Genomic DNA, 55,032 nt, shown 5'->3' with positions numbered 1-55,032 from the left:
AACGCATTCTCATCCCCAGGCATCGCCAGCACACCGTTGTAGCCATGGCGAATATGCTGGGTCGCAGCGGCTTGGTCGTAGGCCACCACGCCCAACCCCGACGCCATTGCTTCCAGCACCACGTTGCCGAAGGTTTCAGTCAGGCTGGGAAACAGGAACACATCGCCTGACGCGTAATGCCGTGCCAGTTCTTCTCCACGCAAGGTGCCGCAGAAAATCGCCTCTGGCAGTTCCTTTTCCATCGTCGCGCGTTGCGGGCCATCGCCGACGATGACCAGCTTCATCTGACGCAGGGGATAGGTGTCTTGCAAGGCCTCGAAGCAGCGCTTTAGCAAGCCCAGGTTTTTTTCCTGGGCCAGTCGGCCCACATAGAGCACGGCGGTTTGCTCACTGTTCAGTGCCCAACTTTCCCGCAGCGCGCTATCGCGTTTGGCGGGATGGAACAGTTGGCTGTCCACTCCGCGCGCCAACATCCCCAGACGCTCGAAATGCTTGCGTTCCAGCTCCAGGCGCTGGCTGGCGCTGGGTACCAGGGTCAGCGTCGAACGATTGTGGAACCAGCGCAGATAGTGAGTGACCATCCGGCTCAACAGGCTCATGCCATATTGGTTCGAGTACTGCTGGAAGTTGGTGTGAAAGCCGCTGACCACGCTGATCCCCAGGCGACGCGCGGCGCGCAGGGCGGACAGGCCCAAAGGCCCTTCCGTGGCGATGTACAGCACGTCCGGGCGCTGACGGGTCCAGCGCCGCAGCAACTTGTGCATCGACGACTGCCCCCATTGCAGCCCCGGATAACCCGGCAGCGGCCAGCCACGGCACAGCAGCAAGGCGTCGTCGCTGGGGCGGCTCTGGTCGACACCTTGGCGCGGGCGCACCAGCTCGACTTGATGGCCGCGGGCCCGTAACCCCTCGCACAGTCGACCAAGGGTATTGGCCACCCCGTTGATCTCAGGCGGGAAGGTTTCGGTAATGAGGGTGATGTGAAGCGAAGCTGTCGTCATGACCCACAGTGTCACCGCGGGCCATGTCGTCATTGTGTCATCGAGATGATGGATTTATGACTGGGTTATCTTTTGCTGCTGCGCCATCGCTTCGGCACCTTGCTCACGCACCCAGAACAACGTCGCCCCAGCCACCGCTGCCGGCATCATCAGCAGGTTGACCACCGGTACCAGCAGCACCAGGTAAACAATCCCGCCGAAGCTCATGCTCTGCCAGCGTTTCTGGCGCAGCCAGGCGAGCATCTCGTTCCAGCCAAGCTTGTGGTTGTCCGCTGGGTAGTCGATGTATTGGATCGCCATCATCCACACGCCGAACAGCAGCCACAGCGGGGCGGCGATCAGGTTGACCACTGGTATGAACGACAGGATAAACAGGCCGATGGCCCGTGGCAGGAAGTAACCCAGCTTGCGCATTTCCCGGGCCAGTGTACGCGGGACCATGGCGATCAACTCGCCCCAGCTGAAGGCCGGGAAGTCATCGGTGCCGCGTACCACCACTTCCACTTTCTCCGAGAGAAAACCGTTGAAGGGCGCGGCGATGATGTTGGCCAGCATGGTGAAGGTGAAAAACACCATCAGTACCACCAGCACGACAAACAGGGGCCAGAGTAGGTAATTCAAAAAGCTCAGCCAAGTCGGCAGCGTCGGCATCAGATGATCGACCCACAGGCTGAACTGATGACCGGCGAAATAGATCAAGCCGACGAACAGCACCAGGTTGATCGCCAGCGGCAACAGCACAAACAGACGCAGGCCGGGGCTCAGCACCAGTTTGAGGCCTTCACGCAGGTATTGCGGGCCGGAAAGAGCGGGGGCGGGCATGGAGAACTCCGAACAAAGTGACGAACGCGCCGACCTTACCGGCTTTGTTTAACAGGCGAAAGCGGCGACATCAGTGGTAACAAAGGTGTTGATCAACAGCGGTAACTGCATAGAGACCACCTATGAGCTGGATTGTTATTCCGTATTTCCTTAATCTTGCCCCCCTCGATACGCTGCACCCATTATTTTTCAGGGTCTGCGAGTTGAAGCCTTCCCCAAGTGCTTCGTGGTCCCTTTTTTATTCCAGCCGCCTTGTAGTCCGGGCGGTCGATAGGAGTGAGTCATGTCTGATACCCGTCATTCGCGAGTGATTATCCTGGGTTCCGGCCCTGCCGGTTACAGCGCTGCGGTCTACGCTGCCCGGGCCAACCTGAAGCCGCTGCTGATCACTGGCATGCAGGCGGGTGGTCAACTGACCACCACCACCGAAGTCGACAACTGGCCGGGCGATGTCCACGGTCTGACCGGCCCGGTGCTGATGGAACGCATGAAAGAACACGCCGAACGTTTCGAAACCGAGATCGTGTTTGACCACATCAACCAGGTCGACTTCTCCAAAAAGCCTTACAGCCTGACCGGCGACAGCGGCGTTTACACCTGTGACGCGCTTATCATCGCCACCGGCGCCAGCGCCCGCTACCTCGGCCTGCCGTCGGAAGAGGCGTTCATGGGCAAAGGCGTTTCGGCCTGCGCGACCTGTGATGGTTTCTTCTACCGCAACAAGCCAGTCGCCGTAGTCGGTGGCGGCAACACGGCCGTGGAAGAAGCGCTGTACCTGGCCAACATCGCCAGCACCGTGACCCTGGTTCACCGCCGCGAGACCTTCCGCGCCGAGAAGATCCTGATCGACAAGCTGCATGCCCGTGTCGCTGAAGGCAAGATCATCCTCAAGCTCAACGCCACCCTGGACGAAGTCCTGGGCGACAACATGGGCGTGACTGGTGCCCGCCTGAAGAACAACGACGGCAGCTTCGACGAACTGAAAGTCGACGGCGTGTTTATCGCTATCGGCCACACCCCGAACACTTCGCTGTTCGAAGGCGTGCTGGAAGCCAAAGACGGTTACCTGGTGGTGCAGGGCGGTCGTGAAGGTAACGCGACGGCCACCAACATCGAAGGTATCTTCGCTGCCGGTGACGTGGCAGACCACGTCTACCGCCAGGCCATCACCTCGGCTGGCGCCGGCTGCATGGCGGCACTGGATGCCGAGCGTTATCTCGACGGCCTGCAGAACGCTTCGTTCTGAACCCGTTGAACTAAAAAAACCGGCTGAAAGGCCGGTTTTTTTATGTCCGCTGTTATCCGCTGTAGGAGCCGGCTTGCCGGCGATAGCGGTGTGTCAGTTACCACCGCTATCGCGGGCAAGCCCGGCTCCCACACTGACCAGGTTTTCAAATTGATTTAGCGGCGTGTCAGAGGTTGCTGGTCAAATTTCACACCGGCCAACCCATGGGCGATCAGCGCACGGATGTTGCCGTGCTCACTGCCCTCAGGCGTCGCCACTACCGAGCGGTAATGCTCACCAAACGCCAGCAGTGCTTCCTGGTCGCTCAGACCTTCCAGCAACGCCAAGCCCAAGGTCTTGCACGACCCTTCGTTCTGCCCCGCGGCATTTTCCACGTCGCCATTGGTAAAGGCTTGCGGCTGGTAGTCATAACCGGCAGCCACAAACGCCAAGGTATCGGCAAAAACATGTTTGCCACTGTTGAGGCTGGCGCGCAGGGTGTTCAAATCAGTCATGGGTTTTTCCTTTGGCGAACGCAGCCTGTTGGTCGGCGCTGGCTTCTTTCTGGTATTGGGCTTTCCACTCGGCGTACGGCATGCCGTACACCACTTCACGGGCGTCATCGAGGCTCAGCTCGATCTGGCGCTCGTCGGCCTCGGCCTTGTACCACTTGGACAAGCAGTTGCGGCAGAAGCCCGAGAGGTTCATCAGGTCGATGTTCTGCACATCCTTGCGGCTGTCCAGATGCGCCACCAGTCGGCGGAAGGCGGCGGCTTCAAGTTCGAGACGTTGTTGGTCGTTCATAGGGCTCACTGACAATTCAGGGGTTAGCGGCTGGCCGCCAGGGTAATCGAAACCGATTCGGCAAAGCGCAGTGCATGGGGCTTGTCCACTTCGACCTCGGCGTACAGCACCGACTCATTGCTCATCACCAGGTCCAGCAGTTCCTGGGTCAGGCGCTCCAGCAGGGCAAAGCGGTTGCCCTCGACGTGGGCGATGATCGCCTTGGTGATGGTGCGGTAGTTCAGCGCATGATCAATGTCATTGTCGCGTACGGCTTCCTGGGCGGCATACAGGATGGTCAGGTTGATCAGCACATCCTGCTTGTTGAGGATCTCGTCCTCGTTGATGCCGATGTACGTGCGCAGGCACAGGTCCTTGACCCGGATGCGCGCCATGCCTGGTTGAAGTTGTGGCATTGCTACTTGCTCCGTCCGATCAGTTGCAGGAACTCCATGCGCGTGGTGTTCGACTCGCGGAACGCGCCGAGCATCACCGAGGTGTTCATGGTTGAATTCTGTTTTTCCACACCGCGCATCATCATGCACATGTGCTTGGCTTCGATCACCACGGCCACGCCGGCGGCCTGGGTCACGTCCTGGATCGCGTCGGCGATCTGCCGCGTGAGGTTTTCCTGGATCTGCAGGCGTCGGGCGAACATATCGACGATGCGCGCCAGCTTCGACAGGCCCAGCACCTTGCCGGTGGGGATATAGGCCACATGGGCCTTGCCGATGAAGGGCAGCAGGTGGTGCTCGCACAGCGAGTACAACTCGATGTCCTTGAGGATCACCATCTCGTCATTGTCGGAGGTGAACAGCGCACCGTTGACGATCTCTTCCAGGTTTCGCTCGTAGCCGTGACACAGGTACCGCATGGCCTTGGCGGCGCGCTTGGGAGTGTCGAGCAAGCCTTCGCGTTCCGGGTCTTCGCCCAGGCCTTTGAGGATCTCGCGGTAATGGTGGGGCAGGGTCATACAACATCCTCACAAACGGCTACTTGATATGCCGCCCGCCGTTGACGGTCAGGGTGGTACCGGTGACATAAGGGTTATCCAGCAGGTAACGCACGCTCTGATAGATCACCTCGGGCCCGGGCTCGATGCCCAGTGCCGACTTGGCCAGCACCTTGGCGCGGTAGGCTGCGTCGTCGCCTTCGTTGAACATCACCATTGCCGGGGCGATGCCGTTGACCTTGATCGACGGCGCGAACTGCGCGGCAAATGACAGCGTGAGGCTGTCGAGGCCGGCCTTGGTGGCGCAATAGGCAATGTGCTGGCGGCTGCCCTTGCGCACCACGTCATCGCTGATGTGCACGATGTCTGCGGGAGAAGAGCGTTGCAGCAAAGGTGAACAATGCAGGTTGATCAGATACGGCGCAAGCATGTGCACGCTGAACATGTCGGTAAAGGCGCGACTTTCTTCGTCGGGCGTTTCGGCGATCCAGGCCGAGGCGTTGTGGATGATCGCGCGCAGGCGTTGGGTATGGGTGTTCAGTTCAGCGATAAACGCCAGGATGCCGGCCTCGCTGGAGAAATCGGCAAACACCCCAATCGCTCCGCGTTCGCGTAGGGCCTGTACGCCGGGCCGCTCGCTGCGGTAGCTGAAAATCACCGGATAGCCGTCGTCCAGCAGGCGCTGGGCGCAATGCAGACCGACACGCTGGCCGGCGCCGGTGATCAGGATCGGGGCGTTCGTTGCAGTCATGGGAGGCTCGAGTCGCTGGCAGATTGAAACTATACCAGCGACCGGGCGCCCCTGTACTCAAGCAGCGGCTTCGCTGGCCTTGCGCGGGGTCGGAACAGGATGCAGCCAATTGGCCAACAGATGGGTCGACAGCGGGATGAACCAGTACACCATCAGCGGCGTAAGGGCCATTGTGCTGACCAGAACTCGCGGCGCCAGGTCGAGCTCGCTGAGCAGCGGTCCGAGGACAAAGTTGAACAGCAGTGACACTGGGAAAAATGCCAACCAGATCGCCACCGCCTGCTTCCAGCGTGGTGGGCGGGCGCCGACTGCGCCGAACCAGCCATCGATACCGCGTACGCGGTGCTCGGACGGGTCGGCAAACAGCTCGCTGCCACGGCTCAACCAGGCACTGCGGGACGCCGAAAACTCCCAGGCATGCAGGGTCTTTTCATCGGCAAAGCGGAAAATGATCTGGAATTCATCATCGTTGGGCGGCGGTGCAAGGACACCTGAGCCCAGGTAGCCGGGAAAGTCTGTGGCCAATTGCTCGCCTTCGCGCAGCCAGGCCATCAGTTCTTCGTAGCGACCTTTGGCCACGCGGCGCGCAACCATCAGGGTGACGGGAGAGGTAGACATTGTGTATCTCCAAATAAGCGAGTGCGCTGGGCCGGGTAGGCGGCACACGAACGAGGCTGCGGGGTGTTGCAGCGACGTAGAAAAAACAGGCAAGGATTATTCCTGTTTTAGCGAAATACGCCAGATACTTTGGTCGGCTCGTCGTGCTCCTTGAATCAACCCGTCTAATAAGCGTTAAATAGTATCCAAACTGACACGGACGTTTTTGACCTCTGATGCCCGAAACTATTGATCTTCAGCGCGAAACGACTTCCGACAACGGCACCGTTTCCGATGATCTTTTCCCTATCCGCGAAGTCGCCCGGCTGACCGGCGTCAACCCGGTGACCTTGCGTGCCTGGGAACGGCGCTACGGCCTGATCCAACCCACTCGCACCGAAAGCGGGCATCGGTTGTACTCGCGCCTCGATATCGACACCGTGCACCGGATTCTCGATTGGATCGAACGCGGCGTGGCGGTGAGCAAAGTCGGCAGGATCCTGGCGCGCGACGCGTTGCTCAGCGAACCTGATGCCGCCCTCGGCGCGCAGGCGGAGTGGGAGCAATGGCACGGGCAATTGCGCCATGCAATCAGCGCGTTCGATGACCGCCAATTGGACCGTTTGTACGGCCAGATCTTTTCCGCCTATCCCCTCGCCGTGGTGTTCCAGGACATTTTCATGCCGCTCTGGCAGGCATTGTTGCGTCACCAAGGCCGCTTCGGCCAAGCCAGTGAGTGGGTGTTCTTCGATAATTTCCTGCGCTCGCGTACCGCACAACGTCTGCAGATGGCCGCCGCTGCGCCGCTGCCTCGCGTATTGCTGGCGGCTGTTGCAGGGGAGTGCCGCGAGTTGGAGTTGCTGGTCGCGGGCCTGCTGATGTCCGGGGAAAAACAAGCGGTCAAGATCTTGGGTGTGGGGCAGCCATTCGATGAGTTGACGCTGATCTGTGAAAAGACCCAACCCAGTGCCTTGGTGCTGTTTTCCAATCGCGCCCCCAGCAGCGAGTTGCCGCTACGGCTCAAGCGTCTGGCGCTGACCCTGCATTGCCCGCTGTTGCTGGCCGGTGATGCAGCGGACTTGGCGCAGGAAAGCCTCGCCGGGTCATCAATCGGCTGTCTGGGGAATGAAGGCCGGTTGATGCAGCGCCGCTTGCAGCAGTTTCTGGGCGGCGGCCTGGATACCTGATCTCAAGCGTGGACTTCAGGATGGACCAGACGGTGCTGGTGCAGGATGAATTGGCGCAGGCGCTCGGTTTCGTCGATGTCGCCCTGGCTCAGCCGATAGGCGAACAGCCCCCGTGCGGTTTCTCGTTCGAAGGTTCCGCGCAGCGCGATGCGTTCGTAACCTGAAGGACTGAACCACAGGGAAAAGGTTTTCGGCGGCTTGACCCGACCGCGAATCTCCACCAGCACACCCTTGAACGACACCTCATGCACCCACAACGCACCTGCGTTGCCCCTGATGTTTTCCAGCGCCACCGGTGTTTCAAGCGCCAGGCGCCACGGCCGAATCATCGGGCCGTCTTCGAAAATACTCGGTACGCCCAGACGCAGGTGAATCGCATGGAACTCATCTTCCACCAGATGCAGCGGAAAAGTGAGTTGCTGGTTGTCGAATTGCGCCTGGATGGTGACGTGGTCATGAGCGGCCAGTCGTGTGAGCAAATCGCGAATTTGCGCGCCCCCGTTGACCGTTAAGCTCGACGACGCATCCCGCAGGTTCAGTTGCGGGTTGTGTTGCATATTCTGAATGAAGTCCAGCTCATCCTGGGTCAGAAGCGCGTCACGCTGCATCACTCATGCTCATTAGGGGGTATTAAAATGCCATTATCCCCCCTAATGACCGCATTTTCTAAATTTTGTTAGATCCGCTCGTCGCTCTGAACATCGCCAGTTCAGCCTTGACCTGCGCCAGTTCGCTCTCCAGTTGGGCGACGCGGTGCTGGGCTTTGACTTGCAGGGTAACGTCCTTTTGCACACCGACGAAATACGTCTGCTTGTCCGCCTCGTTGTACACCGACGACAGCGACAGCTCGTTCCAGAAATGGGTGCCGTCCTTGCGGTAATTGCGCAGGATTTCCCGGCAGGCCCCGCCACTCTCCAGTGCCTCCCGAATGGCCATCAGGGCCGGCTGGTCACGGTCGCCCGATTGCAGGAATCGACAATCCTGATAGAGGATTTCATCCAGGGTGTAGCCGGTCAGGCGTTCGAATGCCGGGTTGACATAGATCAGCGGCTTGTCCTTGCCTTCGCGCTCGGCGACGACGATGCCGTCGTTGGAAGCGTTGACGACCAGTTGCATCAGCTTGGCGTTAATCATTGAGCGGTCCATGGCTTGTTTTTGAGCCTGAAGTTTATGGCAATTGTCGAATGTTGCACGGGCTGCGCCGAAATATTTGCCTCAGCTGTTAATATCCCACGCTTTCGCTCAACTACAGGATCAGATTGATGAAAGTCGCCATCCTTTCCGGCTCGGTCTACGGCACTGCAGAAGAAGTCGCCCGCCACGCCGCCGACCTCCTCAAGGCCGCCGGCTTCGAGGCCTGGCACAATCCACGCGCCACGCTGGCGGATGTGCAAGCCTTCGGCCCCGAAGCGTTCCTTGCGGTGACATCCACCACCGGCATGGGCGAGTTGCCCGACAACCTGCAACCCCTGTATTCGACCATTCGCGACCAACTGCCTGCCGCCTGGCGCGGTCTGCCCGGCGCGGTGATCGGCCTGGGTGACGCCAGCTACGGTGATACCTTCTGTGGTGGCGGCGAACAAATGCGCGAGCTGTTTGGTGAACTCGGCGTGCGCGAAGTGCTGCCGATGCTGCGCCTGGACGCCAGCGAAAGCGTCACCCCCGAAGCCGACGCCGAACCGTGGTTGGCCGAGCTGGTCACTGCACTGCGCGGCTGACCGGAAATTCCCGCAGCAACGCCAGCCAGGCCTGGGCGGCCTTCGACAGATAGGCGCCCGCACGCCAGGTAAACGCAATGTCCCAGCGCAGGTCGTCGGGTGCCTTGAGCGTCAGGCGCACCACGCCCGGTCGCACCAGTCCACGGGCAACCACGCTGGGCAACAGCACCACGCCCTGTCCGGCCGCGACCAGGGCAGCGAGGAAGTCGGCCTGGCCGCTGCGCCCGATTTCCCGGGGAGTGAAACCTACCTGCTGGCAGGCCTGGATCAACCGATCATTGAGCACAAAGCTGCGCTGGTACATCAGGAACGGCGTGTCCGCCAGTTCCTCCAGGCGCACCTGAGCGTTGTGTGCCAGCGGGTGATCCATCGGCAGCAGGGCGTCGAGCGGTTCATCGCAGAAGGCTTGTCGGGCGAAGGCCGGATCACTGGAGTTCAGGCAGCCCCCCACATCCAGTTCACCATTGAGAATCGCCTGTTCGATCGTGCGACTGCCGCCCTCCAGCAACTGGATGGTGACTTTCGGGTAGCGCTTGCGGTACTCGGCAAACAGCCCGGCAAACAGCGTATCGCCCGCCAATAGCGGCAGGCCCAGGCGTAACTCGCCGCGGGTCAGTTGCTGCATATCATCCAGCTCACTGAGCAGTTCTGTGTGTAAGCGCAGCATGGCTTCAGCCCGTTGCAGCACCACTTCGCCGGTGGCGGTCAGGCGGATGTGTGAGCCGGTACGTTCCAACAGCGGTGTGCCCAGGCTCTGCTCCAGTTGTGCCACTTGTTTACTGACGGCGGATTGACTGATGTGCAGCGTTTTTCCCGCTTGAGTGAAGCCACCCCGGTGGATCACTTCTACAAAACTGCGCAGCTGTTTGAATTCCATCTACTGAATTCCTGTTTGGAATGGCTGGCAGTCTAACAATTCGCTGTGGGGATAGGGCGCGCCTCTCTAAAATGAAGGCCTGCGAGGACCCAAAGCCCATGAAACGTTTCATCCGTCTGTTGATTGAACTGGTCGTGTTGTTGGCCATTTACCTGCTCGGTTGCCAGTTGGCCGTCTGGCTGGCGTGGCCGATCCCTGGTGGTGTAGTAGGCCTCGGCTTGCTGCTTGCAACCTTCGCCAGCGGCCTGGTCAAACCGGCGGCCCTGCAATTGGGCGCCGGTGTATTGATGGCTGAAATGTTGTTGTTCTTCATCCCCGCGCTGATGAGCCTGCTGGACTACGGCGGCCTGTTGCGCAATGACGGCTGGCGCATCTTGCTGGTAATTGGCTTCAGCACCTTGGCGGTGATGTTGGTGACCGCGTTCACCGTCGAACTGGTGTGCCGTTGGAGGCTGCGCCATGAAGCTTGAATGGATGCCGGTATTCTGGCTCGCCTTGACCTTGGGTGCGTACATTTTCAGCCGCTGGATCTACCGCCGTACCGGCCTTTACCTGTTGTCGCCGCTGATCCTGGTGCCGGTACTCTTGCTGGCCGTGGCGGTGCCGATGAACACCGCCTACGCCGAGTACTCCGCCGACACCCACTGGCTGATGCTCGTGCTGGGTCCGGTGACGGTGGCGTTCGCGGTGCCGATCTGGCAGCAGCGCACGTTGCTGGCGCGTTACTGGCCGGCCTTGTTGTTGGGCATGATCGCCGGCAGCGTGGCCTCTATCGCCACCTCGTTCGGCCTGGCCAAAGCCCTGGCGTTGGACAGCTCGGTGACGATGTCCCTGGTGCCGCGCTCCATCACCACACCGTTCGCTATGCCCGTGTCGTCCGACCTGGGTGGCGTGCCGGAACTGACGGCCGTGTTCGTGATGTTCACCGGCGTATTCGGCGCCATGCTCGGCGGCGTGCTGCTCAAGTGGCTGCCGCTGCGCACACCCTTGGCGCGCGGCGCGCTGTTTGGCGTGGGTGCCCACGGTGCGGGGGTGAGCCGAGCCCACGAAGTCGGCGGCGAAGAGGGCTCCGTCGCGGGCTTGGTGATGGTGCTGACGGGGTTGCTCAACCTGTTCGCCGCGCCTTTATTGACGGCACTTCTCTGACGTCGCTTGGATGGATCTCAACTATTCTCAACGCTGACTCGTACGGTCATCAAGCTGGCTGCCAAGGCAACTACGGCGGCAGAGACGTCTGACTAGACTGGCCCATCACCCAAAATAACAAGAAGAAAATGTGCCAAGGAGGTCGTTGCCGTGAGTCATGCCCCCGTTCTATCGCCACAGAATGTCAAAGATCAGGTCAGCGCTGCCGAATGGCAGACCCGTGTCGACCTTGCCGCCTGCTACCGCCTGGTGGCGATGCATGGCTGGGATGACCTGATCTTCACCCACATCTCGGCCAAGGTGCCGGGCACTGATGACTTCCTGATCAACCCCTACGGGCTGATGTTTCATGAGATCACCGCGTCGAGCCTGGTGAAGGTCGACCAGGCCGGCAACAAGCTGATGGACAGCCCCTACGAGATCAACCCGGCGGGCTACACCATTCACAGCGCCATCCACGAAGTGCGCCACGACGTGACCTGCGTGCTGCACACCCACACCGCTGCCGGTGTGGCGGTGGCGGCACAGAAGCAAGGCATATTGCCGATCAGCCAGCAGTCGATATTCGTGCTGTCGAGCCTGGCTTATCACGCCTACGAAGGCGTGGCGCTGAATCATGAAGAGAAGGTCCGCCTGCAGGCCGATCTGGGCGACAACAACTTCCTGATGCTGCACAACCATGGCCTGCTGACCTGCGGCAGCACCATTGCCGACACCTTTCTGATGATGTTCACTTTCCAGCGCGCCTGCGATATCCAGGTGCTGGCGCAAAACGGTGGCGCTGAATTGATCAACATCGGCCCGCAGATTCTCGCTGGCGCCAAGGCGATGGTGGCGGCTGTCACAAAGAGCGCGCAAGGTATGGGAGGCGCGCTGGCCTGGCCGGCGTTGCTGCGTAAGCTGGACACTCAAGACCCTGGGTATAGAAGCTGATGCCACTCGCCGAGATCCCGCTGAGAGCCTGGCGCAAACGCAGCCAGACGTTCGACTTCCATGGCCGCACCCTCCGTTATTGGGTGGCGGGGCAGGGCGAGCCGTTGCTGCTGATCCATGGCTTTCCCACCGCCAGTTGGGACTGGCACTACTTGTGGCAGCCCTTGGCCCAGCGCAACTTGGTGATCGCCTGCGACATGCTCGGTTTCGGCGACTCGGCCAAGCCACTCGACCACGGTTACTGCCTGCTGGAGCAGGCGGATTTGCAACAAGCATTGCTGGAACACCTGCGCGTTGAGCAGCCGGTGCACGTGCTCGCCCACGACTACGGTGACAGCGTCGCCCAGGAACTGCTGGCCCGGCACTACGAGGGTCGCTTTCAGATGGCCAGCTGCGTGTTCCTCAACGGTGGGCTGTTTCCCGAAACCCATCGCCCGGCGCTGGTGCAAAAACTCTTGCTGAGCCCGCTGGGCTGGATGATCGGTCGTGCCTTTGGGCGCAATGCCTTGGCGAACAGTTTCAACCAGATCTTTGGCCCTGATACCCGTCCCAGCGAAAGCGCTCTGGATGATTTCTGGAGCCTGATCGACTGCCATGACGGCACGCGCATCCTGCACAAACTCATTGCCTACATCCCTCAACGCCGCCGTATGCGTGAGCGTTGGGTGGCAGCGATGCAACAGGGCGATGTGCCGCTGCGGGTGATCGATGGCGAGATCGACCCGATTTCGGGCGCTCATATGGTGGCGCGTTACCGCGAGTTGGTGCCCCACGCCGACACGGTGCTGCTGGCCAATATCGGCCACTACCCACAGATCGAGGCGCCGGTGCAGGTGCTCAAACACTACCTGGCGTTTCGTGACCGGATTGGGCAACCGACACCTCGATTGGCCTATTCCTGAGCTGACGATTATCCCCCAGCCTTATCGAGCACCATTCAGCCCTGGCCGGCTTTATTGTGACCAGCGCCCCCTTGCCTGACACTCGACCTATTCCCATTGTCGCCATTGGAGTTCGGTATGAGTGAATCAGTGCAGTTCCAGGATAAGGTCGTGATCGTCACCGGTGCCGGCGGCGGATTGGGCCGTGCCCATGCGCTGCTGTTCGCCAAACATGGCGCCAAGGTGCTGGTCAACGACCTGGGCGGTTCCACCCAGGGCGAAGGCGCCAACGCTTCGGCTGCCGATCGCGTGGTGGCGCAGATTCGCGAAGCTGGCGGTATTGCTGAAGCCAACCATGACTCTGTCACCGACGGTGACAAGATTGTGCAGAACGCCCTCGATGCGTTTGGCCGTATCGATGTGGTGGTCAACAACGCCGGCATCCTGCGCGACAAGACCTTCCACAAAATGGACGACAGCGACTGGGACCTGGTTTACCGGGTGCATGTCGAGGGCGCCTACAAAGTTACCCGCGCCGCTTGGCCCCATCTGCGCGAGCAAGGTTACGGCCGGGTGATCTTCACCGCATCCACCTCGGGCATCTACGGTAACTTCGGCCAGTCCAACTACGGCATGGCCAAGCTGGGTCTGTACGGGCTGACGCGGACCCTGGCGCTGGAAGGTCGCAAGAACAACATCCTGGTCAACGCCATCGCCCCGACAGGCGGCACGCGCATGACCGAAGGCCTGATCCCGCCTCAGGTATTCGAGCGGCTCAAGCCGGAGCTGGTCAGCCCATTGGTGGTGTACCTGGGCAGCGAAGCGTGCCAGGAAACCTCGGGGCTGTTTGAAGTGGGCGGCGGCTGGATCGGCAAGACCCGTTGGGAGCGTAGCCTGGGGGTGGGCTTTGATCCGGAAACGGGCTTCTCGCCTGATGACGTGGCGGCGCATTGGCAGCAGATCTGCGACTTCGAAGGGGCGGCGCACCCCAAGGACAACATCGAGGCGTTGAAGGAGATGATGGCCAATTTGCAGAAGTTCAGCCTGTGATCGTTGCTTGAATAAGCTTGAATCCTACGGGGCGCTGATGGCGTCCCGTTTTATTCCAGGCATAAAAAAGGCCGCTGCATAGGCAGCGGCCGAAGTAAGACGTTGGATCAAGGAGCGACAAATCAACGTCAGTGAACACGGGTAACAGACTGAAAAAAGGCATCAATCCATTTGAATCTGGCTTTTCTTCCCGATGGGGAAGCGGGCTATTTGCCCTGAAAGCCCGACAAGAATAGCCGCTTGTAACAAAATGAGTAATGCCGATTCGTGACAAGGACTGTTGCGCAATCAGCAACAGTTGCGCAGTCCTCCATACATCCCCCTGATAACCCTCCATCCACCTAATGCATGCCTGCGCCCGGAGCCCAGGCCAGAGCGCCGTGTCATCCTTTTGGGCGACAACACGAATCCCTCCTTGGTGCGCTTATCGCTCCCGTTGGGCGGCAGTAGGGTGGGGCCTTCTGTCACTCACCGGGGAAGACGCATGACAAGAACAACAATGCGCGCCATCTTCAGGCCACAGGCGCTGGCCGCTGCGGTTGCGTTGGGGTGCTGTGCCCAGGCACAGGCTGTTTCGTTCAACATTGGCGAGATCGAAGGGCAATTCGACTCCTCGCTGTCGGTGGGCGCGAGCTGGGGCATGCGCGACGCCGATAAAAAGCTGGTGGGCACCGTCAACGGCGGCACTGGCCAGGCGTCTACCGGGGATGACGGGCGCCTGAACTTCAAGAAGGGCGAGACCTTTTCCAAGATCTTCAAGGGTATTCACGACCTGGAACTCAAGTACGGTGACAGCGGCGTGTTCGTTCGGGGCAAGTACTGGTACGACTTCGAGTTGCAGGATGAAGATCGCGAATTCAAACAGATCAGCAATCACCACCGCGATGAAGGCGCGCGGTCTTCCGGCTACGAATTGCTCGATGCCTTCGTCTATCACAACTATTCCATTGGCGATCAGCCAGGGAACGTGCGGCTGGGCAAGCAAGTGGTCAGTTGGGGCGAGAGCACTTTTATCGGTAACTCCATCAACAGCATCAACCCCATCGACGTTTCAGCCTTTCGCCGCCCCGGTGCGGAGATCAAGGAAGGGCTGATTCCGGTAAATATGCTGTTCGCTTCCCAGAGCTTGACCAACCAGCTGACAGTGGAAGGTTTTTACCAACTGAACTGGGAAAATACCGTACTGGATAATTGCGGCACATTCTTTGGTGGGGATGTGGCGGCCCACGGCTGTAATGACAACTACACGGTCGGTAACCCGGCGATTGCGCCGTTGCAGCCTGTAGCCGCCGCGTTTGGACAGGGCTTTCAAGTGACCCGTGAAGGTGTGATCGTGCAGCGTGCACGGGATCGTGATGCCCGTGACAGTGGTCAGTTCGGTACGGCGTTGCGTTGGTTGGGAGATGACACCGAATACGGCCTGTACTTCATGAACTACCACAGCCGCACCCCGACGGTGGGCACCATCACCAACAATACAAGCCTGGCCAGGCTCGGTGCGATCTCCGGCGCAGCCAATGGCATCGCGCCCGGCTCGGGTGCAGGTCTGGTCCAGAGCCTGATGCTCGGTCGTGGCCAGTATTACCTCGACTACCCGGAAGACATCCGCCTGTTCGGTGCGAGCTTCTCCACCACCTTGCCTACCGGCACGGCCTGGACCGGCGAGATCAGCTATCGCCCCAATGCCCCCGTGCAACTCAACACCACCGACCTGACCCTGGCCCTGATCAACCCGGTTGCAGGCCAACTGGCCTCGCCGATCCGCAGCAACTTTGGCGACGACAACAAAGGCTACCGCCGCAAGGAAATCACGCAGATCCAAAGCACCATGACCCAGTTCTTCGACCAGGTGCTGGGGGCCGAACGCCTGACGCTGGTTGGCGAGGCTGCGTACGTGCACGTCGCCGGGCTGGAAGACAAATCCAAACTGCGCTACGGCCGCGACTCGGTCTACGGTGCCTATGGTTTTCAAGGCGACACCGACGGTTTTGTCACAGCCAATTCCTGGGGCTACCGAGCGCGCGCGATCCTTGACTACAACAATGCACTTTTCGGGGTGAACCTCAAGCCCAACCTGTCGTGGTCCCATGACGTGGCCGGCTACGGCCCCAATGGTCTGTTCAACAAAGGCGCCAAGGCCATCAGCATCGGCGTGGACGCGGACTACCGCAGCACCTACACCGCCAGCCTGAGCTACACCGACTTTTTCGGCGGCGACTACAACACCCTGACCGACCGCGACTTCCTCGCCCTCAGCTTCGGCGCGAACTTCTGACCTGGCTTAAAGAAGGACAAGCATCCATGCGTAAGACAATTGCAGTGTTGGCCCTCAGCCTGTTGGCCACCCACGTGATGGCAGCGGTGTCGCCGGAAGAGGCGGCCAAGCTCGGCACGACCCTGACCCCGGTCGGCGCCGAAAAAGCCGGCAACGCCGACGGCTCAATCCCGGCCTGGACCGGTGGCATTCCTAAAAATGCCGGCGCCGTCGACAGCAAAGGCTTCCTCGCCGACCCGTTCGCCAGTGAGAAACCGCTGTTCGTGATCACCGCGGCCACTGTCGACAAGTACAAGGACAAACTTTCCGACGGCCAGGTGGCGATGTTCAAGCGTTACCCTGAGACCTACAAAATTCCGGTGTACCCAACCCACCGCACGGTCAACCTGCCGCCGGAGATCTACGAGTCGATCAAGCGCAGCGCGCTGAACGTCAAGCCGATCAACGACGGCAATGGACTGGAAGGTTTCACCGGTAACCGCTACTACGCGTTCCCGATTCCGAAGAATGGCGTGGAAGTGCTGTGGAACCACATCACCCGCTACCACGGCGGCAATTTGCGCCGCATCATCACCCAGGCCACGCCGCAGACCAACGGCAGCTACACGCCGATCCGCTTCGAAGAGGAAGTGGCGGTGCCGCAATTGATCCCGGACATGGACCCGGCCAAGGCGGCCAACGTGCTGACCTTCTTCAAACAGTCGGTGACGGCCCCGGCGCGCCTGGCGGGCAACGTGCTGCTGGTGCATGAAACCCTCGACCAAGTGAAGGAGCCGCGCCTGGCGTGGATCTACAACGCCGGCCAGCGTCGCGTACGCCGCGCGCCGCAAGTCGCCTATGACGGGCCGGGCACCGCCTCCGACGGCCTGCGCACCTCGGACAATTTCGACATGTTCTCCGGTGCTCCGGACCGCTACGACTGGAAGCTGGTGGGCAAGAAAGAGATGTACATCCCCTACAACAGCTACAAGCTGGACCAGCCGACACTCAAGTACGACGACATCATCAAGGCCGGCCATATCAACCAGGACCTGACCCGCTATGAGCTGCACCGCGTGTGGGAAGTGGTGGGCACGGTCAAGCCGAGTGAGCGGCATATCTACGCCAAGCGCCATATGTATATCGACGAGGACAGCTGGCAGGTGGCGCTGGTGGATCACTACGACGGCCGTGGTCAACTGTGGCGTGTCGCCGAAGGTCATGCGCAGTTCTATTACGACCACCAGACTCCGGCCTACACCGTGGAAACCCTCTACGACATCATCGCCGGGCGCTACATCGCGCTGGGCATGAAGAATGAGGAGAAGAGCAGCTTTGTGTTTGGCTTCGCGGCCAAGGCGGCGGACTACACCCCGGCCGCATTGAGGGCCGAAGGGGTTCGTTGATCCTTGATGTAAAATGCAGGTCCAATGTGGGAGCGGGCTTGCTCGCGAACGCGGAGTGTCAGTCACCGAATTCATAGACTGATCCGCCGCCTTCGCGAGCAAGCCCGCTCCCACATTGGGTTGTGGATACCTTGAATTTTATGGCTGGAAATCACCCTGCTGAATACTTCTTCAACAACCGCCGACCACAGGACTAGGGTAGGCGCCACGTTGCATAACAATAAAAAAGCAGGATGCAGCAATGACCGCCATGACACGCTGCCTGGACCGTCCTGGATTCATGCCTCGGCTGTCCGCCCACCATCTATTGCGCCCACGTTTGGCCGAGCCTTTGCTGGCGGCGCAGGTCAGGGTCAAGTTGCTCTGCGCGCCGGCTGGCAGTGGCAAGAGTGCGCTGCTCGCCGAGTGCGCGTTGCAGGCACCCAAGGATTGCCCGGTGTACTGGCTGCCGCTCAATGGCGTTGCCCTGAGCCCCGTCGATCTTTGCCAGCGCTTGGCGCAGAACCTGGGTTTGCCGTTCACCGATGAAGCCACCCTGCTGTCGGACCTTGCGCGTTGGCAGGCCCCGGCGTGGGTGTTCCTCGATGACTTCTGCCGCTTGTCCGCGCCGGACACCGACGCTTTGCTCGATCGCCTGTTGACCGCCAGCAGTCCAGCCCTGACCTGGTGGCTGGGCGCGCGGCGTCGGCCACTGTGCAATTGGCCGCGGTTGCTGCTCGACGACGAGTTGCTGGAGTGCGGCGCAGACTTGGCGTTCAGCCCTGTCGAGATCCAGCATTTGCTCACTCATGCCCCGGGGCAATCCGTCGACAGCGTGTTGCAGTTCAGTGCTGGTTGGTGTGCCGGCGCGCGCATTGCCTTGTTGGGGGACGGCCACCCGGAAAAGACCTTGCTCGATTACCTGCAACACGAACTGTTCAGCACCTTGCCACCCGAACTGGCCGAAGCCTGGCGCGTGCTGGCCCATCTGCCGCGCTTCAACGCTGGGTTGTGCGAGCACTTGTTCGGCTTTGGCGACGGTGATCAGTACCTGCACGATCTGCAGGCCTTCGGCGCGTTTATCCAGCCCTGGGAAGACACCGACTGGTTGCAGGTTTTTCCTCCGCTCTCCCATTTGCTGCGTGATGAGCCCTGGCCGGCCAAGCGTTCATGGCATCGCCGCGCCTGCCAATGGTTCACCGCCGAACAGGACTGGCAGGCCGCATTTGAACAAGCCTTGCTCGCCGAAGAATATGAAGTGGCGGTGAGCCTGTTGCAGCACTTCAGTTTCGAAGACCTGTTCCGCCAGCAGAACGCGATGCTGCTGTTGCGCCTGCATGAACAGCAGGGCGACGAACTGATGCTCGGTTCGGCGCAATTGGTCGGGCTGTTGACCGCGGCGTTGCTGTTCGCCGGGCGCTTCGAGCAGGCCGCGCAATGCATCCATCAACTGGCACGCTTCGCGCCGCAACCGACAGCGGCGCAGCAGCGCTATCTGCTGGCGCGCTGGCAGGCGCAGTGGGGCTGGCTGCTGCATCTGGGTGGCGATGCCGAACGTTCTCGCGAACACTTCCTCGAAGCGCTTCAAGCCTTGCCCGACAGCGCCTGGACGTCGCGGTTGATGTGTCTTTCGGGCCTGACCCAGCAAGCCTTGTTGCGCGGTGAACTGGACGTGGCCCAGGCCCTGAGCCGCGAAGCCTTGTGCCTGGCCCGTGCCCACGGCTCGTTGCTGCTCGAAGCCTTGTTGGAGCTGGATCACGCGCAACTGCTGGAGCAGCGTGGCGCTCCTTATCGGGCGCAAAGCCTGCTGGAGAATGTGCAGGCGATGCTGCTCGAGCAGCGCCTCAAGGCCGGGCCTCTGGTCGGGCGCATCGCCCTGCGGCGCGGGCACCTGGCGTTGCGGCAAGGGCAGGACAGCCTGGCTGCCGAGTGTTTCGAGGCGGGCTTGAAGATGTGCCTGCACAGCCAGGACAAGCGCGTGCTTTACGGATTTCTTGGACTGGCTCTGCTGGCCGCCAACCGTGGCGATTACGCCCAGGCCTTTGTGCAACTGCGCGACGCCGAGCGGCTGATGCAACAGCGTCAGGTGCCCGACACGGTGTACCGCGCGGTGTTGCTGTTGGTCAGCGGGCATTTCTGGTTGCAGCAGGGGCGTGCCGAATTGACAGTGGAAGCGGTGCGCCGCGTGCTTCGCCACTTTCGTGGGCCCCAGGCCAGACAGGCACCGCCGGCCACTCTGGAACTGGTGCCGCGCCTGGAGTACCTGCTGGTGCTGGCGGAAGTCAAACTGGGTTGCGCCGATCAATCGGTGGAGCGGCTCACGGCCTTGCTGGAGACCGCCCATCAGCGCGGCATGCTCTGCCTGGAAACCGAGCTGCACCTGGTGCTGGGCGAAGTGGCCTGGCAAGTCGGTGATTGCGCGCTGGCACGCCGCTCGCTGCAAACCGGGCTGGCGTTGGCGGCACGCTGCCAAGTGCAGCAAGCGATTCGCGAACTGCGGTTGCGCTCGCCGGGGTTGTTGAGTGAGCTGGGCATGGAGCCGCAAGCGCCAGGGTCGGGAACGGTAGAGAGCCCACTCAGCCAGCGCGAGTTGGAAGTCCTGCAGTTGATCGCCCTGGGCAATTCCAACCTGGAAATCGCCGACCGGCTGTTTATCTCCCTGCATACGGTCAAGACCCACGCGCGGCGTATCCACAGCAAGCTCGGCGTGGAGCGACGTACGCAAGCCGTGGCCAAGGCCAAGACGTTGGGGTTGATGACCTAGGCGCAAAACGCCTGTCGGTACTCGCCGGGCGTGGCGCCCATGGCTTGGCGGAAGCGATGGGTGAAGTGGCTGGCGCTGGAGAAACCGCACATCAAGGCGATTTCACTCAAGGGCAGGGCGCTGCTGCGCAGCAGGGCCTGGGCACGGGTGAGGCGGCGCGCCAGCAGGTATTGGTGGGGCGGCAGGCCGAAGCTTTGGCGGAACATCCGCGCGAAATGGTATTCCGACAGCGCACACATCCCGGCGAGCTGGCCCAGGCTGATCGGGTCTTCCAGGTGCTGGTCGATGTAGTCCACCAACAGCCGTCGCTGATGCGCCGCCAGCCCGCCTTTCAATCGCAGCCCATCGCGGGCGCCGACCTGGCTGAGCAGGGTGTGGCTGAGCATTTCATGGGCCAGGCTACTGGTCAGCAGGCGCTCGGCGGGCTCGTGCCAGTTCAGCGCGATCAACTGGTGAAAGCGCCGGGCCTGGCTGGCGTCTTCCAGGAAGGTGCTTTCGCGCAATTGCAGAGTGCGCGGTTCGCGGTCGAGCAGGGTGACGCAGCCCAGGGCGAATTGCTCCGGGCTGAAGTACACATGGGCCAGGCGGATTTCGCCGTTGATCACCCAGGCCGACTGATGCTCGGCGGGCAGGATGCACAACTTGTCGGGCCCGCCCTTGGTGCCCGGCTGGTCACGCCGAAAGGTGCCGGTGCCACCGCCGATGTAGCACGACAAGGTGTGATGGCTGGGAGCCTGGTAATCCTGGGCATCGTGATGGTTGCTCCACAAAGCCGCAGACAAGCCGTCACCGAGCTCGGCGCAGGCTTCGAGGCGTGCATTGGGCGAGCGGTTAAGGGCTTGAAAGACGTGCAGGGATTCCAGATCAGGCATGGTTCGTACTCTCCGACGCCTTGCATCCTACTCCGCGCGTTGAGTGCTGTGCGCCCACCGTCCGACAAAAGCGCAAGATTGTGCAAGAGCGCGCCATGAATCGCAGGCCACACTGTGGCTCAATCGATGGAGCCCGCTATGAACCTTTCCCTGTATTTACTCACCGTGCTGATCTGGGGCACCACTTGGATCGCCCTCAAATGGCAACTGGGCGTGGTGGCGATTCCTGTGTCCATCGTCTATCGCTTCGGCCTGGCGGCGCTGGTGTTGTTTGCGCTGTTGCTGGTCAGCCGCAAGTTGCAGGTGATGAACCGGCGCGGGCATTTGATCTGCCTGGCCCAGGGGCTGTGCCTGTTTTGCGTGAACTTCATGTGTTTCCTGACGGCCAGCCAATGGATCCCCAGCGGGTTGGTGGCGGTGGTGTTTTCCACGGCCACGCTGTGGAATGCGCTTAATGCCCGGGTGTTTTTCGGCCAGCGGGTGGCGCGCACTGTGTTGATGGGCGGCGGGCTGGGCTTGATGGGCTTGGGCCTGCTGTTCTGGCCGGAACTGGTGGGGCATACCGCCAGCCCGCAAACCTTGCTCGGTTTGGGATTGGCGCTGCTGGGGACGATGTGTTTCTCGGCTGGCAATATGCTCTCGAGCCTGCAACAGAAGGCCGGTCTGAGACCGCTGACCACAAATGCCTGGGGCATGTTGTATGGTTCGTTGATGCTGGCGACCTACTGCGTGGTGCGTGGGATTCCGTTCGAGATGGACTGGAGTGCGCGGTACATCGGCGCGCTGTGGTACCTGGTGATTCCCGGCTCGGTGATCGGCTTTACTGCATACCTGACGTTGGTCGGACGTATGGGGCCGGAGCGTGCGGCGTATTGCACGGTGCTGTTCCCGGTGGTGGCGTTGAACGTCTCGGCATTTGCCGAAGGGTACCAGTGGACTGCACCAGCGCTGGCGGGGTTGGTGTTGGTGATGCTGGGCAATGTGTTGGTGTTTCGTAAGCCCAAGCCGGTCGTGGTTGCCTCACAATCCTTGGCCTGACCCATCACTGTATGAGCCGGCAAGCCGGCTCCTACAGAGGGTGGGGTTATTTGAGGCCGAGGCGCTTGGCCATGCGGCCTAGGTTGGCGCGGTCCAGGCCCAGTTCTCGGGCGGCGCTGGCCCAGTTGTGCTGGTGGCGCTCCAGGCAGGCGCTGATGATCTGGCGTTGATAGTGTTCGGTGGCTTGGCGCAGGTCGCCGGTCACGCTGGGCACCGCATCGACCGGTTCGTCGATCACCGGCGCACTGACATCGGGCAGATCCAGGTCCTGGGCGTTCAGGCTCAGAATCTTCGGACGCTCGCGACAGTTTCCCAAGGCTTTGAGTGCGCTGCGTCCGATCAAATGTTCCAGCTCCCGCACATTGCCTGGCCAGTTATAGGCCAGCAGCGCCGCCTGGGCATCGCTGGTCAGGCGCAGACTGCCCAAGCCCATGCGTGACCTGTTCTGCTCAAGGAAAAAGCCGGCCAGCAGCAGCACATCGCGCCCGCGCTCGCGCAGCGCCGGCACTTGCAGCGGGTAGACGCTGAGGCGGTGATAGAAGTCGGCGCGGTAGCGACCATGGCGCACTTCGTCAGCCAGGTCGCGGTTGGTGGCGGCGATCAGGCGCACGTCCACCTGGTGTTCCTTGTCCGAGCCCAGGCGTTGCAATTGACCGCTTTGCAGTACTCGCAGCAGCTTGGCCTGCACGGTCAGCGACAGTTCGCCCACTTCATCGAGAAACAGCGTGCCGCCATTGGCCAGTTCGAACTTGCCACGACGTTCGTTCAACGCGCCGGTAAAGGCCCCGCGTACGTGGCCGAACAGCTCGCTTTCCACCAGGGTTTCCGGCAGGGCGGCGCAGTTGAGGCTGATCAGCGGTTTATCGGCGCGGGTTGAGGCGGCGTGGATGGCCTGGGCCACCAGTTCTTTGCCAACTCCGGTTTCGCCGGTGATCAGCACAGTGAGGTCACTGCCGCCCACCAGTTTGATCTCTTCCACCAGGCGCTTGTGGGGTTTGCTCTGGCCGATCATCTCCTTGTGCTGCTGGCCGCTGGCCTCGCGGTAGATTTCGGCGCGCAGGGTCAGGCGTTCGATGCGTTCGGCCACGTTGACGGTGGCTGCGGCGAGGCTGGCGAAGGCTTGCAGGGCGTCCAGTTCGACGCGCTCGAAGCGCTCGGTGTCGAGGGCGTCCAGGGTCAGCAGGCCCCAGGGCTGATCGTCGACGAACAGCGGGCAACCCATGCAATCGTGGACTTCCAGGTGCCCGTGCAGTCCATCGACCAGGCCGTCGTAGGGGTCGGGCAATTCGCTGTCACTGTCAAACCGCGTAGGGCCTGGGCTGCTCAGTAACACGGCGAAGCGCGGGTGTTCGCTGACTTTGAAGCGTCTGCCCAGGGTGTCTGCGCTCAAGCCGTCGACGGCCAGCGGCACCAGCCATTCGCCGTCCAGGCGCAACAGCGCGGCGGCGTCACAGGGCAGCAGGGCGCGCATGGCTTGTAATAGACGACGATAACGCTCGCCTTCGGGCAGTTCACGGGACAGGTCGGCGACCAGAGGCAGCAGGGTGGTGAGCAGCGATTGCGCAGTCATAATGACTCCTTGTAGTCCTTACGACTATACGTTGCAGGAAGTCATACTGACTACAAATTGCATAACTTATTGAAATTAAAAGATTTATTTGTTGGCACGAATACTGAGTAGGTAAAGGCAATCAGTAAAGAAGCCCAGGAGGCTCCCATGCTTAGTGCCCAAGACCGTGCCATCGTCAAATCCACCGTGCCCCTGCTGGAAAGCGGCGGCGAAGCGCTGATCACCCATTTCTACCGCATGATGCTTTCCGAGTATCCGGAAGTTCGCCCGCTGTTCAACCAGGCCCACCAGGCCAGCGGCGACCAACCCCGCGCCTTGGCCAACGGGGTGTTGATGTACGCGCGGCATATCGACCAGTTGGACCAACTGGGCGACCTGGTGGCCAAGATCATCAACAAGCATGTGGCCCTGCAGATCCTGCCGGAGCATTACCCGATCGTCGGCGCGTGCCTGCTGCGCGCGATTTCCGAAGTGCTAGGCAGTGAGATTGCGACGCCCGAGGTGATGAACGCCTGGGGCGCGGCCTACGGCCAACTGGCCGACATCCTGATCGGCGCCGAGGCGGCGATCTATGAAGAGAAAGCGCAGGCCCCGGGTGGCTGGCGGGGGGCGCGGCCGTTCATCATCGTCAAGCGCGTGGTGGAGAGTGACGAGATTATCTCCTTCTACTTTGCCCCGGTGGACAACGGTCCGATTCTTGCCGCTGCACCGGGCCAATACATCGGCATGAAACTGGTGCTGGATGGCGAGGAAGTGCGCCGCAACTATTCGCTGTCAGCCCTGACCGATTCGGGCCTGTACCGCATCAGCGTCAAACGCGAGGCCGGCGGGCGGGTGTCCAACTACCTGCACGACCAACTGCACGTCGGTGCGACTATTGACCTGTTTCCGCCTTCGGGGGAGTTCACCCTGGCGGCCAGCGACAAACCGCTGGTGCTGATCAGCGGTGGAGTAGGCATCACGCCGACCTTGCCGATGCTCGAAGCGGCCCTGGCTACCCAGCGCCCGGTGCACTTCATCCACTGCGCGCGTAACGGCGGGGTGCATGCGTTCCGTGATTGGGTCGATGCCCTGGCGGCCAAGCACCCACAGCTCAAGCGTTTCTATTGCTACGCCGAAGATGATGGCGTGAGCCCGGCGGCGGACAAGGTCGGCTTGCTGAGTCAGGAACAATTGGCGGCATGGTTGCCCGAGCAGCGCGACCTCGATGCCTACTTCCTTGGCCCGAAAGGCTTCATGGGCGCGATCAAGCGCCATCTCAAGGCGCTGGGTGTACCCGAGAAGCAAAGCCGTTATGAGTTCTTCGGCCCGGCTGCGGCGCTGGAATAACACGCTCAAAAATGTGGGAGCGGGCTTGCTCGCGAATGGGATAGATCAGTCACTTACAGGTCGACTGACAAACCGCATTCGCGAGCAAGCCCGCTCCCACATTTGCTTATCTATTCCTCCAGGTTAATCCCCCGTTAACCCCCTCTGTTTAAACCACTCCCTGTGTGTAAACTTGCGGCCATTGGCACAACCAAACAAAGGGAAACGGTGATGAGTGACGAATTGCGTTTAGGCAGGGAGCGGCGCTTTCTGGTGTTGCTGGGCATCATCTGCCTGGCGCTGATCGGCGGTGCGCTTTACATGCAGGTGGTACTCGGCGAGGCGCCGTGCCCGCTGTGCATCCTGCAACGCTACGCCTTGCTGTTGATCGCGATCTTCGCGTTCATCGGTGCGGCGATGCGCACCAAAGGGGCGCTCACGTTTTTCGAAGGGCTGGTGATACTCAGCGCCCTCGGCGGTGTGGCCGCAGCCGGTCACCACGTGTACACCCAGTTCTTCCCCCAGGTCAGTTGCGGTATTGATGTGCTGCAACCGATCGTCGATGACCTGCCACTGGCCAAAGTGTTCCCCCTGGGGTTCCAGGTCGATGGCTTCTGCAGCACCCCGTATCCGCCCGTGCTGGGTCTGTCCCTGGCGCAGTGGGCACTGGTTGCGTTCGTGCTGACGGTGATCCTGGTGCCGTTGGGGATTTACCGGAATCGCCAGCGCAAAGCCTGAGCCCATCCCTGAAACGCCCCGGTCCTTCGTGAGGGACGGCCGGGGCGTTTTTGTTTGTAGGGATTTGTGAATAGAACGTGACGCCGGACAATTTTAGGTGCGCGCAGTGTGCGACATGTTGTCACACGGAAGCTGCCGCAGGACGTTTCTGACCCGCCGAACGGCCGCTTAAATTTGCATAAAACGGCCAAGATGTGCTGTCAGTTCGTGGTTCCGGCGAGGCCAGGAACCTCAGGCCACGTCAGCAATTGCGTGATGTCCGAATGCCTTGTTTTATGGGGGCTTGCATCGCTTTGGCTTACCCTTACAGCCCATATGGGCTGCGACGGGTCGCCCTATAACACGGCATTTTTTGTGGTTTTTGTTGAGAATCGAACACGATAAGATCGCGAACCTTTGCAATATTGGTGAAGGATTATTGCTGTAATCGATAAAAATTATTTCTTTATAAGACATGGTTTATACATCGCTAGCTAACTACAATCGCCCGCACTGAATGTCCGGTGCTGTTCAATATTTGAGCACTGGAGCGGTCGAGGGGCAGATGGACGGCTCTGTGCGACCCCAAGGTTCCGACAGCCTTTCAACTATCCGCACCAAATGGAATTGGTCTGTAACAAGGCCTTTAACCACGAAATCGAATAAGAACTCACCGCAGGTCCGTGAAACGCCACCTAATGGCGCGATGGGCAGGCTCTTATTCAATCGAAGAGAAATGCCAACCCTTGGCAGGGTGAAGTGTTGGCGATCAAAACCCAACTGCATTGCGCAAGCTGCTTTAGAGGTCGTGAGATGAGTAAAAACAGGTACCCCCGATTACTAGGCTTTTTGCCGCTGCTTGGCATGATGTTAATGCTGGGAGGCTGCAAGTGGACCTTGATGGACCCAAAAGGACAGATCGGTCTGGATCAACGAAACCTGATCATCACCGCCACCCTGCTGATGTTGTTGGTTGTGGTGCCTGTGATCATCATGACCTTCGCCTTCGCCTGGAAATACCGAGCGTCGAACACCAGCGCGACCTACGCGCCGAAGTGGTCGCACTCCACCAAGATTGAAATCGCAGTGTGGCTGGTGCCGATCCTCATCATCATCGCCCTGGGTTACATCACCTATAAGTCGACCCATGAGCTGGACCCGTACCGTCCGCTGGAATCCGACGTCAAGCCGATCAACATCGAAGTGGTCGCGCTGGACTGGAAGTGGCTGTTCATCTACCCGGACCTGGGTATCGCCACCGTCAACGAAATCCAGTTCCCAGAGAACACTCCGCTTAACTTCCGGATCACCTCCGACGCCGTGATGAACTCGTTCTTCATCCCAGCCCTGGGCGGTCAGATCTACGCGATGGCAGGCATGCAGACTCGCCTGCACCTGATCGCCAACGAAAAAGCTGAAATGGAAGGCATCTCCGCAAACTACAGCGGCGCTGGCTTCACCGGCATGAAATTCAAAGCGATCTCGACGAGCCAGGAAGGTTTCAACGCCTGGGTAGCCGAAGTCAAGGCCGCACCTAAACAGCTTGATCAAGCTGAATACGATGCCCTGACCAAACCAAGCCAGAACAACCCAGTCGCTCTGTACTCCGCGTATGAGCCGGACCTGTTTCAGAAAATCGTCGACAAGTACGAAGGTATGAAGCCAGGCAAGCCGGTCAAGCACGAGAAGAAAGAAGTGGCCGCGGTTGAAGGTTCTGACACGGGCTCGCATTCAACTGCTGGGGCAGAGGAGTAAACGATGTTTGGTAAATTAAGTTGGGATGCGGTCCCGTTCCACGAGCCGATCGTAATGGTGACCATCGCCATGATCGCGCTGGGTGGTCTGGCACTGTTTGCAGGTATTACGTACTTCAAGAAGTGGACCTACCTGTGGACCGAGTGGTTGACGTCGGTCGACCACAAGAAAATCGGCGTCATGTACGTCATCGTTGCCATGGTCATGCTGCTGCGTGGTTTTGCCGACGCCATCATGATGCGTACCCAGTTGGCCATGGCCACCGAGGGTTCGCCTGGCTACCTGCCACCTGAACACTATGACCAGATCTTCACCGCTCACGGTGTGATCATGATCATCTTCATGGCGATGCCATTCTTCACCGGCCTGATGAACCTTGCCTTGCCGCTGCAGATTGGCGCGCGTGACGTTGCCTACCCGTTCCTGAACTCCCTGAGCTTCTGGCTGCTGGTTTCCGGCGTGGTGCTGATCAACGTGTCCCTGGGCGTCGGCGAATTCGCCAAGACCGGTTGGGTTGCGTATCCGCCGTTGTCGGGCCTGCAATACAGCCCTGGCGTGGGTGTGGACTACTACATCTGGGCCCTACAGTTATCAGGACTCGGGACGACACTGACGGGGGTCAACTTCCTGGCCACCGTCCTGAAAATGCGCGCCCCTGGCATGAAACTGATGGACATGCCGATCTTCACCTGGACCTGCACCTGGGCAAACGTGCTGATCGTGGCTTCGTTCCCGATCCTGGCCGCTACCATGGCGCTGCTGTCGCTTGACCGTTACCTGGATTTCCACATTTTCACCAACGAGCTTGGTGGCAATCCAATGATGTACGTGAACCTGTTCTGGGCATGGGGTCACCCTGAGGTGTACATCCTGATCCTGCCAGCGTTCGGTATCTTCTCCGAAGTGATCTCGACCTTTACCGGCAAGCGCCTGTTCGGTCACCACTCGATGGTTTATGCATCGGGCGCAATCTCGGTACTGGGCTTCATGGTGTGGCTGCACCACTTCTTCACCATGGGTTCGGGTGCCAGCGTCAACGCCTTCTTCGGCCTGGCGACGATGCTGATTTCCATCCCGACGGGGGTGAAGCTATTCAACTGGCTGTTCACCATCTACCACGGTCGTCTGCGCATGACCAGCCAGGTCCTGTGGACCCTGGGCTTCATGGTGACCTTCGCCATTGGCGGCATGACCGGCGTACTGCTGGCCATCCCGGGTGCTGACTTCGTGCTGCACAACAGCCTGTTCGTGATCGCTCACTTCCACAACGTGATCATCGGTGGTGCTGTCTTCGGTTACATCGCTGGTTTCAGCTTCTACTTCCCGAAAGCGTTCGGCTTCAAGCTGCACGAAGGCTGGGGCAAGGCTGCATTCTGGTTCTGGATCTCGGGCTTCTTCGTCGCGTTCATGCCGCTCTATGCACTGGGCTTCATGGGCATGACCCGTCGTCTGAACGCTACCACCAACCCTGAGTGGGTGCCGTACCTGTACGTCGCCATGTTCGGTGCGGTGATGATCGCTGTGGGTATCGCCTGCCAGTTGATCCAGTTGTACGTGAGTGTCCGTGACCGTAAGCAGAACGCTTGCGAATCCGGTGACCCATGGAATGGCCACACCCTGGAATGGTCGACTTCGTCGCCACCGCCGTTCTACAACTTCGCCGTGATCCCTACTGCGAACACCATTGATGCGTTCACCGAAGCCAAGGAAGACGGTACTGCGTACCAGCGTCCTAAGCACTACGAACCGATCCACATGCCAAACAACACCGCCACTGGCGTGGTGATGGGCGCGCTGTTGACCGTGTTCGGTTTCGCGATGATCTGGCACATCTGGTGGCTGGCAATCGCGAGCCTCGTGGGCACCATCGGCTACTTCATTGTCCACGCTGCACGTGATGATCAAGGCTACATGGTGCCGGTCGAGACGATCGAACGCATCGAAGCCGAGCAACACGCTCGCCTGGTCGCCGAGAAGAAAATCCCGGCCAACCGTGTAGAAACCTCGTTGGAACAGGCTTAAACCATGTCGAACTTAGTGACCAATGCTGGACACGCCCATGTCGATGACCATGGGCACGATGACCATCACCACGACTCGGGGCCGATGACCGTTTTCGGTTTCTGGCTCTACCTGATGACCGACTGCATCTTGTTTGCGTCGATCTTCGCGGTGTACGCGGTACTGGTAAATAACGTAGCGGGTGGCCCGTCGGGCCACGACATCTTCGAACTGCCTTACGTGCTCGGCGAAACCGCCTTGCTGTTGTTCAGTTCGATCACCTACGGCTTCGCCATGTTGGCCTTCTACAAGGGCAACAAGAAAGGCGTACTGAGCTGGTTGGCACTGACCTTCCTGTTCGGCCTGGGCTTCATCGGCATGGAGATCAATGAGTTCCACCTGCTGATCTCCGAAGGCTACGGCCCGCACCGTTCCGGCTTCCTGTCGGCGTTCTTCACGCTGGTAGGTACCCACGGTCTGCACGTAACGGCTGGCCTGCTGTGGATGGCGGTGATGATGTATCAGGTCAATAAACACGGCCTGACCAACACCAACAAGACTCGCCTGAGCTGCCTGAGCCTGTTCTGGCACTTCCTGGACGTGGTCTGGATCTGCGTCTTCACCGTTGTTTACCTGATGGGGACTCTGTAATGGCTAATGCACACTCCCATGACCATGACAGCCATGATGCAAGCCACGGCAGCGTTAAGTCGTACGCCATCGGCTTCATCCTGTCGGTAATCCTGACGCTCATCCCGTTCGGTCTGGTGATGTACCCGACCCTGCCTAAGTCGATCACCTTGATGATCGTGCTGGCATTCGCGGTGATTCAGGTTCTGGTTCACCTGGTGTACTTCCTGCACCTGGACCGCTCCAAAGAGCAACGCGATAACGTGATTGCGTTCGTGTTCGCAGGGTTGGTAATCCTGCTGCTGGTTGGCCTGTCGATATGGATCATGTTCAGCATCCATACGTTCATGATGGCGAAGTGAGGTAAGACCCGATGTCGCTTAAGCACTTTATCCAAATCACCAAACCGGGGATCATTTTCGGTAACGTGCTTTCTGTGGCGGGCGGTTTCTTCCTGGCCTCCAAGGGACATGTCGATCTGGCCATCTTCCTGGCTGCAATGATCGGCACTTCCCTGGTGGTAGCTTCCGGTTGTGTGTTCAACAACTGCATCGACCGTGACATCGATATCAAGATGGAACGCACCAAGAATCGTGTGCTGGTCCAGGGCCTCATCTCCCTGAAGCTGGCACTGATCTACGCGACCGTCCTCGGTGTTGCCGGCGTGGCGTTGTTGTACAAGGTGGCCAACCCGCTGGCGGCGCTGTTTGCCGTGATCGGCTTTGTCATCTACGTCGGCCTCTACAGCCTGTACCTCAAGCGCAAGTCGGTTCACGGCACGCTGGTGGGCAGTCTGTCGGGAGCGATGCCGCCGGTGATTGGTTATGTGGCTGTGACCAATAGCTTCGACATGGCCGCGCTGACGCTACTGGTGATGTTCAGCCTGTGGCAGATGCCGCACTCGTACGCCATCGCGATTTTCCGCTTCAATGACTACCTGGCTGCTTCGATTCCGGTTCTGCCGGTCAAGCGTGGCATCCAGGTCGCCAAGAAACACATCCTGCTGTACATCCTGGCCTTCCTCGTGGCGACCTTGATGTTGACCTTCAGTGGCTACGCCGGCATGAGCTACCTTGCCGTCGCCGCCGCCATGGGCATGTACTGGTTGTACATGGCCTGGACCGGCTACAAGGCGGTGGATGACACCGTCTGGGCACGCAAGCTGTTCGTGTTCTCGATCTTCACCATCACCGCGCTCAGCGTGATGATGTCCCTGGATTTCCAAGTGCCGAAAGAGCTGTTGCTGACCTACGCTCACTGAGTGGTCCTGCACTGAAAGAGCCCCGCCTTCGAGAGAAGCGCGGGGCTTTTTCTTGGGCGTCGGTTTAAATCTGCGGATGTTTATCTCGTCATACCCCTCTGTACGTGCTCTGCGAATCCACCACCCGCCAACAAGGAGTTGCCCCATGTTCAGCGTTAGTCGTCGATCCCTTCTCGCCCTGGGCGCCGCCCTGCCTTTATTGGGGCGCCTGGATTGGGCGGTCGCGGCGCCGCCGCCGGCAAAGTCTGACGAGGTGCGACTCAACTACAACGAAAGCCCCTACGGACCCTCACAGGCCGCCCGTGAAGCGATGCAGCGTGGTATCGCGACGTCCGGGCGTTACCCCTACAACCACATGTATGCTTTAGCCGGGCTATTTGCTCAGCAGCAAGGCATTGCCGAAGAACAGGTGGCAGTGTTTGCAGGCTCAATGGCGGCCTTACGTTATGCGGTGCTGGCATTCACCAGCGAAACTCGCGGCCTGGTGATGGCTACGCCGTCCTACGAAGTGCCGCACCAGGCGGCGCAGGCGAACAAAGCTGCGGTGAAGGAAGTCAGCCTGAACGCCGACCACGCCCACGACATCCCGGCCATGCTCGCCGCCGATCCACAGGCCGGCATGCTCTACCTGTGCAACCCCAATAACCCCACTGGCACCGTTACGCCCGTCGACGCCATCCGCCACGCGTTGGCGAATAAACCCAAAGGCAGTGTGCTGGTGGTAGACGAGGCTTACATCGACTTCGCCGACGTACCCAGCGTGGTCAGTTGGGTCAAGGACCACGACGACCTGCTGGTGCTGCGCACTTTCTCGAAAATCTACGGCATGGCCGGTGCCCGCCTGGGCTTGGCGGTCGGGCATCCGGCGTTGCTGGAACGCCTCGCCGTATTTGGCGGCGACAACGTGCCGGCCGGTACCACTCTGCTCGGCGGCCTTGCCAGCCTTGAGGACGTCAAACTGCTGCCGCAACGCAAGGCGCTCAATAAACAACTGCGCGATGAGACTGTGGCCTGGCTGCAGGGGCGTGGTTTCACCTGCACGGCCTCCCAGGCCAACTGTTTCATGATCGACGTGAAGCAACCGGCGGAGCAGGTGATCGAGAAACTGGCAGCCCAAGGCGTGCTGATCGGCCGTGTGTTTAAAAACTGGCCGCAGTGGGTTCGGGTGACGGTGGGGAACAAGCGGGAGATGGCACGGTTTCGTGAGGTGTTTGCGGCACAAGTCGAACGCGCGGGTTAAACCGATGCAAAACAAATGTGGGAGCTGGCTTGCCTGCGATGCAGACGCCTCGGTATATCAATGAGACCGAGGTGATGCTATCGCAGGCAAGCCAGCTCCCACATTTGATTCTGCGGTGTCGCTTGCCTTGGGTTACTGCTGCGCGATGCTGTACCCATCAAATGCGGTCTGCTGCTGCAGCGCAGTGATCACGCTCTTGCGGCTCAGCGGCTGCTCGGCGCCGGCGTTATCCACAAAGCTCTCAACCGCAAGCTCCGCCTCATCCCCTTCACCCACAAAGCTGAACCCCAAAAACTCGAACGCCTCACGGTCGACATTCAGCTTGGAGCGCGGCGTGCGCAGCGGCAGGGTGACGCTGATGCCATCCTTGCTGATCACAAACACTTCAGCTTCTTTCTTGGGCCGTGAGGCCTTGCTCTTGCCGGCGCTTGGGTTGCTGATGGCCTGGTGGCTCTGGTTCAGCACTTTCAACGCCAGGCCGTAGACCAACTCCTGGAATTCGGGGTCGTCCTTGAAGCTGGACAGGATGCGGCTGATCGAAAACTTGCTGCTCAGGTCTTCCAGGGCTGCGTTATCGGCGGCTTCGGCGTCCTTGAGTTGCTTGAGCTGGCCCATCAGGTCGTAGGCCTTGTCGTCATCGAAAGCATCGTGGGCCTGGCGGATGGCCACGCGCAGCTCGCGGATCTGGTCGCTTTCCTTGGACGTGTGGAACGCGTCCAGCACCATCTCACTGATGATCTTGGCTGCTGGCAGATGCTGTGAAAGATTGATGGCGTTTTCGTATTCGGCTTTGGCGTGCAAGGCGACTACGGATTCTTCGGGGGCGGATTTTTCGGTGTAAGAATCGGACATTGAAATTTCACTACTTCAGTAAACGAGGACAAAAAAGCGTCGGGCATTTTCAGGGGGGAGGGAGGTCAGGTCAAGGCAGCACAATGCCCTTATCCCGACGCAACGCCGTCAGCGCCCGCTGCAGCCGTACGGCTCGTCCGCAAAACAGACCTACGGTAAACCCCGATATGCCGCCCACTGCCATCAACATCGACGGCGTGCTCAGCAGCAGCGGATGCACGGCTTGCTGGTAACCGAAGTAGTACTTCACCGCAAAGAACAGTTGCGAGATCAGCAGGGTTTTCCAGGTGCCCGGCAATACCAGGGTCTCGCCATTGGCATCCAGCCGCGCCCCCTCAACGTTGAACAGCACCATCCCCACCAGGCTGCCTAGCACCGCGCCGGCAACCCAGGCGCCGCTCGACAAGATTGAAGGCGCCAGCGACATCAACGACCACACCACCAGCACCACCGGCAGGATTACCAGCGAGCGGCGATTTTCGCGTCCACCCAGGCAGGCCTTGATGCCGTAGTAGCAAATCCACAGGTAAATGGCGTAGACCCAAATGGGCGTGCCTTGGAGGATGTCGAGCATGGTGTGCGTCCGTGCAGAGGGGAGGTGGTGGATAGTCGTTGAGTATTGACGCCTTTGTCCAGCGATCTGCCCCTGACCCACATCAACACTCCCCGCCTACAAAACCGTTACAACACAGAGGCCTGATGAACCCATAAAAACGACCACTGACCTGCGCCGAGGGGACCGCCCCACGCCAGGTTGTTAAAGGACTAATGCGATGGCGCTTTCCCTTTCTCGCCTGGCCTTGCTGGGGGCGACGCTTTGCCTGTCTCTTCCCCTACACGCCAACGTTCCCGACGCTTCGCTGATCGAGCAGGGCAAATACGTCGCGCAACTGGGCGACTGCATCGCCTGCCACACCGCCAAGCAAGGTAAGGAGATGGCCGGCGGCCTGGAGCTGAGCACGCCGATGGGCACGATCTATTCGAGCAATATTACGCCGGACCGAGAGACAGGGATTGGCGCCTACACCTTCGAAGCGTTCGACCGCGTCATGCGCGAAGGCGTGACGCCGACGGGCATGAACCTGTACCCGGCGATGCCGTACCCGTCCTACGCCAAGATGAGCGAAACCGACATGCGTGCCCTGTTCACTTATTTGATGCAAGGCGTCGAGCCGGTGCAGCAGGCCAATCTTGAGGCGGACATGGGCTTCCCGTTCAACCAGCGCTGGGGTCTGGCGTTGTGGAATTTTGTCTTCCTCGACAAACAACCCTTCAAGCCGGATCCGGCACGCGATGAACAACTCAACCGTGGCGCCTACCTGGTCCAGGGCCTGGGCCACTGCGGCTCCTGTCACACGCCACGGGGCATTGCGTTCCAGGAAAAAGCCATGAGCGACGAGGGCTCCAGTGGCCAGTACTACCTGGCCGGCGAAACCGTCGAGCATTGGCGCGCCCTGAGCCTGCGCAATCTGTGGACGGTGGAAGACACCGTGCAACTGCTCAAGACCGGGCAAAACCGCTTTGCCACGGTCGCCGGCAACATGGCCGATGTGATTCACCACAGCACCCAGCACTTCAGCGACTACGACCTGACGGCTATCGCCAGTTACTTGAAATCCCTACCCCTCGGTAAAGACGACTTGCCCATGCCGTCCGTGGCCCAGGCCCCAGCCGTGCCACCTGCAGATGTGTTCACCAGTCGCGGCGGATTGGGTTACATGCAGTTCTGCAGCGACTGTCATCGCAGCGATGGTGCGGGCGTGAAAGGTCTGTTCCCACCTTTGGCCGGCAATCCGAGCATTGCGTCCAGCAACCCGACGTCACTGCTGCACATCACCCTCACCGGCTGGGAGACCGCACAAACGGCAACGCACCCACGGATCTACACCATGCCGGGTTTCGCCCGCTTGAACGATCAGGAAATCGCCGAGATCCTCAGTTTCGTACGTACCCGTTGGGGTAACGAAGGCACGCCGATCAGCGCCGGCCAGGTGAAGAAATTGCGTGACCAACTCAACCCGGCCACCACCGATTCATCGGCCTTCGAAACCCCGCGCCTGGCCGAGTTGCTTGCGGCGCCCAACGCCGACCAGGTGATTCGCGGCATGCGCCTGCATCTGCAAACCAAAGAGCTGCTGCCCAGCAATGTCGGCAATTCACTCAATTGCACCAGTTGCCATCTCAACGCTGGCACGGTAGCGGATGGGTCTCCGTTTGTAGGCGTCTCGGCGTTTTTCCCCAGCTATGCGCCGCGCGCAGGCAAGGTGGTGACCCTGGAAGAACGAATTAACGGCTGCTTCCGCCGCTCGATGAATGGCAAACCACTGCCGCCACAATCGGCAGACATGCAAGCGATGGTCGCCTATTTCGATTGGATGAAAAACAACACCCGCCCCGAAGACAAAGTAGCCGGGCGCGGCGTGGGCAAGGTCGACCCGGCGATCAAGCCGGACCTGGCCAATGGCAAACAGGTCTACGCCAAGCAATGCGCGGTGTGCCATGGCGACAACGGCCAGGGCCTGGCACGTGCCGATGGAGAGCTGATCTACCCGCCGCTGTGGGGCGACCAATCGTTCAACATCGGTGCCGGCATGGCTCGCACCTACACGGCAGCGGCGTTCGTCAAACGCAACATGCCGATTGGCTTCCACGAGAAATTCCCGCTGGGGCAGGGCGGTTTATCGGACCAGGAAGCCGTGGATGTGGCGGCATATTTCTCTGGTCAACCGCGCCCGGACTTCCCGGACAAGATCAAGGACTGGCCGAACGGCGGTAAACCTGTCGATGCGCGTTACTAGTCCAACTGTTTGAGGCAGGCCTCGAGAATATCCAGGCCTTCCTCCAGCACCGCAGGCTCGATGGTCAGCGGTGCCAGCAGGCGGATGATATGCCGCGACTTGCCGCTGGGCATCAGCAACAAACCGGCGTCCCGCGCCAGGCCGAGCAACTGGGTCAGCTGTTTCGACGCGGGTGTGCCGTCGGCGTTGGCCAGTTCGATGCCGCGCATGGCGCCCACGCCGGTCAGACGGCCGAGGTAGGGTGTCAGGCCTTGCGCACACCAGGTCTGATAGCGGCTGACGATGGCTTCTTCCTGCTGTAAGCCCCAGGTTTTCAGGTGTTCATCGGTCATGGCATCGAGGGTCGCCAACGCTGCCGCGCACGCAATGGGGTTGCCGGAATAGGTGCCGCCCAGGCCACCTTTGGGCAGATTGTCCATCAACGCCTTGCGCCCTACGACGGCGCCCAACGGCACACCGCCGGCGATGCTTTTACCCAGCAGGATCAAGTCCGGCTCGATCCCCAGGCGCGAGAACGCAAAACGCTCGCCGGTACGGCCAAAGCCCGATTGGATTTCATCGACAATCAGCAAAATGTTGTTCTCGTCGCAAAAGCGCCGCAGCGCCTGGGCGAATTCGATGTCCAGCGCCAGGAACCCCCCTTCGCCCTGTACCGGCTCGATGATGAAACAGGCCACGTCGTTGACATCGATTTCCACGCTGAACAAGCGGTCCATGGCCTTCAGCGCCTCGGCGCAGGTCACGCCGTTATCGGCACTGGAGTAGGGCAGGTGATACACCGGGCCTGGTAGTACCCCGACCTTTTGTTTGTAGGGCGCGACTTTGCCATTGAGGTTGAGCGTGGCCAGGGTACGGCCGTGGAAGGCGCCGTCAAACGCTATCACTGCGGTGCGGCCGGTAGCGCCGCGTACGATCTTCAGCGCGTTTTCCGCCGCCTCCGCGCCGCTGTTGGTGAGCATGCCGCTGACCGGGTAGTCCACCGGCATAAATGCGGTAAGACGATCCATCAGCTCGATGTAGGGCGCGTGAGGGGCGGCATTGAACGCGTAGTGCGTCAGTTGGGTCGCCTGGTCGCGAATTGCCTCGACCACGCCGGGATGGCAGTGACCGAGGTTGAGCACACCAATGCCGCCGACAAAATCGATGTAGCGTTTACCCGAGGTGTCCCAGACCTCAGCGTTTTTACCGTGGCTGAGGCTGATGGGGTGAACAATGGAAATCGATTGGCTGATGGTATCGCGGCTCATGAATCGGGACTCGGCAGTGACGGGCTTGTTTTTATCTAAGCCGGGCACCCGCACTTGCCGCAAACGAAATAAAGTCGCCGGGTCATGACTGAAAGTCGGGATGTGTGCCGATGTACTCCACCATCCAGTTGAGGAAGGCTTTCACCTTGGGAATCTCACCGGCATGTTCGGCATGGGCGATGAAGTGCGCGCCACTGCTGGGCATCGCGTAGTTCCACGGAATCATCAGGCTACCCTGCGCCAGTTCATCCGCCACCAGATACTGCGGCACCAGCGCTACGCCATAGCCCGATTGTGCCGCGCGGATGCACATGTAGAACGTGTCGAAACGCGGGCCGTGGTAGCTGTTTTGCGAGTGCAGGCCCTGTTCCAGGAACCATTCGTGCCAGGCTTCCGGACGCGAGGTGCATTGCAGCAAGGTGTGGCGCGACGACGCATCGCTGCCTTCGGCGACGAATCCTGGCGCACACACCGGCACTACCGCCTCACGGAACAGCTCGATGCAGGTTGCGCCTGGCCATGAGCCTTGGCCGAAGAAAAACGCGATATCGGCCTTGGCCTGCAATACGTCGAAAGGCTCCAGCTCGTTGCGCACGTCCAGATGGATATTCGGATGTTTCGCCGCGAAATCCTTGAGCTTGGGCACCAGCCAGCGGTCACCGAAGGTGGGCTGGGTGGCGATGCGCAGCACTTCAGTCTCGCCGCCGTAGGTGAGGATGTAGCGGCTGGAGATGTCCACCTGAGTGAGGATCTTGTGCACCTCGGCAAGGTACAGCGAGCCCGCCGGCGACAGGTACAGGCGCTGACGCACCCGTTCGAACAGATTGTGGCAAAGCATCTCTTCCAGCTGCGCCACCTGCTTGCTCACCGCACTCTGGGTCAGGTGCAGCTCTTCGGCGGCGCGAGTGAAACTCAAATGGCGGGCGGCGGCTTCGAAGCATTGCAAGGCGGTCATCGATGGGGTCAAGCGTTTTGAAATCATGCAGTTCATTCCAAATCGGAAGGAGCCTTTGCCTAAAGGTCGTTTGTGGCAGTAGCGCAAAGCCGTTGATACTGCCCCGCAGCACTATAAACCGGCGCGGGCTGTGGGGCGCCGAATAATAAGGAATGACAGGGAGCGCCTTGCATGAACCCATTCAAAACCACCTTGGCCGCCATCGGCGCCACCGCCGTTTTCGGTTTGGCGAGCACCGCCCAGGCGGGCACGACCTTGGACGCCATCCAGAAAAAAGGTTTTATCCAGTGCGGCGTCAGTGACGGACTGCCGGGTTTTGGCGTACCGGACAGCAAGGGCAAGATGACCGGTATCGATGTGGACGTGTGCCACGCGGTGGCGGCGGCTGTTTTTGGCGATGCATCAAAAGTGAAGTTCACCCAGTTGACCGCCAAGGAGCGCTTCACTGCGCTGCAATCCGGTGAAATCGACCTGATCTCACGCAACACCACCTGGACCAGTTCCCGTGATTCGGGCATGGGCCTGGTGTTCACCGGCGTCACCTACTACGACGGCATTGGCTTTCTGGTGAACAACAAACTGGGCGTCACCGCTGCCAAGCAACTGGACGGCGCCACGGTGTGCATCCAGGCTGGCACCACCACCGAGTTGAATGTCTCGGACTACTTCCGCACCCATGGCATGAAGTACACGCCGATTACCTTCGACACCGCCGACGAAAGCGCCAAGGGCCTGGAAGCCGGGCGTTGCGACGTGCTGACCACCGATCAGTCGGGCCTGTACGCCCAGCGCATCAAGATGGCTCACCCGGACGAGTTCGTGGTGTTGCCGGAAGTGATCTCCAAGGAACCACTGGGTCCATTGGTGCGCAAGGGTGATGACGAGTGGTTCAGCATCGTCAAATGGACCCTGTTCGCGATGCTCAACGCCGAGGAAATGGGCATCACCTCGCAGAACGTCGAGGATCAGGCCAAAACCACCAAGAATCCGGATGTCGCGCGGTTGCTGGGGACGGACGGCGAATACGGTAAGGATTTGAAGCTGCGCAAGGATTGGGTAGTGCAGATCGTCAAGCAAGTGGGTAACTACGGCGAAGTGTTTGAACGCAATATTGGCCAGGGCAGCGTGTTGAAGATCAAGCGCGGGCTCAACGCGCTGTGGAACAACGGTGGCATCCAGTACGCACCGCCGGTTCGCTGAGACGCTGGGGTGTTATTCGGACACCCCATCCTTCCCCGCCGCTTTGGCGCGATACAACGCCTGATCGGCGCGCGCTATCAAGGTGGCGGGGGGCTCATCCGTTTGACGCTCGGCCACGCCCAGGCTCAGGGTGACCTTGAAGTCATCCCGGTGCGGGCTGTTCTTCAACTTCAGACGCACACTCGCCGCCATTGTTTTTGCGATTTCCACCGAGGTTTTGGGCAGGATCAGCACAAACTCATCGCCACCCCATCGAGCCAGCAGGTCACCTGGGCGAATACAGCTTTGCAGGCATTCAACCACCTGCACCAGCGTTTGATCGCCCACACCGTGACCGTATCGATCATTGATCGACTTGAAATCATCGATGTCCATGGCGATCAGCGCCAGCGGCAGGCGAAAGCGCTGGGCGCGGTCGCACTCTTCCAGCAACACTTTTTCCAGGCGGTAGCGATTGGCGACCAGAGTCAGGGCATCCCTTTCGGCCAGGGCGCGGTTTTCATCCAACTGCAGTTGCAACTGTTGATTGACCCGTGACAGCTCGCGGGTGCGTTCGGCCACCAGCGCTTCAAGGGATTGATTGCGCCGTTCCAACTGTTCGACGGAGCATTTCCTTAGATGAATATCGCGGTGGGCGCCCACCATGCGCGCCACCGAGCCATCCTCATTGCGCGCAATCACGTAGCCGCGGTCTTCGATCCACAGGTAGCTGTCATCTTTTTTGCGGCAACGGTACTCGGCCTGGTAGTGAGGGGCGCGACGGTGGATGTAGTCGTCGAACCGTTTCATCACCTGGGGGTAGTCATCCGGGTGGATCACGTTCTCCCAGGTGAATACGCTGTTCTCCAGTGCGTGGCGATGATAGCCAAGCATTTCGTACCAGCCGGGGTTGCGGTAGACGAACCCGGTATTGGCGTTCCAATCCCAGATTCCATCGCTGACCAGCTCCAGGACGGTGTGCAGCATGTCGGCGTTGAATTGAGAGAAATCCTGCTTTAACGGATTGTTGTCGGAGGTCTCGTTCATCTGCGCGTTTCCTTGCGTAGGCAAGCATCTGAAGCCCGCCATTGTTGTCGCCGATACTCCGTGGCTGAGGCTACTGTACAACGAGGTCTGGAGGCTTTGAATAGGGCAGATGTACGGCTTACGATTGATGGCTATAGGCTATTAATTTGGGGCCGCCATCCTCGTCGGCACCTTCCCATCCGCGTTGTGCTGGTAAATCGTTTCTGGCTGGCCCTGATCATTGAAAAATACCTGGCCGATACCCGCCGAATTCCATAACCGTTCGCCCGCTTCGGCATGCTCGGGAATATGTGGCACCACCTGCATGGTGCGGCGGCGCGTGAACCAGTTGAGGGGCGAGCGGGGCGAGTAGAGCCAGCGGTTGAGGCGGTCGAACCACTCCAGTAATCGTGGTGGGAATTCGTTCTTGATACCGCTGCTGGTGATCTGCCAGATCCTGGGGCCGGCGTTGCGATGGCGGATCAGCACTTCGTAGACGAACGAGTAGTGCACGTCACCGGAGAGGATCACGTAGTTACCCGGCGTGCGCGAGTGGCGGAAGATATTGAGGATCACTTGGGCGGCGCCACGATGGGCCATCCAGTTTTCCGCATCGACGAGCAAGGGGTGGCCGCACCAGCTGAAGACTTTCTGCACCGTCTCGATCAGCTTGACGCCAAAGATCGGCGCGGGTGAGACGATGATGGCCGAGGGGTGGTCCAGCAGTTCCTGTTGCAGCTCGCTCAAGGCTTCCCAGTCCAGCAGGCCGGAAGGTTGCTTGAGCGTGAATTCGCTGCGCCAGCGGCGGGTGCGGGTGTCGAGCACCACCAGGGCCGGCGTGGTAGGCAATACGTAATGCCAGCGTTGAAATTCCAGCAGTGTTTCGAGCAGTTCATCCTGCGCGGTGGCGTCAAGATGGTTGGCTTGTGGTTGAGCAGTGAGCGCTTGGGTCTGGTTGATCAGTTCCCCAAATGCATCCGGTTGGTTGCCCCAACCTTGGCATAGCAGGTAGGCCAACAGGGCGTTGCCGATGATGCGCTTTGAAAAGGGATGGCCGTAGGCGGTTTCTTCCCACTGGGCACTGAGGTTCCAGTCATCGGTGATGTCGTGATCATCAAAGATCATCAAGGTGGATAGGTGCGCAAAGACCCGCGCGACGCCTGGCAGGCCGTCGCGGAATCGCTCTATCTGGGTCTGTTCACGGGCGTAACGCTGCTGTCGTTCTGCATTCAGATGCGGAGGTTGAGGCGCAATCAGCGTCCAGGGCGTCGGCGACCACACCAGCAAGTACATTGCGATGACTTCGGCGAAGGTCACCAGGTGGTTGTCGGCGGTGCTGCTGGTAAAGATTGGTTTTTTCACACCGCCAAAGAAGCGTTCGCGCAGGGTTTCGTTGCTGTCCAACGCCGGCAGCAAGTCGGCGCGATGGTAATAACTGGCGCTATGTCCATAGAGGCTGGCGCTGTCATCTACCACAGCGCCCTCCAGGTATTCATCGAACAAACCCAGGCGTGCAATCAATGCATGGATTGCCCGCAGCATCGGCCCAGCGACATCGTCGGCGTAGACTTGGTCGCCGCTCATCATCAACAGCGCCGGGCGGTCGGCAGGCGTTTGGGCATCGGCCAACAGGCGATCGACACACAAAAGACCCTCGTCGGCGGTGTGATGGGGTTTGCGGCATGAGCCGTGCACCAATTGATGAATGCGGCTGTGCAGCACAAAGCTCGGTAACTGGGCGTTGGCGTACAGCAGGTGCGGTGCCCAATCGGCGATGCCGGTGTTGTCGAACAGCAGGTCGTAGCTGATCTCCACGTCCAGGGGCAGTGCGTTGTCCAGTGTCACATCGATCAGGTGGATAAAGGCATGGCGCCCCACGGGTACGACCTGACAGTGGTCAAGGGGGACCTCCAGGATTCGTGAGGGCAGATGGAGCCTTAGGGTCAATACCAGCGCTTGACTCCCCACCAGCCACACCACCAGGCGCCGTGGTTCGAGGCGTCGCAGCAGCGGTCCAGCCAGTACGACGGGCAGTGTGTGGGTGAGCGGCATGCAGGCAAGATTTCCAGACTGGATTGAACCCGCGAGATTAATCCAGTGAATGTCATGATTTTGTTAAGGGAAAGTACGAAGGGCCGTGCACTGCCCTTCGTCTAATGCGGTTTACAGCAGATTGCCTCCACCGAGGCTATCTAGCCCACCTCCGGTTTTACGGCGCCGATCATTGGCGGCCGAGCCTTCAGGATCAGAGGCGCTCTGTTGTGTATGTGTTGCTTCAATGCTGCGCTTCCTGCGCTGGGGCTCTGCATCATCCTGCTGCAGGGGAGGGTATTGAAAGCTGCCCAGTGAGTGATTGATTGCGCTAAGCATGAATGTTTCCTTCTTGTGAGTAGACGGTTACTTCGCCTGTTGGAGCGAAGTGAGGCCAAACTTATAGAGGACGAAACGGGTCAGCTATAAACGCGCTGCTGCAAGATATGACCAGGAGGTGGCTGGCGCTTTCAGAAGTCATCCGAGGCGCTGTTCGCGCAACTGTCTAGACCGGGAGAGGTAGCGCCTTGCTTGCCCTCCCGCACAAACGCCGCGCGATTGTCCGCCACCACATTACGCAACGCACTGTAATAATCCGGCAGTTTCTGCAGGCTGTCGGTGAGCGGCAACAATGACGCCCGTGTATCGACCGTACCGCCGACCAGGCTGAGGGTGCCCAAAGTCTGCACCGTGTCGCTGTCCCCCAGTGGCGAAACCAGGAAACTCAAGACCTTGCCCGCAGCGTCCCGGCTGTTGCTGGTGCCCAGCAATGGCAACTCGACAATGGGGCCGTTACCCATGCCCCACACGCCGAATGTCTGGCCGAAGTCAGCTGTGTGGCGCGGGATGCCCAGGCTATCTGACACATCAAACAGCCCCACCACGCCTACCGTCGTGTTCACTGCGAAACGCCCCAGGGTATTGACCGAGCGTCGCGGGTTGCCTTGCAGCAGATCGTTGATAAACACCTTTGGCTCGCTGAAGTTGCTCGCGAAGTTATGCACACCCTGCTGGAAAAAATCCGGTAGGTAACGGTAGCCGCGGGCTACGGGAGCCAGTGCGTAGTCGTCCACCGCACGGTTGAATGCAAACACCCCGCGGTTGACCGGTTCCGCCGGGTCATACACCGGGTAGTTCACCTGTGCGCACTGCGTGGCGGGCGTTACGGGCGCCGGGCTCGCACAGCCCGTCAGGTAGGACACAGTCAGCAACAGCACGGCCTGGCGGGCCAGATGTTGGGGGTAGGTTAGCGAGCGCATGGGGGACGGTCTCCGCAAAAAGGAAGCCGATGCTGGCACTGCCGTCTTGCGCAAAGATGTCTGGTTTATTGCGCCGGTGACGCTTTATTGCACGGTTGAAATATATGACGAGCCGCGCCGAATGGTTTTAGATGGCACCTTGTCCCAGCCCAGTGAAGACCGTCGGTGAGCAACCTGTTGATCGTGGACGATGACCTTGAAGTCCTCGCCCTGCTGAAGAAATTTTTCCTGCAACACGGCTATGCGGTCGAGACCGTGGCCAGTGGCATCGAGCTGTGGGCGGCCATGGAGCGCCAGCCCGCCGACCTGATCATCCTCGACCTGATGCTCCCCGGCGACAACGGCCTGCTGCTGTGCCAGCGCCTGCGCCAGCAATACGCCACGCCAGTGATCATGCTCACCGCTATGGGTGAACTCAGCGACCGTGTGGTGGGCCTGGAAATGGGCGCCGATGATTACCTGAGCAAGCCTTTCGACGCGCGTGAATTGCTGGCCCGAGTGCGCGCGGTGTTGCGCCGGGCGGGGGAGAGCCGGCCGCCCTTGGGCGATGCCGCGCGCCCGCTGATCCGTTTTGCCGGCTGGCAACTGGACCTCACGCGCCGCGAATTGCGCTCGCCCGATCAGGTGATGATCCCATTGTCATCCGGCGAGTTCGACCTGCTGCTGGTGTTTGTCGAACACCCCCAACGGGTGCTCAGTCGCGAGCAATTGCTGAACCTGGCGCGTGGCCACAGTCATGATGCATTCGACCGCAGCATTGACGTGCAAGTGAGCCGCCTGCGCCGCAAGCTGGAATTCGATACCAAGCGCCCGGCGATGATTCGCACGGTGCGCAACGGTGGCTACCAATTCACCGCCAGTGTGACCCGCTCATGAGGCGCCCACGCGATACTGTGGCGCGCTGGATCGCCCTGACCATTCTGATTGCGATGTTGACTGCATTGGCGTTCAACGCTTTGTTTGTGCAAATGGCAGGTGTGTGGGCGCGACCACCGCTGACTGAAATCGGATTGTTGGAAAGGATCGCCGTCGTTGTGCGCGTGGTCGAGGCCTCCGACCCGTCGCAACGTCCACGTCTGGCCCAAGCGGTAGGTGACGAAACGTTCAGGGTGACCTGGGCCGCGCAGCGCCAGGCATTGGGGTTACCCGTTCTGGCCGACCCTGATTTCCACTCGGGCGAGCAGGTGTTCAAGCACCTGCTCCAAGGGCCACCTCGTCCGATGGAGGCGTATGAGCCGTCTGACTGGCCCGGCGGCAACGGCCGCTATGCGCTGCTGGTGCAATTGGCTGACCGCTCCTGGCTGATGTTCAGCGCGCCGTCGCGCAGTTGGGGTTTGGACGATGGTGCACGCAGCCTGATCGTGGTGTTGCTGGTGCTGATATCGACCGCGCTGGTCACCCTGGTCGCGACCCGCCGCCTGGCCCGCCCTCTGCAGCACTTCACTCAGGGCGCGCGGCGCTTTGGTGCCGACTTTCGGGCACCGCCCATCGAGCCGGTCGGCCCGCACGAAATCCGCCAGGCGATCCTCGCTTTCAACAGCATGCAGGCGCAGTTGCGGCATTTCATCCAGGACCGCACCCAAATGCTCGCGGCCATTTCCCACGACTTGCGCGCGCCGTTGACCCGCCTGCGCCTGCGTGGTGAGTTCATCGAGGATGTTGATCAACAGCAAAAGCTGTTTCGCGATGTGGATGAAATGCAGGCCATGATCAACACCGCGCTGGAATTCTTCCGCGACGATGCCCGCCTGGAACAAGCCACCCAACTGGACCTTGCGGAATTGCTGCAAACCCTGATCGACGACTACCGCGACCAGGCCATTGACCTGACCTTTCGCGGCCCGCCGCGCCTGGTGTACTTCGGCCGACCGTTGGGCCTCAAGCGCGTGATGACCAACCTGATGGACAACGCGATTCACTACGGCACCGCGCCGGAGATCGAATTGCAGCAAAAAAATGGAGAGGTGGTGGTTCGCGTACTGGATCGCGGGCCAGGCATTCCCGTTGAGCATCGTGAGCAGGTGTTCCTGCCGTTCTATCGCCTTGAAGGGTCACGCAACAAAAGCACGGGCGGTGTCGGCTTGGGACTCTCCACCGCTCGGGCGATTGTGTTGGAACATGGCGGCACCTTGACCCTGGCCGAGCGCCAGGGTGGGGGGTTGGAGGCGGTGGTGGTGTTACCTGTTTAACCCAAGGTCCGTCAGGTATGCGAGTCGTCAATCACCTTCGGCACTGTGAACCGGAACTCACTGCCGCGACCCACCTCACTCTCGGCAACGATCTTGCCGCCATGGGCCTGGACGATGCCTTGCGTGATGTACAGTCCCAGCCCGCTGCCGGTCGGGTTGTTTTCTGTTTGCGTCCAGTAGCGATCGAACACGTGAGGCAGTTGCTCCGGTGCAATACCTTCGCCGGAGTCGCGCACCGAGAACACGATTTCTTCGCCATTGCTCATGGCGCTGATACCGATATTGCCCTGGCGCGGGGTGAACTTGATGGCATTGCCGATCAGGTTCGACAGCACCTGAAACAGACGCTCCGGGTCGGCATTGATTTGCAGGCCCGGTTCAGCGTTGAACGACAGATCGATGCCTTTCTCCATCGCCAGGGGCGCCAGCAACGAGTAGGCCTCGTCGAAAATCTGGCTCACATCCAGGATCACTGGCCGCACCACGTAACGTCCGGCCTCGATTTTCGAGGTATCGAGCAAGTCTTCCAGCAGCACATTCATGCGCCCGGCGGCCTGCTGCATGGTGTCGATGGCCGAGGAAATCCGTCGCGATGTGTGTGGGCCGGCAGAGCTGAAGGCCTTTTGCATCATGCCGCACAGCATGGAGATCACCGTCATTGGGTTGCGCAGGTCATGGGACACCACCGCCACCAGCTCGTCGCGGGCGCGCACGGCTTGTTGTTCGCGCAACACCTGGCGCGCCAGGTCGTTTTCCAGGGCCGAACGGCGCAGGTCATTGGCGGCGAAGTGGTCGCCATGGCTCCACTTGGTGGAGATGCCGGCCATCTCCACCTTCCAGATTTCAAACGAGGTGCGTGGGCGAAGGCGTAAGCCGGCGTCGGAGTTTTCCAGGTCCAGCGGTTTTTTCGGATCGCCGCTCCAGTTGATGTTCTCCTTCACCTCCGGGCGGAACCACAGCACGCCGTTATCCACAGGCTTGGGCAGGCTCATGGCTAGCACCCCACTGGCTACCTGCTGAAACTCGGCGGCCGGCGGGTACACCGACGACAGGTTATGGCTGGAGAACACCGGCTCGCCACCCTCTTGCAGCCACTTGTGCAAAGCACGGATCTGCGCCGGCTCCGGGCAGTTTCCGTAGCGGTGCAGTTGCTTGTCTTCGATGATCGCCACGCCGCCGGACAGGGTCAGGTCCATCAGCAACTGACCTTGCTGGGCCAGGCCGTCGAACACGTTTGCTTCCGAGCGCTTCATCGCCTGGTCCAGTAAGGCCAGGGCCTCGACTTTCTCTTCACGCTGACGGCTCAGGTCGAGGGCTTCCATGGCGCTGATCTGCAACGACAACACCTGGCCGATGGTTTGGCAGGCCGTACGCAGGTCATTAGGCACCAGCAACGGCTCACGGTTGCCGCAACTAATCAGGCCCCACAGCCTGTCGCCCTTCATCAGCGAGATACTCATGGACGACAACACGCCCATGTTCTGCATGTACTGGCAATGAATCGGCGACACGCTGCGCAGTGTGGCGAAGCTCAAGTCCAACGGCTGGCCGGTGTCCGGGCGCAGCTTGGGCAGCAGTGGCACGGGCTCGTAGGCCGCGTTCGGGATGATGCGTAGCCAATTGGTGCGATACAGCTCGCGGGCTTGCTCCGGGATGTCGGACGCAGGGAAGAACAGCCCGTTGAACAGCTCCATGGACGGCGCCGACGCTTCGGCGATCACTTGGCCATGGCCTTCGTCTTCGAAGCGATAGATGAGTACCCGGTCGTACCCGGTCATGGCCTGGATTTCATTCACGCTGATTTCGTACAGCGCTTGCAGGGTTTTCGCCGACTGCAAGCGCTGCAGCATTTTGCCCAGGTCACTGGTGCGACCATTCAGCGCCCGCGGGCGGAAATCCTTGAGCAGCGGTTCGAACTCCAGCACCAGCACATTTTGATGGCGATGCAGCAGACCTTCGAATTCCGCGCCGTTGAATGTGACATGCAAAGGGGGGGCATCGAAGAACGTATGGTTTTCGGCCATGACGGCAACCGCCTTGGCGTGCTCCGCGCCTACCAACGTGTGCAGTGGCTGGCCCAGCAGCGCCTCGGGGGCATGGCCGAACAAAATGCCGATGTTGGCGCTGACCTGGATGATGTTCAGGTCCGGCTCCGACAACGTCAGCAGCACACCGTGGGGCTGGATCGCTCCAGGAAAACGGATGGGCTCGTCGGCACAGTTGGCAAGCAGCTCTTCAAAATCTTCGGGTTTCATAGCAGTACCTCCTGGCTGTCGAGCCAATGCTCAAAGCAGCTGAATGTTGACCGGGCAGCGTCTACTGCGCGCTGCCTGGCTGGCGCGTCCAGTGGCTGGACGCCCAGGTAGTCGAGAAAATCTTTCCAGCGCCGACCGGTTTCGGCTCCGTACACATTGAGAAACGCACCACCGTTGTCGGCGTTTACGTTCAGGCGCTGAGTGATTTCCCGACGCAATACCTGGCCGCCCAGGGTCGCGCCTTCCAGTACATACAGAGCACCGAGGCAGGCGGCGGGGGTATTGAAGGTTGGTAGTTCAGTACAACGGGGCACGGTGTTGATGGCTGGGGCATCCAGGCCCAACGCATTGAGATCGCACACCAACGTGGGTGTTTTCACACGCAGCGCTGTGTCGAATCCATCTGGGATCAAGCCACTGTCATACAGGGCGGACTCCATCGGCTGATAAAACCCGTAATACGCCTCGAGCAAGCGCACGTACCAATCGGCATCCAGTCGTTCTGAGAAAAACGGCAGGCGCTTTTCCAGCGCCACATGCAACAGGGCCGTGCCTGTGCGCAACGCTTCCAGCAATGAGGGCGCACCAACGTCATGGGCCTGTGAATGCATTCAATGAGCTCGAACTGTGGGCCTCTCGGCCATGAATGACGCGTCGAAATGGGCGACGATTCTACACACCTCAAAGCCTTCATCTGTACGCACAAGGCGAAAAGGCTGACCAGCGGATCAGAAAAGTCGCTCCTTGCCTCATTAATGACCGCAGGGCTTGTCGCGAAGTTCGGTTTCAGTGATGTCGTGATGCTATTAATGCATGGACAACCCCTGTTGGGTTAGGGCAGTTTTCACGCATTCAATCAGGTGTTCTCTGCTCCACGGCTTGGGCAGAAAGCGCACGGATCCCCCCAACTGAGCCGCCAGCCTGGTATTACCCGACGTCAGCACCACCGGCACGCTCGGCCAACGATGGGCGACTACCCGACTCAAGTCATAACCATTGAGCAACCCCGGCATCTGGATATCACTGACAATCAAGTCCACCGGGTCATCGCCCCGTTCCAGGTAAATCATCCCTTCATCCGCCGAAGGAAACGACGTCACCAGCGCGCCGAAATCCTCCAGCACATCCACCATCAATGATCGAATGATCTCGTCGTCTTCCAGCACTAAAATCGATGGCTGAGCCATGATCCTTACTCCACCATCAGGGTTCATAGAGGTGGAGTAGAACACGTCTATATAGGTTCGATTGGATATCTATGGGGCGATGGATGGTCGTTTTAGAGGCACTATCCGGTAAAGTGCGGGGCTTGCTTCTACGTGCTCAAGGATTGACATGTTTATTCGTAACCCTATGGTTCCAGAACTGATCGTTACCACCCTCAGTGCCAGTCTGGATTTCTGGGTGCACAAGTTGGGTTTCACCCTGGCTTACCAGCGCGTTGAGGAAGGCTTTGCATACCTCGACCTGAATGGCGCGCAAATCATGCTGGAGCAATACGACCCCAACGCCGGGCAATGGTTGACCGCATCTTTGGATCGACCTTTCGGACGAGGTATCAACCTGCAGATCGACGTACCCGTCGTCGCGCCGATTTTGCAACGTTTGGCCCGTGTTGACTGGCCGCTATTCAAGGATGTTGAGCAAGCCTGGTACCGCGCGGGCGATGTGGAGGCCGGGCAGCGCCAGTTCATTGTGCAAGACCCGGACGGTTACCTGGTACGCCTGGTTGAACGGCTGGGGGAAAGGCCTTTAGTACCGGCATAATTACCTCGACCTTTGTCGCCGCAACGCTTGAAATGGAGTCCCCATGAAGTACCGCGCTTTGATGACCCTCGCCCTGATCCTCACCACAAGCCCTGCCTTCGCAGCCGGCGACGCCGAGGCCGGTGGCAAGCTCTTCACCAAGACCTGCGGCGGTTGCCACAGCATCGGTGAAGGTGCGCGAGGTGGGTTCGGGCCAGAACTCAACGGCATCATCGGCCGACCCGCCGGGACCACCACGGACTACCAGTATTCCGACGCGATGAAAAACTCCGGCGTGGTCTGGACCCGGGACAAACTCGCTGCCTACATCGAGGCACCGAAGAAGGTGGTGAGTGGCACGCGGATGATCTTCTGGGGCATTAGTGATCAGGAGAAAATCGAAAACATCCTGGCGTACCTGGAAACCTTCCAGCCTAAGTGATCATTCGCGCACTCTCATACAGCCCTCGGGTCAGCCCTTACCGGCGTTGAAACTCTTAGGAGTGTTGTTCGGCCAAGGTCTTCAACTGGATTGCCAAGGTCAACCAGACGGTGGCGAGCGCGGGGTTCAAGCGGTTTCCTCAATTGGATATACAGGCGGATCCTGGCAAGAAACTCACCGTGTTCAGCTCGGCGAGAAGCCAGGGCAATGGGACTTACTACAGCTGCGGGCCAGTGATGAGCACGTTCAGCCCGCAGAAGGCCAAGGTGTATTGGGTGGAGTTCCAGTTCCGGCTTAACAGCGTGTGCGCTGCAGGTGTTTGATATTACGGATCCGGGGAATCGGTGTTGATCGGGGGGGCGGGGACTGAGGTGAAGGAGGGGTGATGGTGGGCGTTGGCCTCCGTTTGCGTGGCAAAGGCTGGGCGAATACCACACCGTTGAAGGTGTGGGTGTAGCCATCGCAAACGGGGTTCATCTGCTCGGGCGTCAGCTGTGGATTGACCTTTTGCAGCAGGCCCGCTTCGTCGACACATAAGCCGCTGTAATAACTATTTTCATCCAATACTACGTAGTCCCGCTTGTCGCTTTCATGTAGCGCAACCATCCAGAACACAGGATCCGGACGATCCAGACGGGCGTTGGCTTCGTTGAAAACGTTATCCCATTGATGACCGACTTTGGATAAGAGGAAGCGGAATAGCGGGGGTGTAATCAAGCCTGTGCTGATGATGGCTGTGCATTGAGGCACGGGTTGATAGTGCGCGCTGGTAAGCGCTGCAACTCCCGTGGCGTACGCCATGGGTTCGGGTGTTGACTGAGCGGTAGAGGAGGGGCTTCTGCAGTACAGGTCTCATTGCATCAAAACTCCTTGTTAGGTTGCTTGGGAGGTGGTGGCCAGGCGCCTTGGTAGCGGAAGGAGATTTGATAATCGAAGTGGTCGGGTTCAATCATGTGTTGGAAGTAAGGTTGAATAATCGCTAGCCACTTAGGCAATACGTTGAATACATCTGCATATATCGCAGTTTCTTCAGCTAAATCCAACGCTTCAAAAACACCGTCTGAATCTTCGATGTCCGCTGAGTACTCATGCGCTTTCAAGTCATTGCTGTGCTTTTCGTACCATCGTAATTTGATTTTCATCACCATTTTCCGAGTTCCTCGTTATCTGTAGATTCGACGTTTCGGGTCCGCCGGGCCTCGACGTTCGGCGGTGTAAGGGTCAAACGCGCCAAGGTGTTCTAGATCACTGTTCCGATAGACTTCCAGCTCGCCTTTCTTGGAATCCCATTCAAATATCTTTCTTCCTTTTGCGTCTATCCAGCGTTCACGTAAGCCTGCTCCACCTCTTCTTGGTGTCACAGGTTTTTGCGGAATCAGACCTGGGAAGCCTGTTATGTTTTCGATTTCGGGCGCAGGGAAGTAATCATGGTCTGGGTTTTTGAGCCCTTTCCTTGGATTATTGATTACCACATACAGCGGCCGAACCCCCGACTCCACCGGGAACACCAGAATAAAATCCCGATACTCCGGCGGGTAAATCGGGTTCACCAGAATCTGCGCCGCCTTCTCCGTCGGCGGATAAATCCAGATCACCGGCGCTTGCGGCGCAGCCTCCAACGCCGGAATACCTAACGTGTCACCTGGATCAACGGCAGGTGTCCAGATCAGCTCCACACCCTCACCCAGATCCGCCACAAACTGATCGCCACGGCTTTGAAACTGCACCACATCAATCATCTGCCAGTCAGGGTTATTGCCTGTGTAAAACCCATACCCCTTGAGCGTGCCGTCCTCCCTTTGTTCGACATGCAGCCGCATCTGCGAACGCGCCCGCTGCATCGAGCGCAATTGCGCTTCGCTGTAGAGCGCGCTATCGCCCAATTCCGACGGCCAAGCCAGAGCCACCAAACCTGTCAACAATCCACCAGCAGCGGACACGACGGCAGTGGCCGCCGACTCCAGAACCGCCGAACGCAATGCCAATTGCCCCAACCCAGCAGGCAAAGCGCTACCACTGATCTTGCGTAAGACAACCGTCCCCCGGCTGTCCACTTCACGCCCACCCAACAGGCTTAAATGGCTGTACTCCTTGATCAACTCCAGTGGGACATAACCGGCGGGGTTGAAGTAATGAGTGATGCCGTCAGGCAGTTGGCAGGGTTTGATAAAGACGCAGCCGGGAGGTTTGGCTATCGCGGGTGGCGGGGCAGGGGATGCCTCGAAGTAATCAACAGACGGCGAATAAGGCGCACGCGATGGCTGCGGGGTCAGGATCCGTCGCTTGCTTAACTCTTCTTCTGTGGGTGGGTAAAAGCGTTCTGACATGTCGGCTCACTTCCTTGTGGGAGAGAGTGAGCGTACGAGGGGTAGTTAAAACCTTATGTCGGCATCAATCGGTGATTGATGTGGGAAAAGTGGACTGACGCTTGAGTGAAGGCGTCTGTTTCTGCAGGTTGATCAGGTCAGCAGGTGCTTGGAAATCAACCGTGAAATTTCGACGATCGAGGTCCTCCCAGTAAATTCGAATTTCACCTTGCCCAGCGAAGAAAAGTAAATCTCCAACTCCGAGTCCAGATCAAACGTCCCGGACGTCTCCACCGAATAAGCGACGATGTTCTTGTACGGCAGCGACGTGAAGTCCTTCTTGCTGCCGGTAATCCCCTGCACATTCACCGCGATAATCCGCTTGGTGGTAAACACCACCCCATCACGCATGGCCTTGTACGCATCCACCACTTCTTCACCGTCCAGCAGCAGGTCGGCGACGCGTTCGGCGTATTCGTTGTTTTGCTTGAGTTTGAAGAAACCTTTGTTGTTGAAATCGATCATGGGCCTGCCTCTTGGGTGTATGCCGTTTTGCTCGCGGATCTGTATCTAACACGGGCATTTTGAACGCCCTACCATGGCGGCCAACCTTGCAACCTTGGCCAGATGTTTCAAAAACGGAGCCCCATCATGCCTGAACTCTCCAATTGGCTGGCCTATGCGCTGATATCACTCGGCATGGTGCTCACACCCGGCCCGAATATGATCTACCTCATTTCCCGCTCGATCTGCCAAGGGCGCACGGCCGGATTGATCTCACTGGGCGGCGTGGCGTTGGGGTTTCTGGTTTATATGCTGTGCGCGGCGCTGGGGATCACGGCGTTGGTGATGGCGGTGCCGTTTGCCTACGACGCGCTGCGCTTCGGCGGGGCGATGTACCTGGCGTATATGGCTTGGCAGGCGATCCGGCCGGGTGGGCGTTCACCCTTCCAGGTGCGGGACCTGCCCAAGGACAGCCCGCGCAAGCTGTTCACCATGGGCCTGGTCACCAACCTGCTGAACCCCAAGGTGGCGGTGATGTATTTGTCATTGCTGCCCCAATTCATCGACCCGAACGGTCATGGCAGTGTGCTGGTGCAATCGCTGGTGCTGGGTTTTACGCAGATTTTTATCAGCGTGAGCGTCAATGCGGTGATTGCCTCCATGGCGGGCTCCATCGCGGTGTTTTTCGTCACCCGACCGGGGTGGCAGGTGGTGCAGCGTTGGTTGATGGGGTCGGTGTTGATGGGGTTGGCGGTGCGGATGGCGGTGGAAGGGCGGCGGTAAGTTGTTCTTTATAGGATGGCTTTCAGATAGTCCTTGAGTGCGCTGAGCGGGGCATTGAGTTCATTCAGTGTCGACGCTTGGCGCACATCCACCGCCAGCCGTTGCAGTTCGCGACCCAGCACAGTATCGGCGCCGCCCAGGGAGTCTAGCGCCAACTTCAGGCATTCATTGAGCTTCAACTGAATCCCAGCCAAATCCCCCTGCCGCACCAACAACCCAAACACTTCGCGGTCATACCCCTCCATCACCGGATCATCCCGTAAAACCGTGCTGCCGCCTTCCGTCTCGTGCACCAGCTTCAGTGCAAAGAGCGCAGCCGCTTCCAGCGTCAATTCCATGGTCTCGGTTCCTCGGCGTCTTTGGGGATAGTAGGGGAGGGCGATGATCCCTGTTCCGTGGCGGAAAAAAAAGACCTGGGGCTACTACTATTATGTGTAGGCAGGCAACTGGAATGCTTATGGCGCGCCGCGGAACTTCATGACGCGTTTCAAGCTCACCTTCTTACCGTGCTGCCCGGAGATGTTGTACAGGCCTCGGACATTTTCAGAGTGGCAACCTGAGCTCTTCGGTAAGTAAAAAAGAATTTCCATGCAGGGGTTGACCACGAATTTTAAAGCTGTATTATTCGCCTCCCGCTGACGAGAGATCGGAAGCGCAAGTGGTTGAAGTTGTTGAAGAAATCTTCGAAAGCTTCTGAAAATAATCACTTGACAGCAAATGAGGCTGCTGTAGAATGCGCGCC

At 59.7% G+C, this 55,032-nt stretch carries 57 protein-coding genes (1 of these 57 only partly in view); 27 read left to right on the top strand and 30 right to left on the bottom strand.

The window, feature by feature from the left end; all coding sequences use genetic code 11:
- A protein-coding gene (locus tag ACP7C6_RS28520; RefSeq protein WP_426109546.1) for a glycosyltransferase family 4 protein crosses the window boundary here: on the bottom strand, window positions 1–1,001 show its 5' portion. The gene continues 202 nt to the left of window position 1, outside the view; 1,001 of the gene's 1,203 nt are visible here — the first part of the coding sequence; its start codon is at window positions 999–1,001; the stop codon falls past the left edge of the window.
- 54 nt (window positions 1,002–1,055) lie between these two features.
- A complete protein-coding gene (gene cysZ, locus ACP7C6_RS28515; protein WP_308907995.1) occupies window positions 1,056–1,823 on the bottom strand; it encodes a sulfate transporter CysZ in 768 nt (255 codons plus the stop codon).
- A 283-nt stretch (window positions 1,824–2,106) separates the two neighbouring features.
- On the opposite strand from cysZ, the gene trxB reads away from it, so the two are divergent.
- Window positions 2,107–3,069, top strand: a complete 963-nt coding sequence (trxB, locus tag ACP7C6_RS28510) for a thioredoxin-disulfide reductase (protein ID WP_016976180.1) — start codon at window positions 2,107–2,109, stop codon at window positions 3,067–3,069.
- A gap of 155 nt (window positions 3,070–3,224) precedes the next feature.
- Here the strand turns inward: trxB and ACP7C6_RS28505 are convergent, their stop codons facing one another.
- Genes ACP7C6_RS28505 through ACP7C6_RS28480 form a run of 6 tightly spaced genes read right to left on the bottom strand, consistent with a single transcriptional unit; the run spans window position 3,225 to window position 6,152 of the window.
- Window positions 3,225–3,563, bottom strand: coding sequence for a HopJ type III effector protein (locus ACP7C6_RS28505; RefSeq protein ID WP_426109545.1), 339 nt, complete (start codon window positions 3,561–3,563; stop codon window positions 3,225–3,227).
- Window positions 3,556–3,852 (bottom strand): DUF1244 domain-containing protein, encoded by a 297-nt coding sequence (locus tag ACP7C6_RS28500; RefSeq protein ID WP_010206472.1) that lies wholly within the window; start codon window positions 3,850–3,852, stop codon window positions 3,556–3,558. Before ACP7C6_RS28500 ends, ACP7C6_RS28505 begins: the two co-directional genes overlap by 8 nt.
- A gap of 23 nt (window positions 3,853–3,875) precedes the next feature.
- Window positions 3,876–4,247, bottom strand: a complete 372-nt coding sequence (gene folX, locus ACP7C6_RS28495; RefSeq protein WP_003176029.1) for a dihydroneopterin triphosphate 2'-epimerase — start codon at window positions 4,245–4,247, stop codon at window positions 3,876–3,878.
- A gap of 2 nt (window positions 4,248–4,249) precedes the next feature.
- Window positions 4,250–4,804, bottom strand: a complete 555-nt coding sequence (gene folE, locus ACP7C6_RS28490) for a GTP cyclohydrolase I FolE (RefSeq protein ID WP_426109544.1) — start codon at window positions 4,802–4,804, stop codon at window positions 4,250–4,252.
- Between the two features lie 19 nt (window positions 4,805–4,823).
- Window positions 4,824–5,534 (bottom strand): dihydromonapterin reductase, encoded by a 711-nt coding sequence (gene folM, locus ACP7C6_RS28485; protein ID WP_308907994.1) that lies wholly within the window; start codon window positions 5,532–5,534, stop codon window positions 4,824–4,826.
- A gap of 57 nt (window positions 5,535–5,591) precedes the next feature.
- The gene (locus ACP7C6_RS28480; RefSeq protein WP_028617900.1) at window positions 5,592–6,152 is read right to left on the bottom strand and encodes an antibiotic biosynthesis monooxygenase; all 561 of its coding nucleotides are present in this window, start codon (window positions 6,150–6,152) and stop codon (window positions 5,592–5,594) included.
- A gap of 215 nt (window positions 6,153–6,367) precedes the next feature.
- On the opposite strand from ACP7C6_RS28480, the gene ACP7C6_RS28475 reads away from it, so the two are divergent.
- Window positions 6,368–7,318 carry a MerR family transcriptional regulator gene (locus ACP7C6_RS28475; protein ID WP_305382747.1) on the top strand — a complete coding sequence of 317 codons (951 nt, stop codon included), beginning with the start codon at window positions 6,368–6,370 and terminating at the stop codon, window positions 7,316–7,318.
- Window positions 7,319–7,320: 2 nt separating this feature from the next.
- Here ACP7C6_RS28475 and ACP7C6_RS28470 read toward each other — a convergent pair whose 3' ends face one another.
- Both ACP7C6_RS28470 and ACP7C6_RS28465 read right to left on the bottom strand, forming a co-directional pair.
- A complete protein-coding gene (locus ACP7C6_RS28470; protein WP_028617898.1) occupies window positions 7,321–7,926 on the bottom strand; it encodes a hypothetical protein in 606 nt (201 codons plus the stop codon).
- 58 nt (window positions 7,927–7,984) lie between these two features.
- Window positions 7,985–8,452: a PAS domain-containing protein gene (locus tag ACP7C6_RS28465; protein ID WP_426109543.1), complete on the bottom strand. Its 468-nt coding sequence runs from the start codon at window positions 8,450–8,452 to the stop codon at window positions 7,985–7,987.
- A gap of 128 nt (window positions 8,453–8,580) precedes the next feature.
- On the opposite strand from ACP7C6_RS28465, the gene ACP7C6_RS28460 reads away from it, so the two are divergent.
- Window positions 8,581–9,036, top strand: coding sequence for a flavodoxin (locus ACP7C6_RS28460; protein WP_426109542.1), 456 nt, complete (start codon window positions 8,581–8,583; stop codon window positions 9,034–9,036).
- Here ACP7C6_RS28460 and ACP7C6_RS28455 read toward each other — a convergent pair.
- A complete protein-coding gene (locus ACP7C6_RS28455) occupies window positions 9,017–9,913 on the bottom strand; it encodes a LysR family transcriptional regulator (RefSeq protein ID WP_311894000.1) in 897 nt (298 codons plus the stop codon). The genes ACP7C6_RS28460 and ACP7C6_RS28455 overlap by 20 nt on opposite strands.
- 98 nt (window positions 9,914–10,011) lie before the next feature.
- Here ACP7C6_RS28455 and ACP7C6_RS28450 point away from each other — a divergent pair, with 98 nt between their 5' ends.
- The 8 genes from ACP7C6_RS28450 to ACP7C6_RS28415 all read left to right on the top strand — a co-directional run bounded on the left by ACP7C6_RS28450 (window position 10,012) and on the right by ACP7C6_RS28415 (window position 20,326).
- The gene (locus ACP7C6_RS28450; RefSeq protein WP_028617894.1) at window positions 10,012–10,383 is read left to right on the top strand and encodes a CidA/LrgA family protein; all 372 of its coding nucleotides are present in this window, start codon (window positions 10,012–10,014) and stop codon (window positions 10,381–10,383) included.
- Window positions 10,373–11,059, top strand: coding sequence for an LrgB family protein (locus ACP7C6_RS28445; RefSeq protein ID WP_122683434.1), 687 nt, complete (start codon window positions 10,373–10,375; stop codon window positions 11,057–11,059). The genes ACP7C6_RS28450 and ACP7C6_RS28445 overlap by 11 nt, the downstream gene beginning before the upstream one ends.
- Window positions 11,060–11,209: 150 nt before the next feature.
- Entirely contained in the window at window positions 11,210–11,992 is a 783-nt protein-coding gene (locus ACP7C6_RS28440) for a class II aldolase/adducin family protein (RefSeq protein ID WP_236318311.1), read from the top strand.
- Window positions 11,992–12,894 carry an alpha/beta fold hydrolase gene (locus tag ACP7C6_RS28435; protein WP_028617891.1) on the top strand — a complete coding sequence of 301 codons (903 nt, stop codon included), beginning with the start codon at window positions 11,992–11,994 and terminating at the stop codon, window positions 12,892–12,894. The genes ACP7C6_RS28440 and ACP7C6_RS28435 overlap by 1 nt, the downstream gene beginning before the upstream one ends.
- A 117-nt stretch (window positions 12,895–13,011) precedes the next feature.
- Window positions 13,012–13,923, top strand: a complete 912-nt coding sequence (locus ACP7C6_RS28430; RefSeq protein WP_028617890.1) for an SDR family oxidoreductase — start codon at window positions 13,012–13,014, stop codon at window positions 13,921–13,923.
- A 484-nt stretch (window positions 13,924–14,407) separates the two neighbouring features.
- Window positions 14,408–16,198, top strand: coding sequence for a DUF1302 domain-containing protein (locus ACP7C6_RS28425; protein ID WP_426109541.1), 1,791 nt, complete (start codon window positions 14,408–14,410; stop codon window positions 16,196–16,198).
- A gap of 26 nt (window positions 16,199–16,224) precedes the next feature.
- Complete coding sequence (locus ACP7C6_RS28420) at window positions 16,225–17,583, top strand: DUF1329 domain-containing protein (RefSeq protein WP_038842226.1); 1,359 nt, start codon at window positions 16,225–16,227, stop codon at window positions 17,581–17,583.
- 241 nt (window positions 17,584–17,824) lie between these two features.
- Window positions 17,825–20,326, top strand: coding sequence for a LuxR C-terminal-related transcriptional regulator (locus ACP7C6_RS28415; protein WP_426109540.1), 2,502 nt, complete (start codon window positions 17,825–17,827; stop codon window positions 20,324–20,326).
- Here ACP7C6_RS28415 and ACP7C6_RS28410 read toward each other — a convergent pair.
- Window positions 20,323–21,198 carry a helix-turn-helix domain-containing protein gene (locus ACP7C6_RS28410; RefSeq protein ID WP_122683429.1) on the bottom strand — a complete coding sequence of 292 codons (876 nt, stop codon included), beginning with the start codon at window positions 21,196–21,198 and terminating at the stop codon, window positions 20,323–20,325. The two genes, ACP7C6_RS28415 and ACP7C6_RS28410, sit on opposite strands and share 4 nt — an antisense overlap.
- Window positions 21,199–21,336: 138 nt before the next feature.
- Between ACP7C6_RS28410 and ACP7C6_RS28405 the strand changes: the two genes are divergently transcribed.
- Window positions 21,337–22,236 carry a DMT family transporter gene (locus ACP7C6_RS28405; RefSeq protein WP_028617885.1) on the top strand — a complete coding sequence of 300 codons (900 nt, stop codon included), beginning with the start codon at window positions 21,337–21,339 and terminating at the stop codon, window positions 22,234–22,236.
- A gap of 46 nt (window positions 22,237–22,282) precedes the next feature.
- On the opposite strand, the gene norR is transcribed toward ACP7C6_RS28405, so the two are convergent.
- On the bottom strand, window positions 22,283–23,806 hold the full coding sequence (gene norR, locus ACP7C6_RS28400; RefSeq protein WP_028617884.1) for a nitric oxide reductase transcriptional regulator NorR: 1,524 nt from the start codon (window positions 23,804–23,806) through the stop codon (window positions 22,283–22,285).
- 147 nt (window positions 23,807–23,953) lie between these two features.
- Between norR and hmpA the strand changes: the two genes are divergently transcribed.
- From hmpA to ACP7C6_RS28360, 8 genes are all read left to right on the top strand, one after another.
- On the top strand, window positions 23,954–25,135 hold the full coding sequence (gene hmpA, locus ACP7C6_RS28395) for an NO-inducible flavohemoprotein (protein WP_305382727.1): 1,182 nt from the start codon (window positions 23,954–23,956) through the stop codon (window positions 25,133–25,135).
- A gap of 210 nt (window positions 25,136–25,345) precedes the next feature.
- A complete protein-coding gene (locus tag ACP7C6_RS28390; RefSeq protein WP_010206438.1) occupies window positions 25,346–25,852 on the top strand; it encodes a disulfide bond formation protein B in 507 nt (168 codons plus the stop codon).
- Window positions 25,853–26,644: 792 nt separating this feature from the next.
- The gene (gene cyoA / locus ACP7C6_RS28385; RefSeq protein ID WP_028617882.1) at window positions 26,645–27,586 is read left to right on the top strand and encodes a ubiquinol oxidase subunit II; all 942 of its coding nucleotides are present in this window, start codon (window positions 26,645–26,647) and stop codon (window positions 27,584–27,586) included.
- A 3-nt stretch (window positions 27,587–27,589) separates the two neighbouring features.
- On the top strand, window positions 27,590–29,608 hold the full coding sequence (cyoB, locus tag ACP7C6_RS28380) for a cytochrome o ubiquinol oxidase subunit I (RefSeq protein ID WP_028617881.1): 2,019 nt from the start codon (window positions 27,590–27,592) through the stop codon (window positions 29,606–29,608).
- Between the two features lie 3 nt (window positions 29,609–29,611).
- A complete protein-coding gene (locus ACP7C6_RS28375) occupies window positions 29,612–30,238 on the top strand; it encodes a cytochrome o ubiquinol oxidase subunit III (protein ID WP_010206435.1) in 627 nt (208 codons plus the stop codon).
- Window positions 30,238–30,579 carry a cytochrome o ubiquinol oxidase subunit IV gene (gene cyoD, locus ACP7C6_RS28370; RefSeq protein WP_010206434.1) on the top strand — a complete coding sequence of 114 codons (342 nt, stop codon included), beginning with the start codon at window positions 30,238–30,240 and terminating at the stop codon, window positions 30,577–30,579. Before ACP7C6_RS28375 ends, cyoD begins: the two co-directional genes overlap by 1 nt.
- A gap of 11 nt (window positions 30,580–30,590) precedes the next feature.
- On the top strand, window positions 30,591–31,478 hold the full coding sequence (gene cyoE, locus ACP7C6_RS28365; protein ID WP_003194050.1) for a heme o synthase: 888 nt from the start codon (window positions 30,591–30,593) through the stop codon (window positions 31,476–31,478).
- 145 nt (window positions 31,479–31,623) lie between these two features.
- On the top strand, window positions 31,624–32,718 hold the full coding sequence (locus tag ACP7C6_RS28360; RefSeq protein ID WP_426109538.1) for a pyridoxal phosphate-dependent aminotransferase: 1,095 nt from the start codon (window positions 31,624–31,626) through the stop codon (window positions 32,716–32,718).
- 132 nt (window positions 32,719–32,850) lie between these two features.
- Here the strand turns inward: ACP7C6_RS28360 and ACP7C6_RS28355 are convergent, their stop codons facing one another.
- A complete protein-coding gene (locus ACP7C6_RS28355) occupies window positions 32,851–33,570 on the bottom strand; it encodes a hypothetical protein (protein ID WP_308907990.1) in 720 nt (239 codons plus the stop codon).
- 70 nt (window positions 33,571–33,640) lie between these two features.
- Window positions 33,641–34,144, bottom strand: a complete 504-nt coding sequence (locus ACP7C6_RS28350; RefSeq protein WP_308907989.1) for a DUF6622 family protein — start codon at window positions 34,142–34,144, stop codon at window positions 33,641–33,643.
- Window positions 34,145–34,343: 199 nt separating this feature from the next.
- On the opposite strand from ACP7C6_RS28350, the gene ACP7C6_RS28345 reads away from it, so the two are divergent.
- Window positions 34,344–36,368 (top strand): c-type cytochrome, encoded by a 2,025-nt coding sequence (locus ACP7C6_RS28345; protein WP_426109537.1) that lies wholly within the window; start codon window positions 34,344–34,346, stop codon window positions 36,366–36,368.
- Here the strand turns inward: ACP7C6_RS28345 and ACP7C6_RS28340 are convergent.
- Together ACP7C6_RS28340 and ACP7C6_RS28335 are read right to left on the bottom strand one after the other, a co-directional pair.
- The gene (locus tag ACP7C6_RS28340) at window positions 36,365–37,615 is read right to left on the bottom strand and encodes a 2-aminoadipate transaminase (protein WP_426109536.1); all 1,251 of its coding nucleotides are present in this window, start codon (window positions 37,613–37,615) and stop codon (window positions 36,365–36,367) included. The genes ACP7C6_RS28345 and ACP7C6_RS28340 overlap by 4 nt on opposite strands.
- 82 nt (window positions 37,616–37,697) lie before the next feature.
- The gene (locus ACP7C6_RS28335; protein ID WP_032864356.1) at window positions 37,698–38,597 is read right to left on the bottom strand and encodes a LysR substrate-binding domain-containing protein; all 900 of its coding nucleotides are present in this window, start codon (window positions 38,595–38,597) and stop codon (window positions 37,698–37,700) included.
- 144 nt (window positions 38,598–38,741) lie between these two features.
- On the opposite strand from ACP7C6_RS28335, the gene ACP7C6_RS28330 reads away from it, so the two are divergent.
- A complete protein-coding gene (locus tag ACP7C6_RS28330; RefSeq protein ID WP_122683419.1) occupies window positions 38,742–39,770 on the top strand; it encodes an amino acid ABC transporter substrate-binding protein in 1,029 nt (342 codons plus the stop codon).
- Window positions 39,771–39,782: 12 nt separating this feature from the next.
- Here ACP7C6_RS28330 and ACP7C6_RS28325 read toward each other — a convergent pair whose 3' ends face one another.
- The 4 genes from ACP7C6_RS28325 to ACP7C6_RS28310 form a co-directional block, all read right to left on the bottom strand.
- Window positions 39,783–40,796 (bottom strand): sensor domain-containing diguanylate cyclase, encoded by a 1,014-nt coding sequence (locus ACP7C6_RS28325; protein ID WP_426109535.1) that lies wholly within the window; start codon window positions 40,794–40,796, stop codon window positions 39,783–39,785.
- A gap of 141 nt (window positions 40,797–40,937) precedes the next feature.
- Entirely contained in the window at window positions 40,938–42,827 is a 1,890-nt protein-coding gene (locus ACP7C6_RS28320; protein ID WP_426109534.1) for an alkaline phosphatase D family protein, read from the bottom strand.
- 111 nt (window positions 42,828–42,938) lie between these two features.
- On the bottom strand, window positions 42,939–43,145 hold the full coding sequence (locus ACP7C6_RS28315) for a hypothetical protein (RefSeq protein WP_426109533.1): 207 nt from the start codon (window positions 43,143–43,145) through the stop codon (window positions 42,939–42,941).
- A 131-nt stretch (window positions 43,146–43,276) separates the two neighbouring features.
- On the bottom strand, window positions 43,277–44,065 hold the full coding sequence (locus tag ACP7C6_RS28310) for an MlaA family lipoprotein (protein ID WP_028617870.1): 789 nt from the start codon (window positions 44,063–44,065) through the stop codon (window positions 43,277–43,279).
- Between the two features lie 165 nt (window positions 44,066–44,230).
- Here ACP7C6_RS28310 and ACP7C6_RS28305 point away from each other — a divergent pair, with 165 nt between their 5' ends.
- Entirely contained in the window at window positions 44,231–44,941 is a 711-nt protein-coding gene (locus ACP7C6_RS28305) for a response regulator (protein WP_016979629.1), read from the top strand.
- Window positions 44,938–46,254, top strand: coding sequence for a sensor histidine kinase (locus ACP7C6_RS28300; protein ID WP_236321234.1), 1,317 nt, complete (start codon window positions 44,938–44,940; stop codon window positions 46,252–46,254). Before ACP7C6_RS28305 ends, ACP7C6_RS28300 begins: the two co-directional genes overlap by 4 nt.
- A gap of 11 nt (window positions 46,255–46,265) precedes the next feature.
- Here the strand turns inward: ACP7C6_RS28300 and ACP7C6_RS28295 are convergent, their stop codons facing one another.
- From ACP7C6_RS28295 to ACP7C6_RS28285, 3 genes are all read right to left on the bottom strand, one after another.
- The gene (locus tag ACP7C6_RS28295; RefSeq protein WP_068932159.1) at window positions 46,266–48,509 is read right to left on the bottom strand and encodes an ATP-binding protein; all 2,244 of its coding nucleotides are present in this window, start codon (window positions 48,507–48,509) and stop codon (window positions 46,266–46,268) included.
- Window positions 48,506–49,120, bottom strand: a complete 615-nt coding sequence (locus ACP7C6_RS28290) for a biliverdin-producing heme oxygenase (RefSeq protein ID WP_426109532.1) — start codon at window positions 49,118–49,120, stop codon at window positions 48,506–48,508. The genes ACP7C6_RS28295 and ACP7C6_RS28290 overlap by 4 nt, the downstream gene beginning before the upstream one ends.
- 195 nt (window positions 49,121–49,315) lie before the next feature.
- Entirely contained in the window at window positions 49,316–49,696 is a 381-nt protein-coding gene (locus tag ACP7C6_RS28285; RefSeq protein ID WP_028617865.1) for a response regulator, read from the bottom strand.
- 148 nt (window positions 49,697–49,844) lie between these two features.
- Here ACP7C6_RS28285 and ACP7C6_RS28280 point away from each other — a divergent pair, with 148 nt between their 5' ends.
- Together ACP7C6_RS28280 and ACP7C6_RS28275 are read left to right on the top strand one after the other, a co-directional pair.
- Window positions 49,845–50,276 carry a bleomycin resistance protein gene (locus tag ACP7C6_RS28280; RefSeq protein WP_122683403.1) on the top strand — a complete coding sequence of 144 codons (432 nt, stop codon included), beginning with the start codon at window positions 49,845–49,847 and terminating at the stop codon, window positions 50,274–50,276.
- 43 nt (window positions 50,277–50,319) lie between these two features.
- Window positions 50,320–50,697 carry a c-type cytochrome gene (locus ACP7C6_RS28275; protein ID WP_028617863.1) on the top strand — a complete coding sequence of 126 codons (378 nt, stop codon included), beginning with the start codon at window positions 50,320–50,322 and terminating at the stop codon, window positions 50,695–50,697.
- Between the two features lie 294 nt (window positions 50,698–50,991).
- Here ACP7C6_RS28275 and ACP7C6_RS28270 read toward each other — a convergent pair whose 3' ends face one another.
- The 4 genes from ACP7C6_RS28270 to ACP7C6_RS28255 form a co-directional block, all read right to left on the bottom strand.
- Complete coding sequence (locus ACP7C6_RS28270; RefSeq protein WP_426109531.1) at window positions 50,992–51,498, bottom strand: hypothetical protein; 507 nt, start codon at window positions 51,496–51,498, stop codon at window positions 50,992–50,994.
- Between the two features lie 59 nt (window positions 51,499–51,557).
- Window positions 51,558–51,845 carry a colicin E3-like toxin immunity protein gene (locus tag ACP7C6_RS28265; protein ID WP_028617861.1) on the bottom strand — a complete coding sequence of 96 codons (288 nt, stop codon included), beginning with the start codon at window positions 51,843–51,845 and terminating at the stop codon, window positions 51,558–51,560.
- A 15-nt stretch (window positions 51,846–51,860) separates the two neighbouring features.
- Window positions 51,861–53,024, bottom strand: a complete 1,164-nt coding sequence (locus ACP7C6_RS28260; RefSeq protein ID WP_028617860.1) for an S-type pyocin domain-containing protein — start codon at window positions 53,022–53,024, stop codon at window positions 51,861–51,863.
- Window positions 53,025–53,156: 132 nt separating this feature from the next.
- Window positions 53,157–53,528, bottom strand: coding sequence for a PH domain-containing protein (locus tag ACP7C6_RS28255; RefSeq protein WP_068932163.1), 372 nt, complete (start codon window positions 53,526–53,528; stop codon window positions 53,157–53,159).
- Between the two features lie 126 nt (window positions 53,529–53,654).
- Between ACP7C6_RS28255 and ACP7C6_RS28250 the strand changes: the two genes are divergently transcribed.
- The gene (locus ACP7C6_RS28250) at window positions 53,655–54,290 is read left to right on the top strand and encodes a LysE family translocator (protein WP_028617858.1); all 636 of its coding nucleotides are present in this window, start codon (window positions 53,655–53,657) and stop codon (window positions 54,288–54,290) included.
- Between the two features lie 8 nt (window positions 54,291–54,298).
- Here ACP7C6_RS28250 and ACP7C6_RS28245 read toward each other — a convergent pair whose 3' ends face one another.
- Together ACP7C6_RS28245 and ACP7C6_RS28240 are read right to left on the bottom strand one after the other, a co-directional pair.
- Entirely contained in the window at window positions 54,299–54,628 is a 330-nt protein-coding gene (locus ACP7C6_RS28245) for a hypothetical protein (protein ID WP_236321708.1), read from the bottom strand.
- A gap of 117 nt (window positions 54,629–54,745) precedes the next feature.
- On the bottom strand, window positions 54,746–55,032 hold a 287-nt coding region (locus ACP7C6_RS28240; RefSeq protein WP_426109530.1), incomplete at its 5' end, for a hypothetical protein.

The organism is Pseudomonas sp. TWR1-1-4, assembly GCF_049897165.1.
Taxonomy (GTDB): Bacteria; Pseudomonadota; Gammaproteobacteria; order Pseudomonadales; family Pseudomonadaceae; genus Aquipseudomonas; species Aquipseudomonas canadensis.
This window is presented reverse-complemented; position numbering and strand designations above follow the sequence as displayed.

Excerpts from the sequence above, each read along its gene's own strand:
- ACP7C6_RS28285 (WP_028617865.1), bottom strand. The coding sequence starts at position 49,696 with ATGGCTCAGCCATCGATTTTAGTGCTGGAAGACGACGAGATCATTCGA.
- ACP7C6_RS28420 (WP_038842226.1), top strand. The coding sequence starts at position 16,225 with ATGCGTAAGACAATTGCAGTGTTGGCCCTCAGCCTGTTGGCCACCCAC.
- ACP7C6_RS28335 (WP_032864356.1), bottom strand. The coding sequence starts at position 38,597 with ATGATTTCAAAACGCTTGACCCCATCGATGACCGCCTTGCAATGCTTC.
- ACP7C6_RS28505 (WP_426109545.1), bottom strand. The coding sequence starts at position 3,563 with ATGACTGATTTGAACACCCTGCGCGCCAGCCTCAACAGTGGCAAACAT.
- ACP7C6_RS28275 (WP_028617863.1), top strand. The coding sequence starts at position 50,320 with ATGAAGTACCGCGCTTTGATGACCCTCGCCCTGATCCTCACCACAAGC.
- hmpA (WP_305382727.1), top strand. The coding sequence starts at position 23,954 with ATGCTTAGTGCCCAAGACCGTGCCATCGTCAAATCCACCGTGCCCCTG.
- ACP7C6_RS28325 (WP_426109535.1), bottom strand. The coding sequence starts at position 40,796 with ATGAACGAGACCTCCGACAACAATCCGTTAAAGCAGGATTTCTCTCAA.
- ACP7C6_RS28470 (WP_028617898.1), bottom strand. The coding sequence starts at position 7,926 with ATGCAGCGTGACGCGCTTCTGACCCAGGATGAGCTGGACTTCATTCAG.
- ACP7C6_RS28245 (WP_236321708.1), bottom strand. The coding sequence starts at position 54,628 with ATGGAATTGACGCTGGAAGCGGCTGCGCTCTTTGCACTGAAGCTGGTG.
- ACP7C6_RS28450 (WP_028617894.1), top strand. The coding sequence starts at position 10,012 with ATGAAACGTTTCATCCGTCTGTTGATTGAACTGGTCGTGTTGTTGGCC.
- folX (WP_003176029.1), bottom strand. The coding sequence starts at position 4,247 with ATGCCACAACTTCAACCAGGCATGGCGCGCATCCGGGTCAAGGACCTG.
- ACP7C6_RS28465 (WP_426109543.1), bottom strand. The coding sequence starts at position 8,452 with ATGATTAACGCCAAGCTGATGCAACTGGTCGTCAACGCTTCCAACGAC.
- folE (WP_426109544.1), bottom strand. The coding sequence starts at position 4,804 with ATGACCCTGCCCCACCATTACCGCGAGATCCTCAAAGGCCTGGGCGAA.
- cyoA (WP_028617882.1), top strand. The coding sequence starts at position 26,645 with ATGAGTAAAAACAGGTACCCCCGATTACTAGGCTTTTTGCCGCTGCTT.
- ACP7C6_RS28350 (WP_308907989.1), bottom strand. The coding sequence starts at position 34,144 with ATGCTCGACATCCTCCAAGGCACGCCCATTTGGGTCTACGCCATTTAC.
- ACP7C6_RS28315 (WP_426109533.1), bottom strand. The coding sequence starts at position 43,145 with ATGCTTAGCGCAATCAATCACTCACTGGGCAGCTTTCAATACCCTCCC.
- ACP7C6_RS28270 (WP_426109531.1), bottom strand. The coding sequence starts at position 51,498 with ATGGCGTACGCCACGGGAGTTGCAGCGCTTACCAGCGCGCACTATCAA.
- ACP7C6_RS28415 (WP_426109540.1), top strand. The coding sequence starts at position 17,825 with ATGACCGCCATGACACGCTGCCTGGACCGTCCTGGATTCATGCCTCGG.
- ACP7C6_RS28500 (WP_010206472.1), bottom strand. The coding sequence starts at position 3,852 with ATGAACGACCAACAACGTCTCGAACTTGAAGCCGCCGCCTTCCGCCGA.
- ACP7C6_RS28360 (WP_426109538.1), top strand. The coding sequence starts at position 31,624 with ATGTTCAGCGTTAGTCGTCGATCCCTTCTCGCCCTGGGCGCCGCCCTG.
- ACP7C6_RS28455 (WP_311894000.1), bottom strand. The coding sequence starts at position 9,913 with ATGGAATTCAAACAGCTGCGCAGTTTTGTAGAAGTGATCCACCGGGGT.
- ACP7C6_RS28460 (WP_426109542.1), top strand. The coding sequence starts at position 8,581 with ATGAAAGTCGCCATCCTTTCCGGCTCGGTCTACGGCACTGCAGAAGAA.
- trxB (WP_016976180.1), top strand. The coding sequence starts at position 2,107 with ATGTCTGATACCCGTCATTCGCGAGTGATTATCCTGGGTTCCGGCCCT.
- ACP7C6_RS28425 (WP_426109541.1), top strand. The coding sequence starts at position 14,408 with ATGACAAGAACAACAATGCGCGCCATCTTCAGGCCACAGGCGCTGGCC.
- cysZ (WP_308907995.1), bottom strand. The coding sequence starts at position 1,823 with ATGCCCGCCCCCGCTCTTTCCGGCCCGCAATACCTGCGTGAAGGCCTC.
- ACP7C6_RS28340 (WP_426109536.1), bottom strand. The coding sequence starts at position 37,615 with ATGAGCCGCGATACCATCAGCCAATCGATTTCCATTGTTCACCCCATC.
- norR (WP_028617884.1), bottom strand. The coding sequence starts at position 23,806 with ATGACTGCGCAATCGCTGCTCACCACCCTGCTGCCTCTGGTCGCCGAC.
- ACP7C6_RS28260 (WP_028617860.1), bottom strand. The coding sequence starts at position 53,024 with ATGTCAGAACGCTTTTACCCACCCACAGAAGAAGAGTTAAGCAAGCGA.
- ACP7C6_RS28330 (WP_122683419.1), top strand. The coding sequence starts at position 38,742 with ATGAACCCATTCAAAACCACCTTGGCCGCCATCGGCGCCACCGCCGTT.
- cyoB (WP_028617881.1), top strand. The coding sequence starts at position 27,590 with ATGTTTGGTAAATTAAGTTGGGATGCGGTCCCGTTCCACGAGCCGATC.
- ACP7C6_RS28250 (WP_028617858.1), top strand. The coding sequence starts at position 53,655 with ATGCCTGAACTCTCCAATTGGCTGGCCTATGCGCTGATATCACTCGGC.
- ACP7C6_RS28390 (WP_010206438.1), top strand. The coding sequence starts at position 25,346 with ATGAGTGACGAATTGCGTTTAGGCAGGGAGCGGCGCTTTCTGGTGTTG.
- ACP7C6_RS28405 (WP_028617885.1), top strand. The coding sequence starts at position 21,337 with ATGAACCTTTCCCTGTATTTACTCACCGTGCTGATCTGGGGCACCACT.
- ACP7C6_RS28435 (WP_028617891.1), top strand. The coding sequence starts at position 11,992 with ATGCCACTCGCCGAGATCCCGCTGAGAGCCTGGCGCAAACGCAGCCAG.
- ACP7C6_RS28290 (WP_426109532.1), bottom strand. The coding sequence starts at position 49,120 with ATGCATTCACAGGCCCATGACGTTGGTGCGCCCTCATTGCTGGAAGCG.
- ACP7C6_RS28265 (WP_028617861.1), bottom strand. The coding sequence starts at position 51,845 with ATGGTGATGAAAATCAAATTACGATGGTACGAAAAGCACAGCAATGAC.
- cyoD (WP_010206434.1), top strand. The coding sequence starts at position 30,238 with ATGGCTAATGCACACTCCCATGACCATGACAGCCATGATGCAAGCCAC.
- ACP7C6_RS28375 (WP_010206435.1), top strand. The coding sequence starts at position 29,612 with ATGTCGAACTTAGTGACCAATGCTGGACACGCCCATGTCGATGACCAT.
- ACP7C6_RS28255 (WP_068932163.1), bottom strand. The coding sequence starts at position 53,528 with ATGATCGATTTCAACAACAAAGGTTTCTTCAAACTCAAGCAAAACAAC.
- ACP7C6_RS28310 (WP_028617870.1), bottom strand. The coding sequence starts at position 44,065 with ATGCGCTCGCTAACCTACCCCCAACATCTGGCCCGCCAGGCCGTGCTG.
- ACP7C6_RS28480 (WP_028617900.1), bottom strand. The coding sequence starts at position 6,152 with ATGTCTACCTCTCCCGTCACCCTGATGGTTGCGCGCCGCGTGGCCAAA.
- folM (WP_308907994.1), bottom strand. The coding sequence starts at position 5,534 with ATGACTGCAACGAACGCCCCGATCCTGATCACCGGCGCCGGCCAGCGT.
- ACP7C6_RS28295 (WP_068932159.1), bottom strand. The coding sequence starts at position 48,509 with ATGAAACCCGAAGATTTTGAAGAGCTGCTTGCCAACTGTGCCGACGAG.
- ACP7C6_RS28355 (WP_308907990.1), bottom strand. The coding sequence starts at position 33,570 with ATGTCCGATTCTTACACCGAAAAATCCGCCCCCGAAGAATCCGTAGTC.
- cyoE (WP_003194050.1), top strand. The coding sequence starts at position 30,591 with ATGTCGCTTAAGCACTTTATCCAAATCACCAAACCGGGGATCATTTTC.
- ACP7C6_RS28430 (WP_028617890.1), top strand. The coding sequence starts at position 13,012 with ATGAGTGAATCAGTGCAGTTCCAGGATAAGGTCGTGATCGTCACCGGT.
- ACP7C6_RS28320 (WP_426109534.1), bottom strand. The coding sequence starts at position 42,827 with ATGCCGCTCACCCACACACTGCCCGTCGTACTGGCTGGACCGCTGCTG.
- ACP7C6_RS28280 (WP_122683403.1), top strand. The coding sequence starts at position 49,845 with ATGTTTATTCGTAACCCTATGGTTCCAGAACTGATCGTTACCACCCTC.
- ACP7C6_RS28475 (WP_305382747.1), top strand. The coding sequence starts at position 6,368 with ATGCCCGAAACTATTGATCTTCAGCGCGAAACGACTTCCGACAACGGC.
- ACP7C6_RS28300 (WP_236321234.1), top strand. The coding sequence starts at position 44,938 with ATGAGGCGCCCACGCGATACTGTGGCGCGCTGGATCGCCCTGACCATT.
- ACP7C6_RS28410 (WP_122683429.1), bottom strand. The coding sequence starts at position 21,198 with ATGCCTGATCTGGAATCCCTGCACGTCTTTCAAGCCCTTAACCGCTCG.
- ACP7C6_RS28445 (WP_122683434.1), top strand. The coding sequence starts at position 10,373 with ATGAAGCTTGAATGGATGCCGGTATTCTGGCTCGCCTTGACCTTGGGT.
- ACP7C6_RS28345 (WP_426109537.1), top strand. The coding sequence starts at position 34,344 with ATGGCGCTTTCCCTTTCTCGCCTGGCCTTGCTGGGGGCGACGCTTTGC.